Source organism: Variovorax sp. FW305-3-2-15-B-LB1 (assembly GCF_058787635.1).
Window position 1 is genome coordinate 1 of record NZ_JBYSZY010000006.1, and the last position, 55,023, is coordinate 55,023.

54 protein-coding genes, 2 tRNA genes and 1 pseudogene are annotated in these 55,023 nt (G+C 67.5%); 24 read left to right on the forward strand and 33 right to left on the reverse strand.

The window, feature by feature from the left end; genetic code table 11:
• The 4 genes from AC3WQR_RS05400 to hemP form a co-directional block, all read left to right on the forward strand.
• A partial coding sequence (locus AC3WQR_RS05400) for an energy transducer TonB (protein ID WP_492741360.1) occupies window positions 1–356 on the forward strand: 356 nt, incomplete at its 5' end.
• 22 nt (window positions 357–378) lie between these two features.
• Window positions 379–1,095, forward strand: a complete 717-nt coding sequence (locus tag AC3WQR_RS05405) for a MotA/TolQ/ExbB proton channel family protein (protein ID WP_062479023.1) — start codon at window positions 379–381, stop codon at window positions 1,093–1,095.
• 8 nt (window positions 1,096–1,103) lie between these two features.
• Window positions 1,104–1,517, forward strand: coding sequence for an ExbD/TolR family protein (locus AC3WQR_RS05410; RefSeq protein WP_062479026.1), 414 nt, complete (start codon window positions 1,104–1,106; stop codon window positions 1,515–1,517).
• Window positions 1,518–1,622: 105 nt separating this feature from the next.
• Complete coding sequence (gene hemP / locus AC3WQR_RS05415; protein ID WP_062479029.1) at window positions 1,623–1,835, forward strand: hemin uptake protein HemP; 213 nt, start codon at window positions 1,623–1,625, stop codon at window positions 1,833–1,835.
• A 183-nt stretch (window positions 1,836–2,018) separates the two neighbouring features.
• Here hemP and AC3WQR_RS05420 read toward each other — a convergent pair whose 3' ends face one another.
• A complete protein-coding gene (locus AC3WQR_RS05420; protein WP_056583078.1) occupies window positions 2,019–2,426 on the reverse strand; it encodes a GlcG/HbpS family heme-binding protein in 408 nt (135 codons plus the stop codon).
• Window positions 2,427–2,597: 171 nt separating this feature from the next.
• Here AC3WQR_RS05420 and AC3WQR_RS05425 point away from each other — a divergent pair, with 171 nt between their 5' ends.
• Window positions 2,598–3,299 (forward strand): Bax inhibitor-1/YccA family protein, encoded by a 702-nt coding sequence (locus AC3WQR_RS05425; protein ID WP_062479032.1) that lies wholly within the window; start codon window positions 2,598–2,600, stop codon window positions 3,297–3,299.
• A gap of 46 nt (window positions 3,300–3,345) precedes the next feature.
• On the opposite strand, the gene rlmD is transcribed toward AC3WQR_RS05425, so the two are convergent.
• The 5 genes from rlmD to surE form a co-directional block, all read right to left on the reverse strand.
• Window positions 3,346–4,782, reverse strand: a complete 1,437-nt coding sequence (gene rlmD, locus AC3WQR_RS05430; protein WP_159277556.1) for a 23S rRNA (uracil(1939)-C(5))-methyltransferase RlmD — start codon at window positions 4,780–4,782, stop codon at window positions 3,346–3,348.
• A 67-nt stretch (window positions 4,783–4,849) separates the two neighbouring features.
• Window positions 4,850–5,923, reverse strand: a complete 1,074-nt coding sequence (locus AC3WQR_RS05435) for a sigma-70 family RNA polymerase sigma factor (RefSeq protein WP_492741361.1) — start codon at window positions 5,921–5,923, stop codon at window positions 4,850–4,852.
• 4 nt (window positions 5,924–5,927) lie between these two features.
• A complete protein-coding gene (locus tag AC3WQR_RS05440) occupies window positions 5,928–6,839 on the reverse strand; it encodes a peptidoglycan DD-metalloendopeptidase family protein (RefSeq protein ID WP_062479036.1) in 912 nt (303 codons plus the stop codon).
• A gap of 11 nt (window positions 6,840–6,850) precedes the next feature.
• Complete coding sequence (locus AC3WQR_RS05445) at window positions 6,851–7,627, reverse strand: protein-L-isoaspartate(D-aspartate) O-methyltransferase (RefSeq protein ID WP_095950964.1); 777 nt, start codon at window positions 7,625–7,627, stop codon at window positions 6,851–6,853.
• 4 nt (window positions 7,628–7,631) lie between these two features.
• Window positions 7,632–8,390: a 5'/3'-nucleotidase SurE gene (gene surE / locus AC3WQR_RS05450; protein WP_062479041.1), complete on the reverse strand. Its 759-nt coding sequence runs from the start codon at window positions 8,388–8,390 to the stop codon at window positions 7,632–7,634.
• Window positions 8,391–8,518: 128 nt separating this feature from the next.
• On the opposite strand from surE, the gene AC3WQR_RS05455 reads away from it, so the two are divergent.
• Window positions 8,519–9,505 carry an NADPH:quinone oxidoreductase family protein gene (locus AC3WQR_RS05455; RefSeq protein ID WP_095744683.1) on the forward strand — a complete coding sequence of 329 codons (987 nt, stop codon included), beginning with the start codon at window positions 8,519–8,521 and terminating at the stop codon, window positions 9,503–9,505.
• Between the two features lie 97 nt (window positions 9,506–9,602).
• Here the strand turns inward: AC3WQR_RS05455 and AC3WQR_RS05460 are convergent, their stop codons facing one another.
• Window positions 9,603–9,950 (reverse strand): H-NS histone family protein, encoded by a 348-nt coding sequence (locus AC3WQR_RS05460; protein ID WP_056583066.1) that lies wholly within the window; start codon window positions 9,948–9,950, stop codon window positions 9,603–9,605.
• A gap of 285 nt (window positions 9,951–10,235) precedes the next feature.
• Window positions 10,236–10,311, reverse strand: a tRNA-His gene (locus tag AC3WQR_RS05465).
• 277 nt (window positions 10,312–10,588) lie between these two features.
• Here AC3WQR_RS05465 and AC3WQR_RS05470 point away from each other — a divergent pair.
• Together AC3WQR_RS05470 and AC3WQR_RS05475 are read left to right on the forward strand one after the other, a co-directional pair.
• Window positions 10,589–10,837, forward strand: coding sequence for a GlsB/YeaQ/YmgE family stress response membrane protein (locus AC3WQR_RS05470; protein WP_062479046.1), 249 nt, complete (start codon window positions 10,589–10,591; stop codon window positions 10,835–10,837).
• A gap of 95 nt (window positions 10,838–10,932) precedes the next feature.
• Window positions 10,933–11,265: a hypothetical protein gene (locus tag AC3WQR_RS05475; RefSeq protein WP_095744681.1), complete on the forward strand. Its 333-nt coding sequence runs from the start codon at window positions 10,933–10,935 to the stop codon at window positions 11,263–11,265.
• Between the two features lie 6 nt (window positions 11,266–11,271).
• Here the strand turns inward: AC3WQR_RS05475 and AC3WQR_RS05480 are convergent, their stop codons facing one another.
• The 6 genes from AC3WQR_RS05480 to AC3WQR_RS05505 all read right to left on the reverse strand — a co-directional run bounded on the left by AC3WQR_RS05480 (window position 11,272) and on the right by AC3WQR_RS05505 (window position 16,632).
• The gene (locus AC3WQR_RS05480; RefSeq protein WP_095744680.1) at window positions 11,272–11,946 is read right to left on the reverse strand and encodes a histidine phosphatase family protein; all 675 of its coding nucleotides are present in this window, start codon (window positions 11,944–11,946) and stop codon (window positions 11,272–11,274) included.
• A gap of 109 nt (window positions 11,947–12,055) precedes the next feature.
• Window positions 12,056–13,975 (reverse strand): SurA N-terminal domain-containing protein, encoded by a 1,920-nt coding sequence (locus AC3WQR_RS05485; protein ID WP_492741362.1) that lies wholly within the window; start codon window positions 13,973–13,975, stop codon window positions 12,056–12,058.
• Between the two features lie 76 nt (window positions 13,976–14,051).
• Window positions 14,052–14,127 (reverse strand) — tRNA-Val (locus AC3WQR_RS05490).
• Window positions 14,128–14,156: 29 nt separating this feature from the next.
• Window positions 14,157–14,429 (reverse strand): HU family DNA-binding protein, encoded by a 273-nt coding sequence (locus AC3WQR_RS05495; RefSeq protein ID WP_007830705.1) that lies wholly within the window; start codon window positions 14,427–14,429, stop codon window positions 14,157–14,159.
• A gap of 209 nt (window positions 14,430–14,638) precedes the next feature.
• On the reverse strand, window positions 14,639–15,724 hold the full coding sequence (locus AC3WQR_RS05500; RefSeq protein WP_062479058.1) for a tartrate dehydrogenase: 1,086 nt from the start codon (window positions 15,722–15,724) through the stop codon (window positions 14,639–14,641).
• Window positions 15,721–16,632, reverse strand: a complete 912-nt coding sequence (locus tag AC3WQR_RS05505) for an alpha/beta fold hydrolase (protein ID WP_492741363.1) — start codon at window positions 16,630–16,632, stop codon at window positions 15,721–15,723. The genes AC3WQR_RS05500 and AC3WQR_RS05505 overlap by 4 nt, the downstream gene beginning before the upstream one ends.
• Window positions 16,633–16,717: 85 nt before the next feature.
• On the opposite strand from AC3WQR_RS05505, the gene AC3WQR_RS05510 reads away from it, so the two are divergent.
• Entirely contained in the window at window positions 16,718–17,665 is a 948-nt protein-coding gene (locus AC3WQR_RS05510) for a LysR family transcriptional regulator (RefSeq protein WP_492741364.1), read from the forward strand.
• 16 nt (window positions 17,666–17,681) lie between these two features.
• Here AC3WQR_RS05510 and AC3WQR_RS05515 read toward each other — a convergent pair whose 3' ends face one another.
• Genes AC3WQR_RS05515 through uvrC form a run of 3 tightly spaced genes read right to left on the reverse strand, consistent with a single transcriptional unit; the run spans window position 17,682 to window position 21,163 of the window.
• Window positions 17,682–18,569, reverse strand: a complete 888-nt coding sequence (locus AC3WQR_RS05515) for a DMT family transporter (protein ID WP_062479066.1) — start codon at window positions 18,567–18,569, stop codon at window positions 17,682–17,684.
• Window positions 18,566–19,132, reverse strand: coding sequence for a CDP-diacylglycerol--glycerol-3-phosphate 3-phosphatidyltransferase (gene pgsA, locus AC3WQR_RS05520; protein ID WP_062479069.1), 567 nt, complete (start codon window positions 19,130–19,132; stop codon window positions 18,566–18,568). The genes AC3WQR_RS05515 and pgsA overlap by 4 nt, the downstream gene beginning before the upstream one ends.
• A 57-nt stretch (window positions 19,133–19,189) precedes the next feature.
• Window positions 19,190–21,163, reverse strand: coding sequence for an excinuclease ABC subunit UvrC (uvrC, locus tag AC3WQR_RS05525; RefSeq protein WP_492741365.1), 1,974 nt, complete (start codon window positions 21,161–21,163; stop codon window positions 19,190–19,192).
• Window positions 21,164–21,309: 146 nt separating this feature from the next.
• On the opposite strand from uvrC, the gene ggt reads away from it, so the two are divergent.
• Window positions 21,310–23,397 carry a gamma-glutamyltransferase gene (ggt, locus tag AC3WQR_RS05530; RefSeq protein ID WP_492741366.1) on the forward strand — a complete coding sequence of 696 codons (2,088 nt, stop codon included), beginning with the start codon at window positions 21,310–21,312 and terminating at the stop codon, window positions 23,395–23,397.
• A gap of 64 nt (window positions 23,398–23,461) precedes the next feature.
• Here the strand turns inward: ggt and AC3WQR_RS05535 are convergent, their stop codons facing one another.
• Window positions 23,462–24,910 (reverse strand): M20/M25/M40 family metallo-hydrolase, encoded by a 1,449-nt coding sequence (locus AC3WQR_RS05535; RefSeq protein ID WP_354347211.1) that lies wholly within the window; start codon window positions 24,908–24,910, stop codon window positions 23,462–23,464.
• A gap of 103 nt (window positions 24,911–25,013) precedes the next feature.
• Here AC3WQR_RS05535 and earP point away from each other — a divergent pair, with 103 nt between their 5' ends.
• The 3 genes from earP (at window position 25,014) to AC3WQR_RS05550 (ending at window position 27,793) form a co-directional block, all read left to right on the forward strand.
• Window positions 25,014–26,099, forward strand: coding sequence for an elongation factor P maturation arginine rhamnosyltransferase EarP (gene earP / locus AC3WQR_RS05540; RefSeq protein ID WP_492741367.1), 1,086 nt, complete (start codon window positions 25,014–25,016; stop codon window positions 26,097–26,099).
• Window positions 26,100–26,252: 153 nt separating this feature from the next.
• On the forward strand, window positions 26,253–26,807 hold the full coding sequence (gene efp / locus AC3WQR_RS05545; protein WP_062479082.1) for an elongation factor P: 555 nt from the start codon (window positions 26,253–26,255) through the stop codon (window positions 26,805–26,807).
• Window positions 26,808–26,929: 122 nt separating this feature from the next.
• Complete coding sequence (locus AC3WQR_RS05550) at window positions 26,930–27,793, forward strand: LOG family protein (protein WP_070059745.1); 864 nt, start codon at window positions 26,930–26,932, stop codon at window positions 27,791–27,793.
• A gap of 9 nt (window positions 27,794–27,802) precedes the next feature.
• Here AC3WQR_RS05550 and AC3WQR_RS05555 read toward each other — a convergent pair whose 3' ends face one another.
• From AC3WQR_RS05555 to pncB, 8 genes are all read right to left on the reverse strand, one after another.
• Window positions 27,803–28,453: a TetR/AcrR family transcriptional regulator gene (locus AC3WQR_RS05555; RefSeq protein ID WP_492741368.1), complete on the reverse strand. Its 651-nt coding sequence runs from the start codon at window positions 28,451–28,453 to the stop codon at window positions 27,803–27,805.
• 2 nt (window positions 28,454–28,455) lie between these two features.
• Entirely contained in the window at window positions 28,456–28,914 is a 459-nt protein-coding gene (locus AC3WQR_RS05560) for a hypothetical protein (RefSeq protein WP_070059632.1), read from the reverse strand.
• A gap of 82 nt (window positions 28,915–28,996) precedes the next feature.
• Window positions 28,997–30,535, reverse strand: a complete 1,539-nt coding sequence (locus AC3WQR_RS05565) for an MFS transporter (RefSeq protein WP_492741369.1) — start codon at window positions 30,533–30,535, stop codon at window positions 28,997–28,999.
• Between the two features lie 109 nt (window positions 30,536–30,644).
• Entirely contained in the window at window positions 30,645–31,808 is a 1,164-nt protein-coding gene (locus AC3WQR_RS05570; protein WP_070059634.1) for an MFS transporter, read from the reverse strand.
• A complete protein-coding gene (locus AC3WQR_RS05575; RefSeq protein ID WP_492741464.1) occupies window positions 31,805–33,175 on the reverse strand; it encodes a DNA recombination protein RmuC in 1,371 nt (456 codons plus the stop codon). Before AC3WQR_RS05575 ends, AC3WQR_RS05570 begins: the two co-directional genes overlap by 4 nt.
• A gap of 36 nt (window positions 33,176–33,211) precedes the next feature.
• Window positions 33,212–34,204, reverse strand: coding sequence for a 2-hydroxyacid dehydrogenase (locus tag AC3WQR_RS05580; protein WP_492741370.1), 993 nt, complete (start codon window positions 34,202–34,204; stop codon window positions 33,212–33,214).
• A 34-nt stretch (window positions 34,205–34,238) separates the two neighbouring features.
• Window positions 34,239–35,651, reverse strand: a complete 1,413-nt coding sequence (locus tag AC3WQR_RS05585; protein ID WP_492741371.1) for a sodium:proton antiporter — start codon at window positions 35,649–35,651, stop codon at window positions 34,239–34,241.
• Window positions 35,652–35,687: 36 nt separating this feature from the next.
• On the reverse strand, window positions 35,688–36,908 hold the full coding sequence (gene pncB, locus AC3WQR_RS05590) for a nicotinate phosphoribosyltransferase (RefSeq protein ID WP_062470551.1): 1,221 nt from the start codon (window positions 36,906–36,908) through the stop codon (window positions 35,688–35,690).
• Between the two features lie 185 nt (window positions 36,909–37,093).
• Between pncB and AC3WQR_RS05595 the strand changes: the two genes are divergently transcribed.
• Together AC3WQR_RS05595 and AC3WQR_RS05600 are read left to right on the forward strand one after the other, a co-directional pair.
• Window positions 37,094–37,327 carry a CsbD family protein gene (locus AC3WQR_RS05595; RefSeq protein ID WP_095950977.1) on the forward strand — a complete coding sequence of 78 codons (234 nt, stop codon included), beginning with the start codon at window positions 37,094–37,096 and terminating at the stop codon, window positions 37,325–37,327.
• Window positions 37,328–37,394: 67 nt separating this feature from the next.
• Window positions 37,395–37,805 (forward strand): hypothetical protein, encoded by a 411-nt coding sequence (locus AC3WQR_RS05600; protein ID WP_492741372.1) that lies wholly within the window; start codon window positions 37,395–37,397, stop codon window positions 37,803–37,805.
• A gap of 61 nt (window positions 37,806–37,866) precedes the next feature.
• Here AC3WQR_RS05600 and AC3WQR_RS05605 read toward each other — a convergent pair whose 3' ends face one another.
• Both AC3WQR_RS05605 and AC3WQR_RS05610 read right to left on the reverse strand, forming a co-directional pair.
• The gene (locus tag AC3WQR_RS05605) at window positions 37,867–38,328 is read right to left on the reverse strand and encodes an acyl-CoA thioesterase (protein WP_492741373.1); all 462 of its coding nucleotides are present in this window, start codon (window positions 38,326–38,328) and stop codon (window positions 37,867–37,869) included.
• A complete protein-coding gene (locus AC3WQR_RS05610; protein WP_492741374.1) occupies window positions 38,325–39,251 on the reverse strand; it encodes a histone deacetylase family protein in 927 nt (308 codons plus the stop codon). The genes AC3WQR_RS05605 and AC3WQR_RS05610 overlap by 4 nt, the downstream gene beginning before the upstream one ends.
• 184 nt (window positions 39,252–39,435) lie before the next feature.
• Here AC3WQR_RS05610 and AC3WQR_RS05615 point away from each other — a divergent pair, with 184 nt between their 5' ends.
• Window positions 39,436–39,987 (forward strand): phasin family protein, encoded by a 552-nt coding sequence (locus AC3WQR_RS05615; RefSeq protein ID WP_062470565.1) that lies wholly within the window; start codon window positions 39,436–39,438, stop codon window positions 39,985–39,987.
• Window positions 39,988–40,117: 130 nt separating this feature from the next.
• Window positions 40,118–40,876, forward strand: coding sequence for a 3-hydroxyacyl-CoA dehydrogenase (locus AC3WQR_RS05620; protein WP_056590186.1), 759 nt, complete (start codon window positions 40,118–40,120; stop codon window positions 40,874–40,876).
• Here the strand turns inward: AC3WQR_RS05620 and AC3WQR_RS05625 are convergent.
• Window positions 40,824–41,771: a YihY/virulence factor BrkB family protein gene (locus AC3WQR_RS05625; RefSeq protein ID WP_369632161.1), complete on the reverse strand. Its 948-nt coding sequence runs from the start codon at window positions 41,769–41,771 to the stop codon at window positions 40,824–40,826. The genes AC3WQR_RS05620 and AC3WQR_RS05625 overlap by 53 nt on opposite strands.
• A gap of 74 nt (window positions 41,772–41,845) precedes the next feature.
• Here AC3WQR_RS05625 and dnaG point away from each other — a divergent pair, with 74 nt between their 5' ends.
• On the forward strand, window positions 41,846–43,873 hold the full coding sequence (dnaG, locus tag AC3WQR_RS05630) for a DNA primase (RefSeq protein ID WP_492741375.1): 2,028 nt from the start codon (window positions 41,846–41,848) through the stop codon (window positions 43,871–43,873).
• 181 nt (window positions 43,874–44,054) lie between these two features.
• Here the strand turns inward: dnaG and AC3WQR_RS05635 are convergent, their stop codons facing one another.
• Entirely contained in the window at window positions 44,055–44,336 is a 282-nt protein-coding gene (locus tag AC3WQR_RS05635; RefSeq protein ID WP_369632159.1) for a hypothetical protein, read from the reverse strand.
• Between AC3WQR_RS05635 and rpoD the strand changes: the two genes are divergently transcribed.
• The 3 genes from rpoD (at window position 44,329) to AC3WQR_RS05650 (ending at window position 49,016) form a co-directional block, all read left to right on the forward strand.
• Entirely contained in the window at window positions 44,329–46,533 is a 2,205-nt protein-coding gene (rpoD, locus tag AC3WQR_RS05640) for an RNA polymerase sigma factor RpoD (RefSeq protein WP_254668039.1), read from the forward strand. The two genes, AC3WQR_RS05635 and rpoD, sit on opposite strands and share 8 nt — an antisense overlap.
• A gap of 104 nt (window positions 46,534–46,637) precedes the next feature.
• On the forward strand, window positions 46,638–47,876 hold the full coding sequence (locus AC3WQR_RS05645; protein WP_447742935.1) for a multidrug effflux MFS transporter: 1,239 nt from the start codon (window positions 46,638–46,640) through the stop codon (window positions 47,874–47,876).
• Window positions 47,877–47,888: 12 nt separating this feature from the next.
• Window positions 47,889–49,016 (forward strand): HPP family protein, encoded by a 1,128-nt coding sequence (locus AC3WQR_RS05650; RefSeq protein ID WP_492741376.1) that lies wholly within the window; start codon window positions 47,889–47,891, stop codon window positions 49,014–49,016.
• A 48-nt stretch (window positions 49,017–49,064) separates the two neighbouring features.
• Here AC3WQR_RS05650 and AC3WQR_RS05655 read toward each other — a convergent pair whose 3' ends face one another.
• From AC3WQR_RS05655 to AC3WQR_RS05665, 3 genes are read right to left on the reverse strand one after another with little or no spacing between them, the layout of a single operon-like run.
• On the reverse strand, window positions 49,065–50,063 hold the full coding sequence (locus tag AC3WQR_RS05655; RefSeq protein WP_095950667.1) for a Bug family tripartite tricarboxylate transporter substrate binding protein: 999 nt from the start codon (window positions 50,061–50,063) through the stop codon (window positions 49,065–49,067).
• Between the two features lie 39 nt (window positions 50,064–50,102).
• The gene (locus AC3WQR_RS05660; protein WP_492741377.1) at window positions 50,103–51,302 is read right to left on the reverse strand and encodes a CaiB/BaiF CoA transferase family protein; all 1,200 of its coding nucleotides are present in this window, start codon (window positions 51,300–51,302) and stop codon (window positions 50,103–50,105) included.
• Window positions 51,299–52,246 (reverse strand): hydroxymethylglutaryl-CoA lyase, encoded by a 948-nt coding sequence (locus AC3WQR_RS05665; RefSeq protein WP_492741378.1) that lies wholly within the window; start codon window positions 52,244–52,246, stop codon window positions 51,299–51,301. The genes AC3WQR_RS05660 and AC3WQR_RS05665 overlap by 4 nt, the downstream gene beginning before the upstream one ends.
• 100 nt (window positions 52,247–52,346) lie before the next feature.
• Here AC3WQR_RS05665 and AC3WQR_RS05670 point away from each other — a divergent pair, with 100 nt between their 5' ends.
• From AC3WQR_RS05670 to AC3WQR_RS05680, 3 genes and pseudogenes are all read left to right on the forward strand, one after another.
• Window positions 52,347–53,264, forward strand: a complete 918-nt coding sequence (locus tag AC3WQR_RS05670) for a LysR family transcriptional regulator (RefSeq protein WP_492741379.1) — start codon at window positions 52,347–52,349, stop codon at window positions 53,262–53,264.
• A 120-nt stretch (window positions 53,265–53,384) separates the two neighbouring features.
• A pseudogene (locus AC3WQR_RS05675) lies at window positions 53,385–54,278 on the forward strand (MBL fold metallo-hydrolase); the annotation flags it as partial.
• The gene (locus tag AC3WQR_RS05680; RefSeq protein ID WP_492741380.1) at window positions 54,272–55,000 is read left to right on the forward strand and encodes a DsbA family protein; all 729 of its coding nucleotides are present in this window, start codon (window positions 54,272–54,274) and stop codon (window positions 54,998–55,000) included. The pseudogene AC3WQR_RS05675 and the gene AC3WQR_RS05680, both read left to right, overlap by 7 nt.
• Window positions 55,001–55,023 lie beyond the last annotated feature (23 nt).

A 55,023-nucleotide genomic window follows, 5' to 3' on the forward strand; every position in this document is an offset into this window, starting at 1 on the left:
CGCCTGCGCCACCGGCACCGCCCGCGCCGCCGGCCCCTCCCGCACCGCCGCCGTCGCCCCCGGCGCCGCCCGCCGTGCAGCTGCCGTCGAGCAATGCCGACTACCTGCAGAACCCGAAGGCGGTCTACCCCGCCATGAGCAAGCGCCTCGGCGAGCAGGGCAAAGTGATCGTGCGCGTGCTCGTCGGCGCCGACGGCCTGCCCAAGAGCGCCGAGGTCAAGAAATCCAGCGGCTTCGACCGCCTCGACGAGGCCGCCGTCGAATACATCATGAAATGCCGGTTCGTGCCCGGCAAGGTCAACGGCGTGGTGCAGGCCATGTCTTACGACGCCCCCGTCAACTACGTCCTGAACTAATTTTTCTCTGGAGCAACTTCGTATGGATTCCCAATTTGGCTTGATGAACGTCTGGAATCAGGGCGACTTCGTCACCAAGGCTGTCGCGGTTCTGTTGATCGGCATGTCCCTCGCATCGTGGATCGTGATCATCGTGAAGGCGCTCGACGTCATCAAATACAAGCGCCTGGCCAAGCACTCGCAGGACTTCTGGCACAGCGAAGATTTCGCCACCGCCCTGAACAAGCTGGGCACCGACGACAGCAACCCCTTCCGCGCCCTGGCGCTCGAAGGCCGCGAAGCCGCCGCCCACCACCGCAACACCAAGGCGCACCTGCATGACGCGCTCGACGTGAGCGACTGGATCACGCGCGCCCTGCGCAACGGTATCGACGCCTTCACGGCGCGCCTGCAGACCGGCCTGGCCATCCTCGCTTCGGTGGGTTCGACGGCGCCGTTCATCGGCCTGTTCGGCACCGTCTGGGGCATCTACCACGCGCTGATGAGCATCGGCTCGGCCGGCCAGGCGACCATCGACAAGGTGGCCGGCCCGATCGGCGAAGCGCTGATCATGACGGCCCTGGGCCTGGCGGTCGCCATCCCCGCCGTGCTGGGCTACAACGCCCTGGTGCGCGGCAACAAGTTCGTGCTGACCAAGCTCAACAGCTTCGCCCACGACCTGCACGCCTACTTCGTGACCGGCGCCCGCGTGCAAAGCGGCAGCGGCGAAGCCGTCGTGGTTCCGCTCAAGAAGGGCTGAGCAGCATCATGGCTTTCGGAACGCAAGACGAACCCGATGAGGTGATGAACGAGATCAACATGACGCCGCTGGTCGACGTCATGCTGGTGCTCCTGATCATCTTCATCATCACCGTGCCGGTCATGAAGCACGCGGTCAACATCGACCTGCCCCGCGCCAGTAGCGAGCCCGAGCAGCCCAAGCCGCAGAACATCCTGTTCAGCGTCACGGCCGACGGCGCCTACTACTGGAACGAACAGAAGATCGACGACAGCGAGCTGCCGAACCGCCTGGCCGCCGAAGCCGCCAAGGAACCGCAGCCCGAACTGCACATCCGCGGCGACAAGGCCGTGCGCTACGAGCGCGTGGCCAAGGCCATGGCCGAGGCGCGCGAAGCCGGCGTGCGCAAGATCGGCTTCATCACCGAACCCGACACGAAGTGATCTGAACGGGTGAATGACGGATCGAAAAAAAGTTGATCGCGACGATTGACTTTATATTGAGAATCATTATCATTCACTCATCGCTTCCATAAAAGGGAACTCCAGATGCCAGCCACCCCGAATGCCTTTTCTGTCCTGAACCACCCTTCGCTCGACCAATCGGGTGGCGGTCATGCATCGATCCAGGCAGCGCGTCCGGCGCCGATGGTCGAAAGCACGGAGCTTCTGAAGGGAAGCAAGACCGTGGGCATCATGCACAACGGCTCGCTCTACCGGCTTCAGGCCACCAAACTCGGCAAGCTGATCCTGACCAAGTAGGTCGTTCAGCCCGCCCCTCGCGCAAGTTTCATCGTGGGGCGACTCGAGGAGATTCATCTCCGAAGGGTCGTTTTTTGCTAGCCAACGGTTCGCCGACTAGCCAAGCTTTTTTTCACGCTGAAGCCCCGAAAAAGAAAACGCCGACCAAATGGTCGGCGTTTTGCTTTGGGCGAATGAAAAGGCTTACAGGCCGAGCGCGGCGATGCCGGCCTTGGCGATCTGCGCATCTTCGTTCGACTTCACGCCGCTCACGCCCACAGCGCCGATGACGTGGCCGTCCTTCACGATCGGCACGCCGCCTTCGAGCAGGCCTTCCACCAGGGGCGCCGTCAGGAACGCGGTGCGGCCGCCGTTGATGATGTCTTCATAGACCTTGCTCTCGCGACGGCCCATGGCGGCGGTGTGCGCCTTGGCGGGAGCGATGTGCGAGGACAGCGCGGCGGCACCGTCCAGGCGCTGCAGCCAGAGCAGGTTGCCGGCGTCGTCGGAGATGGCGATGGTCACGGCCCAGTTGTTCTTCAGGGCCTCGGCTTCCGCTGCAGCGGCGATGGCCTTGACGTCGGCGAGTTCGAGGAATGATTTGGTCTTCATGGATAGGCTCAGGTTGCGTCGAAACCCGACAGCATAACGGCGGGGCGCCGCAGCGTCCCACCGGGGCTTAAGAACAACGGGCATACGGTCTTTGCAAGGCCCCCTCTTGCAGCCCCCTAGAATGCGCCCAACTGCGTGTCATTGCATGCAGCAACCTCAGGAGCTTCGGCCATGAACGACCGTGTGACCACCCTCGACACTTCCACCGGCTACGGCCAGACACTGCCGCAGGCCGAACGCCAGCGCGTGCTGCGCAATACCTACTGGCTGCTGGCGCTGAGCCTGCTGCCCACCGTGCTGGGCGCCTGGATCGGCGTGAGCACCGGCATCACCCGCTCGCTCACCGGCGGACTCGGCCTGATCGTCTTCCTGGGCGGCGCCTTCGGCTTCATGTTCGCGATCGAGAAGACCAAGAACTCGGCCGCCGGCGTGCCGGTGCTGCTGGGCTTCACCTTCTTCATGGGTCTGATGCTGTCGCGCCTGTTGGCGATGGTGCTGGGCTTCAAGAACGGCCCCGAACTGATCATGACGGCCTTCGGCGGCACCGCCGGCGTGTTCTTTGTGATGGCCTCGCTGGCCACGGTCATCAAGCGCGACCTGTCGGGCATGGGCAAGTTCCTGTTCGTCGGTGCGCTGGTGCTAATGCTCGGCGCCGTCATCAACGTCTTCGTGGGCTCGAGCACCGGCATGCTGGTGATCTCGGTGGCAGCCATCGGCATCTTCTCGGCCTACATGCTCTATGACCTGAAGCAGATCATGGACGGAGGCGAAACCAACTACATCAGCGCCACGCTGGCCCTGTACCTGGACATGTTCAACGTGTTCCAGAGCCTGCTGGCCCTGCTGGGCATCTTCGGCGGCGAGCGCGACTGAGCGGCTTGCTCCGACCCCAAGAAAAAAGGCCCCGCGGGGCCTTTTTTCATTCCAGCTCGAAGACCGCGATCGACTCGACGTGCGCCGTGTGCGGGAACATGTTCACCACGCCCGCGAAGGTGCAGCGGTAGCCCGCCTGGTGCACCAGCAGGCCGGCGTCGCGCGCCAGCGTCGACGGGTTGCAGCTCACGTACACGATGCGCTTGGGCGGCGTCCAGCCACCGGTGCGCAGTTCAGGCTGCTGGTGCAGGTCGGCCATGGCCTTGGCCAGTGCGAAGGCACCTTCGCGCGGCGGATCGACCAGCCACTTGTCGGCACTGCCGTCGGCCACCAGCATCTCGGGCGTCATGTCGAACAGGTTGCGCGCCACGAACCGGGTGGCCGACAGCGCACGCCGCTCGGGCGTTGCAGGCTGGTTTCTCTGGAAGTTGTCGGTGGCGCGTGCCACCAGCGTGTCGCTGCCCTCGATGCCGAGCACCTCGCGCGCCTGGCTCGCCAGCGGCAGCGTGAAATTGCCCAGGCCGCAGAACCAGTCGATCACGCGCTCCTCGGGCTGCACGTCGAGCAGGCGCAGCGCCTTGCCGACCAGCGCGCGGTTGATGTGCGGATTGACCTGGGTGAAATCGGTGGGCTTGAACGGCATCGTCACACCGAACGCGGGCAGGCGATAGGCCAGCGGCGTGCCGCCCTCCTCCAGCAGCTTCACGGTGTCCGGGCCCTTGGCCTGCAGCCACCATTGAACGCCCTCGTTCTCGGCGGCGAACGCCTTGAGCCGCCCGATGTCGGCGCCCGACAGCGGCTCCAGGTGACGCAGCACCAGGGCGATGGTGCCCAGCGCGGTCGAATCCGGCGCGTCGCCGCAGGCCAGCTCGATCTGCGGACAGGTGTCGCGTGCGTCCATGGAACCGATCAGCGCGCGCAACGGCATCAGCATGGCGCTGACCTGCTTGGGCAGCACGGGGCAGACCTGCATGTCGGCCAGGTAGCGGCTCTTGCGCTCGTGGAAGCCGATCAGCACCGTGCCCTTCTTGACCACGTGGCGCACCGACAGGCGCGCGCGGTAGCGGTAATGCCAGGCCGGGCCTTCGAGCGGGCGCAGCACGTTCTCGGGCTTGACCTTGCCCAGGTGCCAGAGGTTGTCTTCCAGCGCACGCTGCTTCACCGCCACCTGGGCGGCGGCGTCGAGGTGCTGCATCTTGCAGCCGCCGCACGCGCCCGTGTGCAGGCCGAAGTGCGGGCAACCCGGTCGCACGCGCTGCGAGGACTCGCGGCGGATCTGCGTGACCGTGCCCTGCTCCCAGTTGTTCTTGCGGCGGTGAACGTTGAACTGCACCTCCTCGAAGGGCAATGCGCCTTCGATGAAGACGACCATGCCGTCGGACTTGTGGGAGACGCCTTGCGCGTCCAGGTCGAGCGACTCGACCTGGAGCCATTCATCGGCGGGGCTCGCGGGGACTTTCTTTTCTTCGATGGATTCCGTCATCCCCCGATTGTCTCAGCGTGGCCGGGGTGGTCCCGGCGCGACGGGTTACCTTCTTTTCTTCACACCGCTAGAACAGCGCGTCGCGGCCGACGCCGGAGCGCGCCAGCTGCTTGCGCATCTTGGCCAGGGCCTCGTTCTGGATCTGCCGCACGCGCTCGCGTGTCAGGCCCAGCCGCACGCTCAGCACCTCGAGCGTCTCGGGCTCCCGGTCGTGCAGGCCGTAGCGACCTTCGAGCACCTCGCGCTCCCGCGCGTTGAGGGCCTGCACCCACTGGTCGAGCAGGCGCTCCACCTCGTGCGTGTGTGTCACGCCGGCGGGGTTGCCCTGCTCGTCGTCAGAGGCCACGGTGTCGGCCAGCGTGAAGCCTTCTTCGCCGCGCGCGTCGCCCGCATCGAGCGAACGCGGCGCCTCGGCCAGCGCCAGCAGGTCGGCCACCGCCTGCACCTCGCGGCCGAGCAGCGCGGCCACGTCCTCGACGCGCACGCCGTCCGGCCGGCTCGCGAGGAACTCCGCGTCGCCCTCGAGCGTGCGGCGCGCCCTCAGAACCTGCTGCAGTTCGCGCACGACATGCACCGGCAGGCGGATCGCCCGCGATTGCGTGATGACGGCGCGCTCGACCGACTGGCGGATCCACCAGGTCGCATAAGTAGAGAAGCGAAACCCGCGTTCGGGCTCGAATTTCGTGATGGCATGCATCAGCCCGAGGTTGCCTTCCTCGATGAGGTCGGACAGCGGCATGCCGCGCCCCAGGTAGTTCTTGGCGATGTTGACCACGAGCCGCAGGTTGTGCTCGATCATCGATTGCCGCGCCGCGAAGTCGCCGGAGCGTGCGGCGCAGGCGGTGGTGTATTCCTCGGCGGGAGTGAAGAGCCCGGTGCGCCGGACCTGGCGCAGGTAGATGGTCAGGGCATCGGCGCCCTCGCCGCCCATGACCTCGGCGGCGGTGCCGTGGGGCGGCGCCGATGCTGCCGAGGGAATCGACGGATCCGCTGCGGGGTCGTCGGGAAGAGAGTCCGTGCTCAGCGGCTCGTCGCTGCTTTCCTGATGGCCATTGTGGCCACCGTTGCTTCGAGGTGAAGGGCTGCCCTGCCCCGCCAGTCCACGCACGGGCAGTGTGCGAAGAGGGCGGGAGGCAGCCATGGCATCACCGGTTGGGCAGGTAGCGCGACGGGTCGACGGGCTTGCCCTGGCGGCGGATCTCGAAATGCAGCTTCACGCGATCGGCGTCGCTGTTGCCCATTTCGGCGATCTTCTGGCCCTTCTGAACCGACTGGTCTTCCTTCACGAGCAGCGTCTGGTTGTGCGCATACGCCGTGAGGTAGGTGTTGTTGTGCTTCAGGATGATCAGGTTGCCGTAGCCGCGCAGGCCGGCACCGGCGTAGACCACACGGCCATCGGCTGCGGCCAGCACGGGGTCGCCGGCCTTGCCGCTGATGTCGTAGCCCTTGTTCTTGGCTTCGTCGAACCCGGCGATCAGCGAACCGCTCGCAGGCCAGATCCAGCCCAGGTCGTCGTCACCCGAACTGCTCGGGCCCGAAGGCGAGGCCGTGACAGGCGGCTTGGTGGTGCCGCTCGCGCCGCTGGCCGGCACGGCCGGCGTGACGGACGCCTGCGGGGCCACCGGCTTGGTGGTCGCCTCGGTGGCCGCAGCAGGCGCAGAGGTGGACGGTGCCGTGGCGACCGCCGTGCTCCCACCGGTCGGTGGAATCACGCGCAAGACCTGGCCGACTTCGATCAGGTCGGGGTTGTCGAGGTTGTTCCAGCGCACGATGTCCTGCCAGCGCTGGCCCGTTTCGCTGCCGATGCGGCGGATGGAGTCACCGGGGCGCACGGCGTAGTAGCCGGGCTTGCCGTAGTTCTCGATACCGGGGAGCGGTTTGCCGGACGCGTCGGTCGTGATGGGAGGACCGCCGGGCGTCGTTGCCCCGGGTGCGCGCGTCATGGTGCCCCGGTCTTCGACCGGTGCGGGACCGCGCGGTGCGGAGCAGCCCGCGATCACGAGCACAACAGCCAACGTGATGCCTGCGAACAAACTCCGATTGCCAAAACCCTGCATTTGTTATTCCTTCAAGCGATGCCCGATTTTAGGGGGACAAAGTGAACCGCCTCAAGAATGCGCCGCTCGAGCCCACGGGGGGTCTTGTCGATCACGACGAGGGCCTGTCCACCAGTGGCGGAATGGGTCGGCGCGACGATGCGCCCGCCCACCGCGAGCTGCGCGATCCAGGCCTCGGGCACGGCCTCGCCGCCTGCCGCGGCGATGATGCCCGCGTACGGCGCGCCCTTCGCATAGCCGATCATGCCGTCGCCCAACATCAGGTGGACGGTGGCCAGGCGGAAGTGCCGCAGATTGGTGCGCGCGCGCTCGTGCAGTCCGCGCAGGCGTTCGATGCTGTAGACCTCGGTGGCCACCTCGTTCAACACCGCGGCCTGGTAGCCGCAGCCGGTGCCGATCTCGAGCACGCGGCCCAGTCGCTCCTGCGGCTTGCCGGCCAGCGCCGGCGCGCCCAGCAGCAACTCGATCATGCGGGCCACCACATTGGGCTTGGAAATGGTCTGTCCCAGCCCGATCGGCAGACTGGTGTCTTCATACGCCTGGTTGACCAGCGCGCTGTCGACGAAACGGTGCCGCTCGACGGTCCCCATGGCGCGCAGCACGCGCGCATCGGTGATGCCCTGCGCCGCGAGCTTTTGCACCATGCGCGCCCGCACGGCATCGGACGCCATCGAGGGCGTGGACGGGACCATCGGCTTGACCGGCACAGCGGGCATGCGCCCGCGCGTGGCGGCCGAGGCGGTGGGGGTCAGTCGAACCGGGAAACTGGGCCGCGGAGGGGTCGCCATGTCGTCAATTGCCGAGACGGGCGACCGTCTCGCGCCATTGGCCCAGGTTGGCATGGTCGGTCAGGTCGATCTGCAAGGGCGTCAGCGCGATGTGGCCGGCCGCGGTCGCGTGGAAGTCGGTGCCCTCCCCGCTGTCCTTGGCGCTGCCTGCACCGGCGATCCAGTACATGGTTTCGCCGCGCGGGCTGTCCTGCGTGATCACCTTTTCGGCCGCGTGGCGGCGCCCGAGCCGGCACACCTTGACCGGTTTCAGTTCGTCGAACGGGCGGTTCGGCACGTTCACGTTGAGCAGGAAGGCGGGGCCACCGAGCATCTTCTCGCGCTCGATCTGCTGCACCAGCCGTCGCGCCACCTGGGCCGCCGCATCCACGTGTGCCCAGCCTTTTTCAATCTGCGAGAAGGCGATGGCCGGGATGCCGAACAGGTAGGCCTCCATCGCCGCGCCCACGGTGCCTGAATAGATGGTGTCGTCGCCCATGTTGGCGCCGTTATTGATGCCCGAGACCACGAGGTCGGGGCGGTAGTCGAGCAGGCCCTTGAGCGCGATGTGCACGCAATCGGCCGGCGTGCCCGTCACATAGCGGAAACCGTTGTGCGCCTTGTGCACGTACAGCGGCGCGGCCAGCGTGAGTGCATTCGACTTGGCGCTGTTGTTGTGCTCGGGTGCCACCACCTCGACGTCGGCGATGTCCTTGAGTGCGTCGTGCAACGCGACGATGCCCGGCGCCTGAAAGCCATCGTCATTGGAAATAAGTATCTTCATGGTGCTTCTGGGTGCAGCGGATTGTAGGTGCGGGGTGCGTCGCAGCAGGGACAACGCCGCACCACAGCGCCGCCTATCATCGCCCCGAATTCATTGCCCACACGACTCATTCGAAGGAGACCCCGAGCATGCACGCATGGCTTTGCGAAAACCCCACCGGCGTCGACGCGCTGACCTGGAAAGAACTGCCCACCCCCACGCCGGGCCCGGGCCAGGTGCTGATCGAGATCAAGGCGGCCAGCCTGAATTTCCCCGACCTGCTGATCGTGCAGAACAAATACCAGATGAAGCCGCCGCTGCCCTTCGTTCCCGGATCGGAATATGCGGGCGTGATCCAGGCGGTGGGCGAAGGCGTGACGCACCTCAAGGTCGGGCAGAACGTGGCGTGCCTCTCGGGCACGGGCGGCTTCGGCACCCACACGTTGGCACCCGCCGCGCTGTGCATGCCGCTGCCCGAAGGTTTCGGCCATGTCGACGCGGCCGCTTTCATCATGATCTACGCCACCTCGTGGCACGCACTGATGGACCGCGCGCAGCTCAAGGCCGGCGAAACCGTGCTGGTGCTCGGCGCGGCCGGCGGCGTGGGCACCGCGGCCATCCAGATCGCCAAGGCGGCGGGCGCCAAGGTGATCGCCGCGGCATCGACCGACGAAAAGTGCGAACTGTGCCGCTCGATCGGCGCCGACGCGACGATCAATTACACGACGCACGCACTGCCCAATGGTTTCCGCGACGCCATCAAAGCCGCGACCGACGGCAAAGGCCCGGATGTGATTTACGACCCCGTGGGTGGCGATTTCGCAGAACCGGCATTCCGCTCGATTGGCTGGCGCGGTCGCTATTTGGTGGTCGGTTTTGCATCGGGCCCGATCCCGTCGCTGCCATTGAATCTGACGCTGCTCAAAGGCGCGTCGCTCGTGGGTGTGTTCTGGGGCGATTTCGCGAAGCGCGAACCCAAGGCCAATGCACAGATGATGGCCGAATTGGCCCAGTGGTACGGCCAGGGAAAAATCAAGCCGGTGATCGACAGCACGATGCCGATGGCCGAATTGAAGGCCGCCTATGCGCACATGGGATCGCGCGGCGTCAAGGGAAAACTGGTGATGGTGAACTGACCGGACGAGCGCGCATCACCCTGTGCGCTTCCCAATAAAAAAGCCCGCCGAAGCGGGCTTTTTTATTGGGCGAATGTCCAACTGATTCTGCAGGCAATCACTTGATCTCGTAATCGGAGAGCGACTTGCCGGCTGCCAGGGCTTCCGTGACCCAGCGCGGCTTGCGGCCACGGCCACCGGACCAGGTTTCGCCCGTCGGGCCGCGGTATTTGGCGGCGGCCTTGGCGGCTGCAGGACCTGCGCTGCGCTTGGTTGCGGCGGCACGACCACCACCCAGCTTCAGATCGGAAGCGGTCAAACCGTATTCCGCAATCTTCCTGCGCACTTCTTCGATCACGCCGGCCCGTTCCTGGTTACGCAGGTCTTCGGCCTGCTTGCGCAATTGCGCAATCTGCTCGTCGTGCTTCTGGATCTGGGAATTGATATCGGCGAGTGACGAAGCCATTGTTGGACTCCTGTTGTGAATTGAAAACGGCTGAATTCTAATTCAAACCACTTTTGCCACAAGCGCCTTTTCAGCAGAAAAATGCAGGCGCATTGGTGGAATGCAACAACCCGCAACACACACGCACCATTTTGGGTACTTTCAAAATCGGGGGTAGCTGGGAAAGAATGCGGCGTACAACCTGGCGCTTGAAGCGACGGCGAAGCCAGAAATGACAACGCCGGGCAAGCCCGGCGTTGGAATCCCTTGGGTGCTATTGAGAAATAGCGCTGGGACTGAATTTTTTGGGGTGGCTGATGGGACTCGAACCCACGACGACCAGAATCACAATCTGGGACTCTACCAACTGAGCTACAGCCACCGTAGAGCCTCTGATTGTAGCGTTAAAAATCGCGGCTTTCGCTTCCGCGATCATCAAAGACGCCGAAATGCCACACCGACATGCAACCCAGCGCCTTCGGAGGCCGTCCGCGATGGCCTGCCGCCACACATGCGCCCTGCCCCATGGGCATAACTTCGCAGTCGCCCATTCGATGTGCCTGGACGACGCTGAGCCGCGAATGGCTCCGCTATCATGAATGCGAGCGGCCCGACCGGGCCCGGCTTTCGCCACTTCACTTCATCAAAGGAACTTCTTCATGAGCATCGTCTGGACTATCCTGATCGGGTTCGTCGTGGGTCTCGTGGCGCGGGCCGTCAAGCCGGGCAACGATTCCGCCGGCTTCATCGTGACCACGCTGATCGGCATTGCAGGTTCGCTGGGCGTGACCTACCTCGGCCAGGCAATGGGCTGGTACACCGCCGGCCAGGGCGCCGGCTTCATCGCCTCCGTGCTGGGCGCGATCGTGCTCCTGATTCTCTACGGCCTCATCAAGCGCAAGAGCTGATGCCCCTGACGCCGTGCCGCGCAACGCGGCCGGCGGTTCTTCCGGCTGCCTGGGCCCCACACTTCTTCAGCCAGCCTCGCGAGGCCTTCCCGCCGATGCCCCGCAAACCACGCGCCCGTCACCACGTCTATGTGGTCGAACTCGACGACCGCGTCTGGAACAACGGCCGCTTCCGGCGCGCCAACCCCGACTACCAGCTCGGCAAGCCCTTCGTCTATGTCGGCATGACCGGCCTGGACCCCGACATCCGCTTCGACAAGCACAAGGCCGGCATCCAGGCCAACCGCTTCGTGCAGGAGTTCGGCCTGCGACTGTTGCCCGCGCTCTATGAACGCTACAACCCGATGCCGTACGACGATGCGCGGCTGATGGAGGTTGACCTGGGCATCGCCCTGCGCCGCGCCGGCTACGGCGTCTGGCAGGCCTGACGCGGTTCAGGAGTAGGTGACCCAGTCCTCGTACGCCGGGCCGTCGAGGTGCGGCAAGGTGTTGTAGGTCACGAGCATGTGCCGCTTCGGCGTGAAAGCGAACTCGGTCACCGAGCTGTTGCGGATGCGCAGGTTGAGTTCGATGGTCGTCTCGGCGCTCGTACCCAGCACGTGGCCGACCGCGGTGCTGATCGGCCCGCCACTCGACACCACCAGCACCTTCGCGCCGTGGTGCCGCTCGCGCACATGGTCGAGCGCCGTGGTCACGCCGGCCAGGAAGTCGACGTAGCTCGGCATGCCGACCGGCGCCGTGCGTCCCTGCATCCACGCGCCGAGCCCATCGCGCAGCAGACGGAAATGATGGCGGTACATCTCGGGCGAATCGGGCTTCTCGAGCTTGCCCTGGTGCACCGTGGCAATGACGGCTTCGCTGTCGTACTCGTTGAGCCCCGGCCATGGCAGCACGTCGTCGCGCGACAGCCCGAGCCCCTGCGCGATGCCCTCCCAGGTCTGCTTGTGGCGCTTCAGCGTGCCGGTGATGACGGCATCGAAACGCATGCCGCGCTCGCGCCAGTATTCACCCAGGCGCACGGACTGCCGGTGTCCGAGTTCGCTCAGGTTGTCATAGTCGGCAGCACCGAAACTGGCCTGCCCGTGGCGCACGAGGTAAAGGGTTCCCATGCGCCGGATTCTGGCAAGAAGCGCGACACGCGCTTGTCCCTCGTGCGACCAAAAAAAAGCCCGGGTCGTCGAACCCGGGCTTGTGGCGAGCAGCAGTTGCCCGTCTGTCTCAGCGCGCCGCGGCAGCGGTCGGCAGCGTGTCGGCCGGCTTCGGCACGAGGATCTCCACCTTGAAGCGTTGCTTCAGCAGCTCGTAGTAGGCAGCGGCTTCGGCGGCGGTCACCGACTGGGCGATCTGCATGCTTTCCTGCTGCGCCTGTTCGGCCGTCGGCGGCGTGCGCGGCACGACCTTGGTCACGCGGACCACGGCATAGCCTTGCGTGCCGAGATCCACGCCGAGCAGCGCGGGCAGCTTGGCGCCGTCGGCACGCAGTGCGGCGTCGATCACCGGTGCGGGCTGCGACTGCGCATCGATGCGCGACACCGTGACCGGCGCGCCGAAGGTGGCGCCGTCGGCCTTCACCTTCCAGGCAGCGAGCTTGGCTTCGCCCTCGGTCTTGGCCAGTGCTGCGGCGCGCTCGGTGATGAGCTGTGCGCGGATCTTGTCCTTCACCTCGGCCAGCGGAATCGGATGCGCGGCCGTGTACTGCGTCACGCGGCCCGATGCGAGCTGGTTCGGACCGACCTCGATGGCTTCGGTGTTCTGCTTGCGGTCGAGCGAGTCGGAGGCATACAGCGCCTGCAGGAAGTTGCGGCTGGCGAGCGGGCCGGTGGCGCCCGGTGCGGGCGTGCGCGGCACGTTGGTGGCGGTCTGGATCGTGAGCTTCAGCTTCTCGGCGGCCGGCTTCAGGCTCTCGGGTTGCTGATAGACGGTGTCCGTGAAAATTTCCGCAGCCTTCGCGAATTCCTGCGTGGCTTGTTGGGCGCGCACTTCGTTCTCGATGGTCGCGCGCACCTTCTCGAAAGGCGGCACCACGGCCGGCTTGATGTCGGTCAGCTGGATGATGTGATAGCCGAACTCGGTCTCGACGAGGTCGCTGATGTCGCCCTTCTTGAGCGCGAACATCGCGTCTTCGAAAGGCTTGACCATCGCGCCGCGCGTGACGAAATCGAGGTCGCCGCCCTTCTCGGCCGAGCCGGGATCCTGCGAGTTCTTGCGCGCCACGTCGGCGAAGGTGTTCGGCGCCTTCTTCACGTCGGCCAGCAACTGCTCGGCCTTGGCCTTCGCCTTGGCGCGGTCGCCGCTGGACATGCTGGTCGGCGCCGTGATCAGGATGTGGCTTGCACGGCGTTCTTCCTTGGTGCCGAAGCGCGCGGTGTTCTGCTCGTAGTAGGTCTTGAGGTCGGCTTCGTTCGCGACGATGTTCCTCTTCGCGGCTTCGAGGTCGAGCACGAGGTACTCGATGCTGGCCTGCTCCGGCGCCTGGAACTGCGACGTGTGGTCCTTGTAGTAGGTCTCGATGTCGGCATCGCTCACCGTGACCTTCGACGCGAAGCTCTCGGGTGCGAAGCGCGCGACCTGGATTTCACGGCGGTCGTAGAAGGCATTCACCGTGGCCGCGGTCAACGCCGCCGGTGCGAAGCTCGTGCCCGTCACGCCCAGCAGCACCTGCTGCGAGGCCATGTCGGCGCGCACCGAGGCTTCGTACTGCTCGGGCGTGCGGCCGGTGGCGCGCAGGAAGGCTTCGCGGTCGAACTTGCCGTCGGCCGTGCGGAACGCGGCAAGGCCGGCGTCCTGCGCGAACATGCGCGCGAGGCGGTCTTCGGACACCGACATGTTGGTCTTGACCGCCGCGGCCGCCAGCACGCGATCGCGCACCATGCGCTCCAGCGTAGCGTAGCGCAGCGCGTCGGAGTCGAGCAGCGTCGGATCGACGTTGGGCGACTGCTGGCGGATGCGGTCGGTCTCGACGCGGTGCTGCTGGTCCCACTCGGGCTTGGTGATGTCATGGCCCTGGATGCGGGCCACCTTCTCGTCGCCGCCCATGCCCTGGTAGCGCTCGACACCAAAGAAGACGAACGAGGGAATGATCAGCAAGAACAAGAAAATCATCACGACTTTGTTGTACTTGCGGAAGGTATCAAACATGCTTGAACACTCTTTTTCGACGGGCGCCGGACGGCAATAAAAAAGGCGAACCGGTGTTCGCCTTTGCATCGGGTGGTGGTGGGTGCTGAGGGGCTCGAACCCCCGACCTACGCCTTGTAAGGGCGCCGCTCTACCAACTGAGCTAAGCACCCCACCTGGAATACTCTCCGAGTCTACAGCCTCAGTTCAGCGCGTCTTTGAGCGCCTTGCCGGGACGGAACTTCGGGATCTTGGCTGCCTTGATTTTAATCGCGTCGCCGGTGCGGGGATTCCGGCCGGTGCGGGCTGCGCGTTTGCCGACTGCGAAAGTGCCGAAACCGACGAGCGACACGGAACCGCCCTTCTTGAGCGTGGTACGAATGGCGCCAATGGTGGATTCGAGCGCACGGGTCGCTGCGGCTTTGGAAATATCGGCGTTCTTTGCGATGTGCTCAATCAGTTCGGTCTTGTTCACAAGGGCCCCTTGTCGAAAAAAAGTTGGTCGGCTTTCGTCAGCTGCGACCTGGCCGCGACGGGAGCGACTCAAGAACATGGCAGGCCTGACGCCTCGGCAGCGCACTGCCAGCGAGGATTACAACCACTGGTCTGCGGGGTGTCAATAAGACACAACGCACTGCAGCCCAGCGGAGCGCGCGATTTTAGGGGCGTTTCGCGACGTACTTTTCAAAGGGCCTCGGCAATTGCCTTTCCGAGGTCGGCCGTGCCCGCCCGACCGCCGATGTCCGGCGTGCGCGGTGCGCCGCTTTGGGGCGCGAGCACCTTCTCGATGGTCGCCAGGATCGCGTCGTGCGCGTCCTTGTGGCCGAGAAACTCCAGCATCATCGCGCCGCACCAGATCTGGCCGATCGGGTTGGCGATGCCCTGCCCGGCGATGTCCGGCGCCGAACCGTGCACCGGCTCGAACAGCGAAGGCGTGGTGCGCTCGGGGTTGAGGTTGGCGCTGGGCGCGATGCCGATGGTGCCGGTGCAGGCCGGGCCGAGGTCGGACAGGATGTCGCCGAACAGGTTGCTCGCCACCACAACGTCGAAGAAGTCGGGCCGCTGCACGAAGTGCGCCGTGAGGATGTCGATGTGGAACTTGTCCAGCGTGATGCCCGGGTAGCCCTTGGCCATTTCCACCACGCGCTCGTCCCAGTACGGCATGGTGATCGAGATGCCGTTCGACTTGGTGGCGCTGGTCAGGTGCTTCTTCGGCCGCGATTGCGCGAGCTCGAAGGCGAACTTCAGCACGCGGTCGACGCCCACGCGCGACATCACGGTTTCCTGCACCACGATCTCGCGCGGCGTGCCCTGGTACATGCGCCCGCCGATGCTCGAGTACTCGCCCTCGGTGTTCTCGCGCACGATGTACATGTCGATCTCGCCGGGCGCGCGCGGCGTGCCGTCGCGGCGCACCACGGGCGCGACGATGCCGGGCATCAGGCGCGCGGGACGCAGGTTGATGTACTGGTCGAACTCGCGGCGGAACATGAGCAGCGAGCCCCACAGCGACACGTGGTCGGGAATCTTCTCGGGCCAGCCGACCGCGCCGAAGAAGATGGCGTCGTGGCCGCCGATCTGGTCCTTCCAGTTGTCGGGCAGCATCTGGCCGTGCTTCTCGTAATAGTCCCAGCTCGAGAAGTCGAAGTGGTCGAACTTCAGGTCGATGCCGAATTTGCGCGCCGCCGCATCGAGCACGCGCAGCCCCTCGGGCATGACTTCCTTGCCGATGCCGTCGCCGGCGATGACTGCGATTCTGTGGGTGCTCATGAAGTGGCTCCTGGGTGTTCGGGGGAAACGAAAAAATTCAGCGCCTCGGCCAGCAAGGCGTCGGGCGCTTCTTCGGGGATGTAGTGGCCGCAGGGCAGCGCGCGGCCCGACACGTCGTCGGCACGCTCGCGCCACAGCGAGAGCACATCGAACGCGCGCCCCACCGCCCCGTGCTCGCCCCACAGCACGCGCAGCGGCTGGGCGAGGCGGCGGCCGGCGGCGATGTCGGCGCGATCGTGCACGAGGTCGATGGTGGCGGAGGCGCGGTAGTCCTCGCAGATGGATTCGGCGGTGCCCGGGATGGCGATGCAGCGTTCGTACTCGGCCAGCACCTCGGGCGCGAACGGCGCGAGCCCCGCGTGCCGCCCGCCCATCACGCTGCGCACGTAGCGCACCGGGTCGGAGGCGATCAGCGCCTCGGGCAACGGCGGCGGCTGGATCAGGAAGAACCAGTGCCAATAAGCTTTGGCAAAAGCTTCGGAGGTGCCTTCGTACATGGCCAGCGTCGGCGCGATATCGAGCAGCAGCATGCGCTCGACCGCGCCGGGATGGTCGGCCGCGAGCCGGTGCGCCACACGCGCGCCGCGGTCGTGCGCGAGCACGGCGAAGCGCTCGAAGCCATGGTGGCGCATGGCGGCCAGCGCGTCGTGCGCCATCTCCCGCTTGCTGTAGACCGCGTGTTCGGCGTCGGCCGCCGGACGGCCCGAGTCGCCGTAGCCGCGCAGGTCCACGGCGATCACCGTGAAGCGCTCGGCCAGCGCGGGCGCCACGCGGTGCCAGATCGCATGCGTCTGCGGATGGCCGTGCAACAGCAGCAAGGGTGCGCCCTGCCCGCCGATGCGACCGTGGATGCGCACGCCATCGCGAGCGATGTCGAAGCGGGGGAAGTCGAGGAAGGAAGCCGTCACGCCGCGATTGTGCGTTGCACCCCGGCGGCCATCAAGCAACAATCAGCCAATTCATACTTTCTACTTTGGCATGAATCCCCACGCGATGGAACGCGGCGATCTCGAACTGGTTCTGGCCATCCGCGACCAGGGCAGCCTGGCCGGCGCGGCCGCCACGCTCGACGTGGTGCCCTCGGTCATCACCAAGCGGCTCGGCGCGCTGGAGGCCCGGCTCGGACAGCGGCTGTTCGACCGCACGACGCGGCGGCTCAGCGCCACGGCCGAGGGCGAGGCCGTGTGCCTGCATGCGCGCACGCTGCTCGAAGGCTTCGCGGCGCTCGAAAGCGAACTCGGCGAGCGGCAGAACGCGCTGATCGGCACGGTCCGCCTCGCCGCCACCTTCGGCTTCGGCCGGCGCTGGCTCGGCCCGGCACTCGCCGACTTCCAGGCGCAGCACCCCGGCCTGCAGGTCGAGCTGCTGCTGACCGAGCAACTGCCCGACCTCGGCGCCGAAGGCTACGACGGTGCGGTCTGGCTGTGGGCGGTGCAGCAGCACCGCGCCGCCGACTGGACCACGCGCCGCATCGCGCGCAACCAGCGCGTGCTGGCCGCCTCGCCCGACTACCTGGCCCGCCGCGGCACGCCGGCCACGGTGGAAGCGCTGGCCACGCACGACTGCCTGATCGCGCGCGAGAACGGCGACGCCGCGCAGTCGCGCCAGTTCGCACTCTGGACGCTGCGCCACGCGCGCGACGGCAGCACGGCGCGCGTGCGGGTACAGGGTCCGCTCACGAGCAATTCAGGAGAAATGGTGCGCGACTGGTGCCTAGCCGGCCACGGCGTCATGCTGCGCAGCCTCTGGGACATCGCGCCGCAGCTGGCGAGCGGCGAACTCGTGCGCGTGCTGCCGTCGTACGGCATGCCCGACGCCGACATCCACTGGGTCGCGCCGTGGCGGCCGAAGACGCCGCGCCGCGTGCGCCTGCTGGTCGATCACCTCGTCGAGCAGTTCCGTTCGGAGCCCTGGAAGCCGGCCAAGCCGGGCGGGCGCTGAAAAAAAGAAAGCGCCGTCAGCGCTCCGCGCGCACCACGAGGCTCACGCCGACGGCCGTCAGCCCGATACCCAGTACCGTGGTCCAGGTGATCGGTTCGGCGAACAGCAGCCAGGCCATCAGCGCCGTGCACGGCGGCACGAGGTACAGCAGGCTGGTGACGGCGGTGGCCGTGCCGCGCTGGATCAACATATAGAGCAGCGAGCTGCCGCCCAGCGACAGCGCCAGCACCGACCACGCCATGGCGCCGATCGAATGCGTGTTCCATTCGATGGCCTGCGCCTCGAGCGCGGCGAAAGGCAGGGTCACGAGCAGCGCGGCGGCCATCTGCACCGCGCTGGCGCTGCGCACGTCGCAAGGCGCCACGAAGCGCTTCTGGTACAGCGTGCCCGCCGTGATCGACAGCAGCGCCATCACGGCCAGCCCCATCGTCAGGGCGTTGACCTCGGTGCCCTGCCCCAGCTTGCGCGACACCACCAAGACCAGCCCCGCGAAGCCCAGGGCCAGCCCAGTCCACTGCCGTCCCGAAATGCGCCCACCGTTGAAAGAAAGCCAGACCGCCGTGAGCACCGGCTGGATGCCGACCAGCAGCGCCACCAGCCCCGCACCCATGCCCGCATGCACCGCCGCCCAGACGCCACCGAGGTAGCCGGCCTGCATCAGTACGCCCGTGACCGCCAGGTGCCCCCATTGCGCGCGCTTCGCCGGCCACGCCACCCGCGCGAGCATGACCCACACGCCGAAGCAGGCGAGCGACAGCGCATAGCGCACGGCGAGGAACTTGAGGGGTGGCGCATAGGGCATGCCATAGCGCGCAACGATGAAACCCGTGCTCCAGATCAGCACGAAGACCGCCGGCATCGCCCGCAGCCAGCCTGCGTTGCGGACCGAGACGGCCGCGGTCATTTGGAGTGGGCCCGGATCTCGGGAATGGCCTTTTGCAGGTAATAGACCATCGACCAGACAGTGAGCACCGCCGAGATCCAGATCAGCCACTGGCCCCAGAGGCCGGTGTCGATCACCTTGAAAAGATGCCCGTCATAGAGCAGGAAGGGAATCGCGACCATCTGCACGGTCGTCTTGACCTTGCCGATCATGTGGACCGCCACGCTCTTGCCGGCACCGATGCGCGCCATCCATTCGCGCAGCGCCGAGATGGCGATCTCGCGGCCGATGATGATGAGCGCCACGAACACGTCGGCACGCTGCAGGTGCACCAGCACCAGCAGCGCGGCGCAGACGAGAAACTTGTCGGCCACCGGATCGAGGAAGGCGCCGAAGGAAGAGGTCTGGTTGAGCTTGCGCGCCAGGTAGCCGTCGAGCCAGTCGGTGGCGGCGAACACGATGAACATGACCGTGGCGATCAGGTTGCGCGTCGGTTCGCTGATCGGCAGGTAGAAAACGCCGACGATCAACGGAATCGCGACGATGCGCGTCCAGGTCATGATGGTCGGTAGGGTCCAGAACATGCGGGCGATTGTGTCATGCACGCGTGAAGCGCCGGAAGGACGGGGGCAATCCCGGCTTCAACGCAGCGCGCGATAGATTTCCTCGGCCAGTTCGGTGGCGATGCCCTCGACCGAGGCGAGGTCTTCCACGCTCGCCGCCGCCACGCCGCGGATGCCACCGAAACGCTGCAGCAGACGCGCCCGGCGCTTCGGGCCGATGCCCGGGATGTCTTCGAGCTGGCTGCCGCCCACACGCACCTTGGCGCGCTTGGCCCGCATGCCGGTGATGGCGAAGCGGTGCGCCTCGTCGCGGATCTGGGCCACCAGCATCAGGGCCGCCGAATCCTTGCCGAGGTAGACCTTCTCGCGGCCGTCGGCGAACACCAGTTCTTCGAGCCCGACCTTGCGGCCCTCGCCCTTCTCGACGCCGACGATCAGCGACAGCGGCAGGCCCAGTTCGCTGAACACCTCGCGCGCCATCGACACCTGGCCCTTGCCGCCATCGACCAGCACCAGGTCGGGCATGCGCGCGGCCGGCGTCCTGGGCGGCGGCGCCTCGACGCCCTCGGTCCCTTCGCTTTCCGCGTCGCCCGGGGCCAGGGCCTCGGTCTCTGCCGCCATCGCCTCGGCCAGCTTGCCGTAGCGGCGGTGCAGCACCTGGCGCATGGCGGCGTAGTCGTCGCCGGGCGTGATGCCGTCGATGTTGTAGCGGCGGTACTCGCGGTTCTGCATCGTGTGGTGCGCGAACACCACGCACGAGGCCTGCGTGGCCTCGCCCGCCGTGTGCGAGATGTCGAAGCATTCGACGCGGAAGTTGTCCAGGTCGTCCGACGCCAGCTCGAGCGCGTCGGCCAGCGCACGGGTGCGCGCCTGCTGCGAGCCCTCTTCGGCCAGCAGCCGGGCCAGCTGCAGGCCCGCATTCGTCTCGGCCATCTCGAGCCAGTGACGGCGCTGTTCGTGCGGCTGGAACACGGCCGTCACGCGCGCGCCGGCCTGCTGAGAAATGGCCTCGATGAGCGCCCGGCTCACCTGCCGGCCCAGCACCAGCGTGGCGGGCACCGGCACGTCGATGTAGTGCTGGGCGATGAAGGCTTCGAGCACCTGCACCTCGATCGGGTCGGCGACCACCGGGTCGGCGCCCTCTTCGGCGTCGAGCTCGCCGTGGTGGATCTGTGCCGCGTCGTCCACGTGCACCGGAAAGTACGCGCGGTCGCCCAGGTGGCGCCCGCCGCGCACCATCGCGAGGTTGACGCAGGCCTTGCCGCCCTGCACCTTGACCGCGAGGATGTCGACGTCCTTGTCGGACACCACCTCGATCGACTGCTGGTGCAGCACGCGCGAGATCGCCGACATCTGGTTGCGCAGCTCGGCCGCCTGCTCGAACTCGAGCTTCTCGGCGTGCGCCGTCATGCGCTGTTCGAGTGTGGAGAGCACGCCCTGCGTGTCGCCGAGCAGGAAGGCCTCGGCGCTGGCCACGTCCTGCGCGTAGGCCTCGGGCGAAATGAGGCCCACGCAGGGGCCGCTGCAGCGCTTGATCTGGTACAGCAGGCAGGGCCGCGTGCGGTTGGCGTAGACCGTGTCCTCGCAGGTGCGCAGGCGGAACACCTTCTGCAGCAGCTGGATCGATTCCTTCACCGCCCAGGCGCTCGGGTACGGCCCGAAGTAGCGGTGCTTCTTGTCGACCGCGCCGCGGTAGTAGGCCAGCCGCGGAAACCCGTGCGAGGCGATCTTCAGGTAGGGGTAGCTCTTGTCGTCGCGAAACAGGATGTTGTAGCGCGGCTTGAGCGTCTTGATCAGGTTGTTCTCGAGCAGCAGCGCCTCGGCCTCGGAGCGCACCACGGTGGTCTCCATGCGCACGATCTTCGAGATCATGTGGCCGATGCGGGTGCCCCCGTGGCTCTTCTGGAAGTAGTTGGCGACCCGCTTCTTCAGGTTGCGCGCCTTGCCCACATACAGCACGGCGCCGGCCGCGTCGAAATAGCGGTAGACACCCGGCAACTGCGGCAGGGCCGCGACTTCGCTGAGCAATTGATCGGAATGCACGTCGGACATGGCGGCTATTGTGGCGCGCGGCGCGGGCCCTTGCGGCGTCGCCGGCACGAACGCGACACGCACGGGAATGAAATGTGCTCATCATGGACGCGGGCGCGAGGAGCGCCCGTTGTCCTTCGAATAACACCACTCGGGAAGCACTCTCCATGAACAAGAATTCCACGCGCGCGTGGCGGGCCCTGACGCCCCTCGCGCTCTCCCTGGCCGTGGCCGGCTGCGGTGGCAACAGCAACAACAACGCGCAGAACAACGCCGCACTGGTCGCGGCCATCGCCGCGATCAACGCGGCCAACCAGCCCACGCCCACGGCCCCGCCCGCCGCCGACAACGGCTGCCAGATCCCGAGCAGCGGCACCTCCGTGGTCGTCGGCTCGGGCGACCCGGGCGATCCGGCCGCGCCGGAGCCGGCGTCGGGCTACGTGCCCGGCCACAAGCTGGTGTACGCCAAGAACTACATGGTGGTCGCGAACCACCCGCTGGCCACGCGCGCCGGCTGCGACGTGCTGAAAGCCGGCGGCAGCGCGGTCGATGCGGCGGTGGCGGTGCAGGCCGTGCTCGGCCTGGTCGAGCCGCAATCAAGTGGGCTGGGCGGCGGCGCCTTCATGCTCCATTACGACGCGGCGACGAAGAAGGTGCAGGCCTACGACGGCCGCGAGACGGCGCCCGCAGCGGCCACCGAGAACTACCTGCGCTGGATCGACGACACGAACGACCAGACCGCACCCAAGCCCGGCGGCGCCCGAGCCAGCGGCCGCTCCATCGGCACGCCCGGCGCCGTGCGCATGCTCGACATCGCTTATCAAGACCACGGCAAGCTGCCCTGGAAAGACCTGTTCGGCTATGGCATCACGCTGGCGTCCGACGGCTTCCTGATCGGCGGCCGCATGGCGACCGCCATCGCAGGTTCCACATCGAGCCTGAAGCGCGACGCCGACGCCACGGCCTATTTCTTCAACGCCGACGGCACGCCCAAGGCGCTGGGCACGAGGCTCACGAACCCGGCCTACGCCAAGACGTTGAACGCCATCGCCACACAGGGCGCCAACGCCTTCTACACGGGCGACATCGCCAAGGGCATCGTCGACAAGATCGGCGTCACCACGGCGGCCAGCGACGGCTCGGCCATCACGCCCGGCAAGACCACGCTGGCCGACCTGGCCAACTACAAGGCCAAGCGCCGCGACCCGGTCTGCAGCACCTACCGCGAGTACTACATCTGCAGCATGTCGCCGCCGTCCTCGGGCGGCATCGCGGTGGTGGCGACGCTCGGCATCCTCGAGAACTTCACGCTGAGTGACCACAAGCCGACCGCCATCGACCTCGAAGGCGGCAAGCCGAGCGTGATGGGCGTGCACCTGGTGAGCGAAGCCGAGCGGCTGGCGTATGCCGACCGCGACAAGTACGTCGCCGACACCGACTTCGTGCCGCTGCCCGGCGGCAGCCCCGCCATGCTGATCGACAAGTCCTACCTGCAGGGCCGCGCCAGCCTCATCAGCCTGACGAAGAGCATGAATCTCGCCAAGGCTGGCGACCGGGGCGATGTGCCGCTGGGCATCGACAAGACCGAAGAGCATGGCACCACGCACTTCACCGTCGTCGACAAGCAAGGCAACGTGGTCGTGATGACCACGACGGTGGAAGGCAGCATGGGCTCGTTCCACATGACGCAGGGCTTCCTGCTGAACAACCAGCTGACCGACTTCGCACTCAACCCGATCGACACCTCGGTGACCCCGAACGTGAAGTTCGCCAACCGCGTCGCCCCCGGCAAGCGCCCGCGCAGCACGATGGCGCCGACGCTGGTGTTCAAGAAGAACGCCGACGGCAGCATGGGCGAATTCGTGATGGGCACCGGCTCGCCAGGCGGCGGCACGATCATCCAGTACGTGGTGAAGACGCTGGTTGGCGCGCTCGACTGGGGACTCGATGCGCAACAAGCCACGTCACTGGTCGACTTCGGTGCCACCAACACCCCACCACCGACGCCCCCCGGCGCCACCTACAGCCTCACCAACGTGGGCGGCGAGCACCCGGCCATCGACGCCTCCAACTCGGGCAACAACGATCCGCTGATTGCCGGCCTGCGCGCGCTCGGCCACACGGTGAACCTCGGGGCGCAGTCCAGCGGCGTGAGCACCATCATCCGCACGAACGTCGGCGGCAAGCCCGCGCTGACCGGCGGCGCCGACCCACGCCGCGAAGGCATCGTGCTGGGCGACACCTTCACGCCCTGAACGGCCAAGGGCCGGCGCAGCCTTCACCGCGCCGGCCCTTTGGCCTGATCACTTATCTATCTATTTACTTCGCGACTTCCGACACCAGCCGGTACAGGAACTCGCGCCCGTCGTACAGGCGCTGGATCTCGATGCGCTCGTCCAGCCCGTGTGCGCGCGCATCGGCCGGCTCGAGGAACATGCCGGTCACGCCGTACATCGGGATGCCGGCGTTGCGCAGGAAGCGGCTGTCGGTGGCGCCGGTGCTCATGGCGGGCACCACGGGCACGCCGGGCCACATCTGCTGCGTGAGCGTCTCGACCGTCTTCACGAGGTCGCCGTTGAGCGGCGAGGCCGGGCTGCGCAGCGGCTTGCCCATGTTGCGCACCACGATCTTGTCGTTGCCGACGGCCTGGGTCAGCAGGCGCTCGACCTCCTCGGGATCGTCGTGCGGCAGGATGCGGCAGTTGACCGTGGCCTTGGCCGATTGCGGCAGCGCGTTCTCGGCATGGCCGGCCTGCACCATCGTCGCCACGCAGGTGGTGCGCAGCTGCGCGTTGTAGGCCGGGTTGGCCGTCATGCGCTCGAGCACGCCGGCGTCGGGGTTGCCGCTGCCGATGGCGCGCATGTCGTCGGCCAGCTGGCCGGTGGCAAACGGGGCGCTGCGCGCGAAGTAGGTCTTGGTGACGTCCGCGAGCTTGATCGGGAAGGCGTAGTTGCCCAGGCGCTCCAGGCCGGCCGAGAGCGCGTAGATCGGGTTGGTCTTGGTCGGCACCGAGCTGTGGCCGCCCACGTCGCGCGCCTCGAGCATGTAGGTGGTGTACATCTTCTCGGCCACCTGCATGCGGTGCAGGTTCGGCTTGCCGCCGCGCAGCTCGCCGCCGCCGCCTTCGTTGATGCCGAACTCGGCCTGCAGCAGCTCGGGCTTGTTGTTGATGAGCCAGAAGGCGCCGTTGCTCAGCGCGTCGCCGCGTTCCTCGTCGGCGGTGAGCGCCAGGATGATGTCGCGCTTGGGCTTGAAGCCTTCCTGCTTGAGCTGCCCGAGCACAGAGACCAGCGCCGCGGCCATGGCCTTGTCGTCGATGGCGCCGCGCGCCGTGAAGTAGCCGCCGGTTTCCTGCAGCTTGAAGGGGTCGGTCTTCCAGTCTTCGCGGCGGGCCTCGACCACGTCGATGTGGGCCAGCAGCAGCAACGGCTTCTTGCTGCCGTCGCCCTTGAAACGCAGCACCAGGTTCCCCTTCTTCGGGAAGGGCTCGAAGATCTGGATGTCGCCGGGCGCGAAGCCCGCGTCGACCAGCCGTTTTTCCATGGCCCGCGCCGCGACCGTGTTGTCGCCCACCGAGTGGGTGGTGTTGATCTCGATCAGTTCCTTGTAGATCTCGCGAAAGCGCTGCTGCTGCGCGGTGAGCGGCGCGGTCTGGGCCTGGGCGCCGGCGATGCCGGCCAGAGCCAGCGAGAGCGCGAGCACGCCGCGTTTGGCGCTGCGCAAGGGCGAAGAAGAAAACGACGAACGGCGACGGGTCTGCATCCTCATGGTCTGGCTCTCTCCGATGGTTGTTGTGGCGAGGGCAGCATAGCAAGCGGGCCGCGTTTTCGCCCGCGCCTGAGCGACCGCGAAGACAGGCACACTCGCGGCCATGGGCACGCGCATGCAATGGGACATCTTCTGCAAGGTCATCGACAACCACGGCGACCTGGGCGTCTGCTGGCGCCTGGCCTGCCAGCTGGCGGCGGCGGGCGAGCGCGCGCGGCTGTGGGTCGATGACCCGACGGCGCTGAACTGGATGGCGCCGGCCGCCTGCGACGGCGTGCAGGTGATCGACTGGTCCGACGCCGAAGCCGTGCGCCGCGCCGTCGCCGACCCGGCGCCCGAGGTGCTGGTCGAGGCTTTCGGTTGCGACCCGGAGCCGGAACTCATCGCGCGTTTCGCGCAGGCCCCGAGCCATGCGCAGGCCTGGATCAACCTCGAGTACCTGTCGGCCGAACCCTATGTCGAGAAACTGCACCGGCTGCCCTCGCCCGTGTTCAAGGGCCCGGGCGCCGGGCTGACGAAACGTTTCTTCTACCCCGGCTTCACGCCCGCGACCGGCGGCCTGCTGCGCGAGCCCGACCTGATGGCGCGGCAGGCGCGCTTCGACCGCGCCCGCTGGCTGCAGGCGCAGCAGATTCCCTGGCAGGAAGGCGAGCGCCTGGTGTCGCTCTTCTGTTATGAGCCGCCCGCGCTGGCCGCCCTGCTCGCCCGGCTGGCCGCCGACCCGGTGCCCACGCGGCTGCTGGTCACCGCAGGCCGGGCCGCGCATGCGGTGCGAGCGTGCATGTCAGATCGCCCGTTGGACGTTCAAAGTTCGCTATCAATTTCATACCTCCCCTACCTCAGCCAGGCGGATTTCGACCACCTGCTGTGGGCCTGCGACCTCAACTTCGTGCGCGGCGAAGACTCGCTGGTGCGCGCCCTCTGGGCCGGCGCGCCGCTGGTCTGGCAGATCTACCCGCAGGACGACGACGCGCACCACGTCAAGCTCAACGCCTGGCTCGACTGGCTCGGCGCCCCCCCGGAGCTGCGGCTTTTTCACCACGCCTGGAACGGCTTCGGCGACGCCCCCCTGCCCGCGCCCGGCCCGCTGGACGCCTGGCGCGACACCGCCCGTGCGGCGCGCGACAGGCTGCTCGCGCAGGACGATCTGCTGGCCCAGTTGCGGCAGCTGGTCGCCGGAAAAAGCTAAAATAGCGGGCTTTGCGGAATTCAGCCCTGGCCGCCACGGTCGGGGACGCCTTTCGCCAAACCTGCCGCGGGACATGTACGGCGGGGCCAGATACGACGGCATGCAGCGCCGAGGGCCCCGCGCACCGAGCGGCCAACATCCAGAGAACCTGATATGAAAATCGCTCAAGAAATCCGCGCCGGCAACGTCATCATGCACGGCAAGGACCCGATGGTCGTCCTCAAGACCGAATACAGCCGCGGCGGCCGCAACAGCGCCACCGTGCGCATGAAGATGAAGAGCCTGATCGCCAACTTCAACACCGAAGTGGTCTTCAAGGCCGACGACAAGATCGACCAGATCGTGCTGGACAAGAAGGAGTGCACCTACTCCTACTTCGCCGACCCGATGTACGTCTGCATGGACGCCGAGTACAACCAGTACGAAGTCGAAGCCGAGAACATGGGCGACGCCCTGAACTACCTCGAAGACGGCATGGCCGTCGAAGTGGTGTTCTACGACGGCAAGGCCATCTCGGTCGAACTGCCGACCAGCGTCGAGCGCGAAATCACCTGGACCGAGCCGGCCGTCAAGGGCGACACCTCGGGCAAGGTCATGAAGCCCGCCAAGATCGCCACCGGCTTCGAAGTCGGCGTGCCGCTGTTCGTGTCGCAAGGCGACAAGATCGAAATCGACACCCGCACCGGCGAATACCGCAAGCGCGTCTGAGCGCGTCTGCACCCGGCTGACCACCACCACGACGAAGGCTCCGCAAGGAGCCTTTTTCGTTGGCGGGCACGCGGGTTGCATCGGCGCACAATGCCAAGCCAATTCCGTTCGACGACCGTTTCATGAACAACACGCACAACATTCACGACAAGCGCCTGGCCGATGCCTGGGCCACGCTGCAGTCCCATTCCGACCGAGGCCTGCCCCTCGATCCCGATCCCTCGCGCCTGGCCTTCGCCGACCCCGAGTTCCTGTTGCGCCGCGAAACGCGCGGCATCCGCATGCAGCTCGAGCTGATGAAGCCCGACCTCGAGCAGCGCGCCCACGGCATCGAGAACACGGTGGTGGTCTTCGGCAGCGCGCGTTTCCGCAGCGAAGACGAGGCCGCCGCGCTGGTCGCGCAGGCCGAGGCGGCCGGCGACACGGCCCTGGCCGAGCGCTGGCGCCGGCTCTCGCGCAATTCGCACTACTACGAGAAGGCGCGCACCTTCGGCAAGCTGGTCGCGCAGTACAGCGAGAAGAAGGAACCGCAGGACAAGCTCTTCGTATGCACCGGCGGCGGCCCCGGCATCATGCAGGCGGCCAACCGCGGCGCGCATGAAGCCGGCGGCCTCTCGGTCGGCCTGGCGATCGCGCTGCCGATGGAAGAAGAAGCCAACCCCTACGTCACGCCGGCACTGAGCTTCAAGTTCCACTACTTCGCGATCCGCAAGATGCATTTCATGATGCGTGCGAAGGCGCTGGTGGCGTTCCCGGGCGGCTTCGGCACGCTCGACGAGCTGTTCGAGGTGATCACGCTGGTCCAGACCAAGAAGTCGAAGCCGGTGCCGATCGTGCTCTTCGGCTCGGACTACTGGAAGAAGCTGATCGACTTCGACTTCCTGGTCGACGAAGGCGTGATCTCGCCCGGCGACGTGAAGCTCTTCGAATACGTCGACGCGCCGGAAGACGCGTGGGACGCCATCAAGCGCTTCTACAAACTCTGACCGCCCCGCTCAGGCGTCGTCGCTGTCGTCGGGCCGCAGGGCCTGCTCGAAGAAGCGCGTGAGCGCGCGGGCGCGGCGACGGCGGTCGGCCACGGGGTTCGCGTGCGGCCCCATGGCCACGGCATCATCGGCCACGCCGTGCAGCGCGTTGAAGAGGATCACGGCCGTCAGCGTCGCGTCCTCGACCTCCCACACACCCGCGGCGTCGCCCTGCTTCAGCAGGGTGACCAGCTGCGTGATGACGACGTTGTCGTTGCGCATGCGCCGGTCCTCGGGCCGGTACTCGTGGAACACCACGTCGTGCAGCGCGACGTTGTCCAGGTAGGTCTCCAGCCCCGCTTCCACCCAGGCCTTGAGCCGCGCGCGGTACTTGCCCGACGCGTGGCGGTCCATCGCCTCCTGCAGGCGCGCGCAGAAGGTGTCGACGAAGCGCTGCTGCAGCGCGCCGAGCAGCGCCTCCTTCGACGGAAAGTACAGATAGAAGGTGCCCTTGGCCACCTGCGCGCCGGCGGCGATGTCGTCGATGCTGGTGGCGAGGATGCCCTTGGCGATGAACAGCTGCTCGGCGGCGTCCATCAGTGCGACGGCGCGGGTCTGCGGCGCCTTGGTGCGGCGGCGCGCGGCGGTGGCGGGGGCGTCGTCGGGGCTGCTGCTTGTCATGGTCAAGAACCAGCCATGGCACCGGCGCGTGCCGTGTCGATGGCGGCGTGCACGGCCGCGGCATCGAGACACAGGCCGCGCGGGGCCAGCACGCGCTCGCGCAGCCAGGCCAGGGCCTCGTCGGTGCGGGCGAAGGTGCTCGCGGGAATGCCGAAGAGTTTTTCGACGTTCATCTTGCTGATCTTCTCGAACTGGTCGGCGGGCACCACGCTCGCCATGCCCATCATATGGCGGCGGATGTCGGCGCCGCGCGCCTGCAGCCACTGCCTGGCACTCTGGGCGCTGCCCTCGGGATGCACCAGCGCATCGGCGTCCGCGAACACGCGCAGCGAGACAAAGGGCTCGCCGCGGTCGAGCCAGCGGTTCCAGTCCTCGGTGAAGGCCTGCAGGCTTTCCAGCGTCTGCAGGCCTGCGGACACGCTGATGACCAGCGGCCATTGACTGAGTTCGTGACGGATCATGAAAGACTCCTTGTAGACAACCGGAAGGCGCCGGGCACTGCGGCGCAGGAAGGGAATGCGGACGGCGGGCATGGCGAACGGCTCAGGCACGCGTGGGGGCGGCGAGCGCGGCGGCACGCGGCCTGACACGCAGCAGCAGCCCCGCCGCCACCAGGCCGGCCACGCCGGCACAGGCCATCGCGGCATGGAAGCCGCCCGCGAGCGCATCGCTCAGGAGCCGCTGCGCCATGCCGGGGTCGAGCGCGGCCAGCGCGCCGAGGTCGTGGCGGGACACCGCCGCCACGGCCGCCTGCGGTGCATCGGGCACGCCGGCACGCGCGAGCGAATCGGCCATCAGCGCGGTGGCGCGCGTGCGCATCAGCGTGCCGAGCAGCGCGATGCCGATCAGCATGCCGCCCTGGCGCAGCGCGTTCATGGTGGCCGAGGCCATGCCCGAGCGCTGCGCGGGCACCGAGGCCATCACCGCCGTGCTCGTGGCCGGCACGGCCAGGCCCGCGCCCGCACCCAGCGCCACGAAGAGCAGCGCCAGCGGCAGGTACGGCGTGTCGGCCGAGAACAGCGTCAGCAGCAGCATCGCCACGCCGATCAGTCCGTAGCCCGCGACCATCAGCGTGTGCACCTCGAAGCGGCGCGCCAGCCGGCCGAACTGCGAGGCCACGAGGCCCGTCGCCACGAACTGCGGCACCAGCCGCCAACCCGTCTCGCTGGCCGACCAGCCCTGCACCTGCTGCAGGAACAGCGAGAAGAAGAACAGGCTGGCGTAGGTCGAGAAGCCCAGCACGAACGAGGCGAAGTTGGTGACCGAAAAGCGCGCGTCGCGGAACAGCGCGAGCGGCAGGAGCGGCCGTTCCACGCGCGCCTCCACGGCCAGGAACAGCGCCAGTCCGACACCCGCCGCGACGAGCGCGACCACCGCGTGGCGCGAGCCCCAGCCGTGCTCGCCCGCGGCAATGAGCCCGTAGGTCAACGCGCCCAGCCAGAGCACGCTGAGCACCTGCCCCGCCGGGTCGAGCGCCGCATGCTCGGGGTGCGAGGACTCGCGCAGGCCCCACATGCCCAGCGCCACGGTCAGCACGCCGATCGGCAGGTTGATGAGGAAGATGCTCTGCCAGCCCGCGTGGTCCACCAGCAGGCCGCCGAGCATCGGCCCGAGGATCAGCGACAGCGCCGTGAACGACGACCAGCCGCCGATCACCCGCGCGCGGCTGGCCGGCTCGGGGAAGGCGTGCGCCAGCAGCGACAGCGCGCCCGGAATCATCAGCGCCCCCGCCACGCCCTGCACCGCGCGGCCCGCCAGCAGCATCGGCAGCCCCGACGCCATCGCGCACATCGCCGAGCCCACGGTGAAGACCACCACGCCGGCCAGCCAGGCGCGCTTGCGGCCGTAGCGGTCGCCGATCGGGCCGGCCGACAGCATGAAGGCCGACAGGCACAGCGCATAGATGTCGATCACCCACTGCAGCCCGGCCAGGTCGGTCGCGAGCGCGCGCTGCAGCGTGGGCAGCGCGACGTTGACGATGCTCACGTCGAGCGTGGCGATGAAGCTGCCGAGGTAGACCGCCGCCACCAGGGCCAGGCGGCGGCGCGGGTCGGCAGCCGCCGACGGGGAATGGGAGCCCATGGACGCCTTCGGGTCAGGAAGAAAGAAGGCGTCGATACTGACTTCGAGTCAGTATTCTGTCAATCAAATGAGAATTACTGTTATTTGCAACGTGGGATTCAAACCGCCGTCACAGCTTCAATCCCCAGGTCGCCTTGGCGCCCAGCGCCAGCACGCCGCCCACCACCCAGAACACGCCGGCAATGCCGATCAGCGCGCCGAGCGAGCCGAACAGCATCGGCATCGCGACGCTCGATGCGTTGATGGTCATCAGCCGCAGCCCCAACGCCTCGCCGTGCCGGGCATGCGGCGTGATCTGGTGCAGCATGCTCATCACCATCGGCTGCACTGCGCCGAGCGCGAAGCCCAGCACCACGGAGCAGATGCCCATGGTCCACGGTGAATTCAGCAGCGGGTAGATGGCGAACACGGCCGCAGTGACGACGGTCGAGCTCAGGATCACGCTGCGCTCCGACGCACGCGACGCGATCAGCGGCAACACGATGCGGATGACTGCCGCGGCGATCGCGAAGGCGCCGAGGATGGAGCCGATCACCGAGGCGCTGATACCCCGGTCGTGGCCCAGCACCGGCAGCACGAAGGCGTGCACGTCCCAGCTCGACGACTGCAGCCAGTTCACGAACAGCAGGCGGCGGAACATCGGCTCGCGCAGCAGGTCCCAGGCCCGCGTGGGCGCGGCGCCCGGCACCGGCGCCACCCGCGGCGGCTCGTGCGCGCCGCGCGCCAGCAGCCAGCACAGCAGCGGCAGGAAGGCCATCACGGCGAAGCAGATGCGAAAGGCCAGCAGGTCTGCCGGCGCGCGGCCGGCGTGGTCGATCAGCATCCCGGCAAGGAAGGGCCCGACGAAGTTCGCCGCCGCCGGCGCGATGGCCAGCCAGCTGAACACGCGCTTGAGCTGCGTCGGGTCGGTGGCCGAGCGGCCCACGTGCCGCTGCAGCGCGATGACGGTCGCGCCGGTGGCGCCGCCGGTCAGCAGCGCGGCGATGCACATGACCGGAAACACCGGAAAAATCAGCGCCAGCCCTGCCCCGCCCGAGGCCGCGATCACCGACAGCCACAGCGGCCGCTTGAGCCCGTGCCGGTCGGCGAAGCGCCCGGCCGGCAACGCCAGAAACACCTGGGTCAGCGCGAACAGCGCGATCAGCAGGCCGACGGCCGCTGCGCTGTAGCCTTGCTGCAGCGCCAGCAGCGGTGTGGCGAGTCGCATGCCCGCCATCGTGGCGTGCAAACAGACCTGCGCCACGATGACGCGCAGCAGTTCAGAACCTTTCACGGGGTGTCGTCGCCCTCGCTGTCAGTGTCGGCCGTGGGCGGCAGCAGCGCCTGCGACTGCGCTTCGGGCAAGGCCTCGACCTTGCGCAGCGCCAGGCGCATCTGCTTGGCGCGCGTGTCGGCCTTGTCGATGGTGTCGGAGGCCTTGGCTACCTGCTCCTTGATGCGCGCCACCCATTCGCCATAGCGCTCGAACTCGGTCTTGACCGCGCCCAGCACCTTCCAGACCTCGGAGGCCTGGCGCTCCAGCGCCAGCGTGCGAAAGCCCATGTGCAGGCTGTTGAGCATGGCGAGCAAGGTGGTCGGGCCGGCCAGCGTCACACGGTGCTGGCGCTGGATCGCGTCCATCAGACCGGGGCGGCGCAGCACCTCGGCGTAGAGGCTTTCGACCGGCAGGAACAGGATCGCGAAGTCGGTGGTGTGCGGCGCCGCGAGGTAGTTCTCGGCGATCGATTTGGCCTCGACGCGGATGCGCGTCTCGAGCGCCTTGGCCGCGGCCTCGGCGCCGGCCGCATCGGCGCGCTCGTGGGCGTCGATGAGGCGCTCGTAGTCATCGCGCGGGAACTTGGCGTCGATCGGAAGCCACACCGGTGCGCCGTCGTCGCCGCGCCCCGGGAAGCGGATCGCAAAGTCGACGCGCTGGCCGCTGCGCGGCTTGGTCTCGACCTGGCGCGCGTACTGCTCGGGCGTGAGCACCTGCTCGAGCAGCGCCTCGAGCTGCACCTCGCCGAACACGCCGCGCGTCTTCACGTTGGTCAGCACGCGCTGCAGGCTGCCCACGCCGACGGCCAGCGTCTGCATCTCGCCCAGGCCCTTGTGCACCTGCTCGAGCCGGTCGGCCACCTGCTTGAAGCTTTCGCCCAGGCGCGCCTCGAGCGTGCTCTGCAGCTTCTCGTCGACGGTCTTGCGCATCTCGTCGAGCTTGGCGGCATTGCTCTGTTGCAGCTGGGCCAGCTGGGTTTCCATGGTCGTGCGCACCTCGGAAAGGCGCCGCGCGTTCGATTCGCTCAGCCCCTGCAGCTGGGTGTTCAGCGTGTCGGCCAGGGTCTTCTGCAGCGAGGCGAGCTGCAGCGCGAAGGCGTCGAGCTGCGCGTTCTGCGTGCGCGTGGCCTCGGCGCCCTGCTGCACCAGCGACTGCTGGAAGGTGGCGAAGGCCTGCGCGGTTTCCTGGCGTGCGCCGCGCGAGCTTTCGCCGATCTCGTGGCGCAGCTCGCGCTCGGTGCGTTCGTTGGCGCGGCCCATGGCGGCGAGCACGCCCAGCATTTCGCTGTGATCAGGTGGGGGTGGCCGGCGGGCCAGCAGCCAGATGACCAGCACCAGCTGCACCACGGCGAGTGCGGCCAGTGCGAGAAGAATCAGATCCGTCAGTTCCAAGGTGGGGGGCGTGTCGCTCTCGCTGTCAGGTTACTTCGTGGCCGCCGGCACCGGCGTGACGGGGGTCAAGGGCCCCTTGCCGGAGCCCCAGGCGATGAGGTTGTCGGCCGCCAGGTCGGCCATGGCGCGGCGCGTGGGCACGGTGGCGCTGGCGATGTGCGGCGTGAGCACCACGTTGGGCACGGTGAGCAGGTCGGGGTGGACCTTGGGCTCGCCCTCGAACACGTCGAGGCCGGCGGCGGCGATGCGCTTCTCGCGCAGCGCCACGGCCAGTGCCGCGTCGTCGACGATGCCGCCGCGCGCAATGTTGACCAGCGTGGCGGTCGGCTTCATGAGCGCGATCTCGGCCGCGCCGATGGTGTGGTGCGAGGCCGGCGAGTACGGCACGACCAGCACGACGTGGTCGGCGGTCTTGAGCAGCTCTTCCTTGCCGACGTAGCGGGCCTTGCACTCGGCCTCGAGCGCGGCATCGAGGCGCGAGCGGTTGTGATAGATCACGTTCATGCCGAAGCCGTGCGCGCCGCGCCTGGCAATGCCCTGCCCGATGCGGCCCATGCCGATGATGCCCAGCGTCGAGCCGTGGATGTCGGAGCCGGCGAACATGTCGTAGCTCCACTTTTCCCACTTGCCGGCACGCAGGAAGTGTTCGCTCTCGGTGATGCGGCGCGCGGTGGCCATGAGCAGCGCGAAGCCGAAGTCGGCCGTGGTTTCGGTGAGCACGTCGGGCGCGTTGGTGCCCAGCACGCCGCGTGCGGCCATGGCGTCGACGTCGAAGTTGTTGTAGCCCACGGCCATGTTGGCGCAGATCTTCAGCTCGGGGCAGGCGTCGAGCACCGCGGCGTCGATGCGCTCGCTGCCGGTGGTGAAGGCGCCCTGCTTGCCTTGCAGCTTCGCGATGAGCTGGTCCTTGCTCCAGGTCTCGTCGGCCTGGTTCGACTCGACCTCGAAATGCTGCGCCAGGCGCGCGAGGGTTTCGGGGAACACCGCGCGCGCGACCAGGATCTTGGGCTTGCTGCTGCTCATGGAACGTGTCTCTTTCTTTGAAGGGCTGGAGGGATCAACGGAAGAAGATGAAGGTGCACAGGACGAACAGCGGGACCAGGATCGCGCCCGACCACGCCATGTAGCCGAAGAAGCTGGGCATGCGCACGCCGCGGCTTTCGGCGATGGCCTTGACCATCAGGTTCGGCGCGTTGCCGATGTAGGTGTTGGCGCCCATGAACACGGCGCCGGCCGAGATGGCGGCCAGCGTGCTGGCATAGGTGGTCATGAGCGCCGCCGGGTCGCCGCCTGCCGTGTTGAAGAACACGAGGTAGGTCGGCGCGTTGTCCAGGAACGAGCTCAGGATGCCGGTGGCCCAGAAGTACATGGCCGGGTCGGGCTGGCCGTCGGCGCGCGTCACGGCAGCCACGATGGCGCCGAACGGGCCCTGTGTGCCGGCCTTGAGCATGGCGATCACCGGGATGATCGTCAGGAAGATCCCGGCGAAGAGCTTGGCCACCTCGGCCATCGGGCCCCACTCGAACTGGTTGTCGGCGTGCACCTTGGGCGCCGTGAGCTTGTACGAGACGATGGCGATCAGCGCCAGCCCCACGTCGCGCACCAGGCCCGGCAGGCCAACCTCGGTGCCGAACACGTCGAACACCACGGGCGATTTCCAGAAGCCGCTCAGCAGCACCAGCGCGACGATGCCGCCCAAGAGCCAGAAGTTGGCCGCGCCGTCGAAGCCCAGGCGCGGGGTGTCGGGCGTCGGGTCGACGGGCAGCACGCCGTCCTTGCGGTAGAAGTGGCGGTCGATGGCATAGAACAGCGCCAGCAACACGGCCAGGATGAAGATCGTCTCGGGCAGGATGTGCTGCGCGGTCCAGAAGAAGCCCACGCCCTTGAGGAAGCCGAGGAACAGCGGCGGATCGCCCAGCGGCGTGAGCGAGCCGCCCGCGTTCGACACGATGAAGATGAAGAACACGATCACGTGCACCTTGCGCTGCCGGTTGTCGTTGGCCCGGATCAGCGGCCGGATCAGCAGCATCGAGGCGCCCGTGGTGCCCATGAAGCTCGCGAGCACCGCGCCGATGGCCAGGATCGCCGTGTTGAGCCCGGGTGTGCCGCGCAGGTTGCCGCGGATGTGGATGCCCCCCGCCACGGTGAAGAGCGCCGTGAGCAGGATGATGAACGGGATGTACTCGGCCACCAGCGCATGCACCAGCTGCACGCCCGCCAGCCCTGCGCCGTAGGTTGCGGCAAAGGGCAGCAGGAAGGCCAGCGCCCAGGCGGCGGAAATCTTGCCGTAGTGGTGGTGCCAGAACGCGGGCGTGGCCAGCGGCAGCAGCGCGATGGAAAGCAGGATGCCGGCGAACGGCACGCCCCACAGCGGCGAGAGCGCGGCACCGTCGAAATCGGCGGCGAAGGCCAGGGCGGGAAAGAGCATCGGCAGCGCCGCGGCTGCCGTCAGTCGGATCGTTTTCTTCATGGGGGCTGTACCGTACCAGACAGGTCAGTACAGCCTTCAAACGGGGGGTTGTTCGATCTCGAACACCTGGCGCAGGTAGGCCAGGTATTTCTCGTCCTCGCACATGTTCTTGGACGGCGTGTCCGACAGCTTGGCCACCGGCTGGTCGTTGCACTGGATCATCTTGATGACGATCTGCAGCGGCTCGTAGCCGAGGTCGTTGGTGAGGTTGGTGCCGATGCCGAAGGCCAGCAGGCAGCGCCCGCGGAACTGCTGGTACAGCTCGATGGTGCGCGGCACCGTGAGGCCGTCGCTGAAGATCAGCGTCTTGGTGAGCGGGTCGACCCGGTTCGCGTGGTAGTGCGCCAGCATGCGCTCGCCCCACTGGAACGGGTCGCCGCTGTCGTGGCGCGCGCCGTCGAAGAGCTTGCAGAAGTACAGGTCGAAGTCGCGCAGGAAGGCGCTCATGCCGTACACGTCGGAGAGCGCAATGCCCAGGTCGCCGCGGTACTCGCGGGCCCAGCTCTCGAAGCCGAAGATCTGGCTGTCGCGCAGCCGCGGGCCCAGGGCCTGGCAGGCCTGCAGGTACTCGTGCGCCATGGTGCCCAGCGGAATGAGCCCGAGCTTCATGGCGTACAGCACGTTGCTGGTGCCCGCCAGCTGCGGCAGGTGTTCGCCAGCGGGCGACTTGGCCGGCGGCGAGGCCACGGCGCCGAGCCGCTGGGTCAGGGTGCGCAGCACTTCCTCGTGCCAGTCTTTCGAGAAGCGGCGGCGCGTGCCGTAGTCGGCGATCTTGAGGTCGCCCAGGCCGGCTTCCTGCAGCTGGCTGATCTTGAGGTCGAGGCGGCGGCGGCCTTCCTCGAAGTCGGGGTTCTTCTGCGTGTTGCGAAAGTAGACCTCGTTCACGATGGCCAGCACCGGGATCTCGAACAGGATGGTGTGCAGCCACGGCCCCTTGATGCGGATCTCGAGTTCGCCCGAGGGCTGGGGGATGACGTTGATGTACTTCTCGTTGAGCCGAAACAGGCCCAGGAAGTCGACGAAGTCGCTCTTGATGAAGCGCATCGAGCGCAGGTAGGCGAGTTCGGCGTCGCGAAACTGCAGCGAGCACAGGCTGCGGATCTCGTCGCGGATCTGTCCCGCGAACTGCGCGAGGTTGACGCCCGGGTTGCGGCACTTGAAGCGGTACTCGACCCGCGCCCCCGGAAAGTGGTGCAGGACCACCTGCATCATCGTGAACTTGTAGAGGTCGGTGTCGAGCAGGCTGTGAATGATCATGGTGCGGTGCGCGGTGTCTCGGGTCTCTGTCGTCGGCGTCCGTTCCATTATCACGGCCTGCGTCGGCCTGTGCCTACGAGGGCCGGCCTGCACGTCCTACCGGCAGGGGGAATCACCCACGCGACATTGATTTCACGGCGGCGGCATGTTCCGCCGGGTCATCACTCTTTCTCAAGGAGATTCGCATGAACAAGGACACCATCGAAGGCAACTGGAAGCAGCTCAAGGGCAAGATCAAGGAGCAGTGGGGCAAGCTGACCGACGACGACTTCGACGTCATCGCCGGCAAGCGCGACCAGCTGCTGGGCCGCATCCAGGAACGCCACGGCATCAGCCGCGACGAGGCCGAGAAGCAGGTCAAGGACTGGGAATCTCGCGACGGCCGCTCGCCGGACGCACTCTGGTTCGAGAAGAACTGAGAAAGAAGCAGGCGCCCTGCGCCCTTCCCTTCTCTTTCCCTGTCATTCACCGCAAAGGACACACACCATGAAAAAACAACACTTCGTCATGCTCGCCCTCGCCTCCTCCTTCTTCGTCGCCGGCCAGGCCGGTGCGATGACCAAGGACGAGTACAAAGTCGCCAAGGAAAAGGTCGAGGCCGACTACAAGGTCGCCAAGGCCCAGTGCGACACGATGAAGGACAACGCCAAGGACGTCTGCCAGAAGGAAGCCAAGGGCAAGGAAGAAGTGGCCAAGGCCGAGCTGGAACAGCAGTACCAGCCGAGCGACAGCCATGCACGCAAGGTGGCCGAAGAGAAGGTGAAGGCTGCCTATGAAGTCGCGAAGGAAAAGTGCGACGACCAGAATGGCGCGGCCAAGGACGCTTGCGTGAAGCAGGCCAAGGCTGATGAAGCCCAGGGCAAGGCCGACATCAAGGCCATGAAGAAGACGATGTAAGCGGGGCTGCGGCCCCTCTCACGGACGGCGCCTGCGGGCGCCGTTTTTCATGGGCGAGCGCTCAGGTGCGCAGCGAATCGACCACCTGCTGCAGCGCCTCGGGCAATGGCACCGGCCTCTGCGTCGCGCGGTCGACGTACACATGCACGAAGTGCCCCTGCGCCGCGGCGGTGTCGGAACCCTCGGCGAACAGCGCGATCTCGTAGCGCACGCTCGATCGGCCCGCCTGCGCCACGCGGATGCCCGCCTCCACCGTCTGCGGGAAGGCCACCGGCGCGAAGTAGTTGCACTGCGTCTCGACCACGAAGCCGATGGTCTGGCCGCCATGGATGTCGAGCGCGCCGCGCTCGATGAGCAGCACGTTCACCGCGGTGTCGAACCAGCTGTAGTAGACGACGTTGTTGACGTGGCCGTACATGTCGTTGTCGGCCCACCGCGTCGGGATGCTGCGAAACGCCCGGTAGGCGCTGCGGGCGTGGGGCATGGGCTTGGGGGTTGAGGTGGGTGGTGTGGGGGCGCTCATCGCGCGGCATTTTGCCAGCGGCGCCAGTAATCGAGCGCCACCCGGAAGGTGCCCAGCTGCACCTGCACCGTCTCGGCGATGTCGCTGGCGTAGCCGCCGGCCATCGCGAAGGCCGTGGGAATGCGGCGCTGCCAGGTCCAGTCGAACACGCGGCGGTCGCGCGCCTCCAGCCCGTCGAAGCTCAGCTTGAGGCGGCCGAGCCGGTCGCGCTCGAAGGGGTCGGCGCCGGCCAGGTAGATCACGAGGCCGGGCGAGAAGCGGCGGTCGAGCTCGTCGAGCGCGTGCTCCAGCGCCGCCAGGTAGTCGGTGTCGCCGCAGCCGTCGGGCAGCTCCACGTCGAGGTCGCTCGCCTCCTTGCGGAACGGGAAGTTCTTCTGCCCGTGCACCGACAGCGTGAACACGCTCGGGTCGCCCTGGAAGATGCGGGCGGTGCCGTTGCCCTGATGCACGTCGAGGTCGATCATCGCCACCCTGAGCAGCCGGCCAACACGGGCCTGCTCGACCTGCATCAGCCGCGCCGCCACCGCCGCGTCGTTGAAAACGCAGAAGCCGCTGCCCTTGTCGGCGTAGGCGTGGTGCGTGCCGCCCGCCATGTTGGCCGCCACGCCGCCCGCGAAGGCGGCGCGGCAGGCGGCGATGGTGGCGCCGGTGGAACGGCGCGAGCGCTCGACCATCGCCTCGCTCCACGGAAAGCCGATCTCGCGCATGGCCTGCGGGCTCACGCGGCCTTCGCTGACGGCGGCGATCCATTCGGGGGTGTGGGCCAGCGCCAACTCGTCGTCGGTGGCGCGCGGGGCCGGGTCCATCTCGACGGCCGGCAGCTGCTCCTGCAGGCGATCGCGCAGCATCGCGTAGCGCGACATGGGAAAGCGGTGGCCCGGCGGCAGGGGCAGGACGAACTGCCCGGAATAGAAAGCACGCATGGCCGCATTCTGGCCGCGCAGGCCGGATTTAGAAGGCCGCTTCTAAATTGCTGCAGAGCAGCAAAAACCACTTGATCGCCTCGTTCAGCTGCCTATACTTGAGGCCATGCTGCACCGCAACATAGACGACGAGGCGCAGCGCAACGTGAATCGACCACCCCATCATCCTTTCTGGAGATCTCAAATGGCCCTGACCGCTGACCAAATCCTCGCCGCTCAAAAAGCAAACCTCGAAACCCTGTTCGGCCTGACCACCAAGGCTTTCGAAGGCGTTGAAAAGCTGGTCGAACTGAACGTGACCGCTTCCAAGGCCGCCCTGACCGAAGCCCAGAGCACCGCCCAGGCTGCCCTGAGCGTCAAGGACGCCCAAGAGCTGCTGACGCTGCAAGCCAGCCTGTTCCAGCCCCTGGCCGAAAAGACCGCTGCCTACAGCCGTCACCTGTACGACATCGCCCAAGGCACCAGCGCCGAATTCTCGAAGGCTTTCGAAGCCAAGGCCGCTGAAGCCCAGCAAGCCTTCGTCGGCCTCGTCGACAGCGCTTCCAAGAACGCCCCCGCCGGTTCGGAAACCGCCGTCGCCGTGCTCAAGAGCGCCGTGGCCGCCGCCAACAACGCTTTCGAATCGGTCCAGAAGGCCGTCAAGCAAGCGTCGGACGTCGCCGAAGCCAACTTCAACGCCGTGTCGACCCAAGCCGTCGCCGCTGCCAAGACGGCCACCGCTTCGCGCAAGCGCTAAGCACCGACCACCACCAGTTGTCTCCTTGGGTCCTCACGGATCCAATTCAGGGCCTCATCTTCGGATGAGGCCTTTTTTTTTGGCCGGCGGCCGTCTTCGATAATGCGGGTCTCATTTCAGGAGACTCTCAATGCAGATCGACGGCAAAGTTTTTATCGTGACCGGTGGCGCTTCGGGCCTCGGCGAAGGCACGGCGCGCATGCTGGCCGCCAACGGCGCCAAGGTGGTGATCGCCGACATGCAGGCTGACAAGGGCGAAGCCGTCGCCCGCGAGATCGGTGGCGTGTTCGTGAAGTGCGACGTGAGCCAGGAAGCCGACGGCCAGGCCGCCGTGGCCGCCGCGCTCAAGCTGGGCAAGCTGGTCGGCCTCGTGAACTGCGCCGGCATCGCGCCGGCCGAGAAGACCGTGGGCAAGAACGGCCCGCACGCGCTGGCCGTGTTCAGCAAGACCGTCACGGTCAACCTGATCGGCAGCTTCAACATGATCCGCCTGGCGGCCGACGCCATGGGCAAGAACGAGCCCGAAGCCACCGGCGAACGCGGCGTGCTGATCTCGACCGCCTCGGTCGCGGCCTACGACGGCCAGATCGGCCAGGCCGCCTACAGCGCCTCGAAGGGCGGCGTGGTCGGCATGACCCTGCCCATCGCCCGCGACCTCGCGCGCAGCGGCATCCGCAACATGACCATCGCCCCCGGCATCTTCGGCACGCCCATGCTGTTCGGCATGCCGCAGGAAGTGCAGGACGCGCTGGCCGCCAGCGTGCCCTTCCCCTCGCGCCTGGGCACGCCCGAGGACTACGCCAAGCTGGCCAAGCACATCATCGAGAACGACATGCTCAACGGCGAGGTGATTCGTCTGGACGGAGCGATTCGATTGGCCCCTCGCTGATCTCGGACGCCGGCGGCTTCGTGCTGCCGGTGCGGTCCAGGCGCTCGTAGTTCGCGATCACCTGGGCCCCGAGCAGCACCAGCATGGCGGCGATTTCCAGGCTCAGCAGCACCACGATCGCCGTGGTGAGCGAGCCGTAGACGATGTTCACCTGCGACAGCGTCGAGAAATACCAGATCAGCACGCGCCGCGTGGCCTCCCACAAGAGCGCAGCGGTCACGCCGCCCAGCAGCGCATGCCGCAGCGACATGCGCCCCGCCGGCATCACGAGGTAGAGCGAGGTCAGCATGAAGATCTCGCCGCCCAGCCCCAGCAGGTACAGCAGCAGGCCCGAAATGCCCGACAGCGACCAGCTGCGCCCCAGCAGGTCGACGCTTTCCTGCCCCACCAGCTGCAGCGCCCCCGACACCAGCGTGACCAGCAGCAGCCCCGCGCACAGGCTCAGGATGTAGAGGTACGGCATCGCCACCGACACCAGGAAGTGGCGCTTGTGATCGTCCTTGCGGTGGTGAAAGATCACCGCCATCGCGCTTTCGAGCACGCTGAACGCCAGCGAGCTGAAGAAGATCATCGTCACCAGCAGCACCGGCCCGAGCACCGAGCGGTGGTCCAGGAAACTCGACAGCTCGGCCACGATCGCTTTCGACTGCCCCGGCAGCAGCCATTCGAGGTAGCGCCCGATGGTGCGCAGCAGCTCGCCCTGGTCGATCACGTGCGACAGCGCCATCACGCTCACGATCAAGAGCGGCACGATGGACAGCAGCGCGTAGTACGCCACCGCCCCCGCCAGCAGCAGGCCCTGGTTGGCGCGAAAGTCCTTGAGCGCGCCCCAGACGAAGCGCAGCGGATGGCGCAGCAGCGGCGCGGCGTGTTGCAAAGGCAGTGGCGTCTTCATGCGTGATGTGGATTTGCGGCGGGGTTCAGTATGCCGCCCGTGCGCTTGCGTATGATTTGCCGCTCCCCGCAGCCATGACCATCCCCGCTTCATTCATCCAGGAACTCATCGCGCGCGCCGATGTGGTCGAAATCGTCGGCCGCTACGTCCAGCTCAAGAAGGCCGGCGCCAATTTCATGGGGCTGTGCCCCTTCCACGGCGAGAAGTCGCCCTCGTTCTCGGTCAGCCCGACCAAGCAGTTCTATCACTGCTTCGGTTGCGGCGTGCACGGCAACGCCATCGGCTTCCTCATGGAACATGCGGGCATGGGCTTCGTCGAGGCGGTGCACGACCTGGCCGGCCAGTACGGCCTGCAGGTGCCCGAGGACGACGTCTCGCCGGCCGAACGCGCCCGCGCCGCCAGCCAGCGCCAGAAGCAGGCCACGCTGACCGACGTGCTCGAGAAAGCCGGCGACGCCTACCGCAAGGCGCTGCGCCAGGCGCCCGGCGCCATCGACTACCTCAAGGGCCGCGGCGTGTCGGGCGAGATCGCCAAGCAGTTCGGCATCGGCTACGCGCCGGCCGGCTGGCGCGCGCTGGCCAGCGTGTTTCCCGACTACGACGATCCGCTGCTCGCCGAGAGCGGACTGGTGATCGTCAACAACGAGGAAGGCAAGCTCAGCGACGAGGAGGCCAAGCGCTACGACCGTTTCCGCGACCGCGTGATGTTCCCGATCCGCAACGTCAAGGGCGAGTGCATCGGCTTCGGCGGGCGCGTGCTCGGCGACGAAAAGCCCAAGTACCTGAACTCGCCCGAGACGCCCGTCTTCAGCAAGGGCCGCGAGCTCTACGGCCTGTACGAGGCACGCGCCGCCTTCCGCGACCGCGGCTACGCACTCGTCACCGAGGGCTACATGGACGTGGTGGCGCTGGCCCAGCTCGGTTTTCCGAACGCGGTGGCCACGCTGGGCACCGCCTGCACCACCGAGCATGTGCAAAAGCTCTTCCGCTTCACCGAATCGGTGGTGTTCAGCTTCGACGGCGACGCCGCCGGCCGCCGCGCCGCGCGCAAGGCGCTCGACGGCGCCCTGCCCTACGCCACCGACACGCGAAGCATCAAGTTCCTGTTCCTGCCGGCCGAACACGACCCCGACAGCTACATCCGCGCGCACGGCGCCGAGGCCTTCGCGGGCTTCGTGGCCGAGGCCACGCCGCTGTCGCGCTTCATGCTCGAAGCCGCCCGCGAAGGCTGCGACCTGAGCTCCGCCGAGGGCCGCGCCCACATGACGAGCAACGTGCGCCCGCTCTGGAGCGCGATGCCCGACGGCGCGCTCAAGCGGCAGCTGCTCAGCGAGATCGCCACGCTGGTCCAGCTCGACGCCGCGGCGCTGTCCGACCTGTGGGCCACGGCCGCGCCCGGCCCGCGCAAGGGCGCCGGTGCGCCGCCCCAGGCGCCGCAGCGCCACAGCGAGCCCGACAGCTACGGCAACGACCCGGGCGACTACTACCCGGACCTGCCGCCGACGCAGGACTATGAGCCGCCGCGCTATGAAAACGAGAGCAAACCCAAGTTCCAGCCGCGCAAGTTCACCAAGGGCAAGCGCTGGGGCGGCAAGTTCGAGGAACCCATCGAGCCGCTGCGCGGACGCGGCAAGCCGCCGAGCCGGCCCGACGTGGCGGTGCGGCTGGTGCTGTCGAACATGGCGCAGTGGGAGGCGCTGTCGCACGAGCTGCACGTGATGCTGTGCGACCTGCCGGGCGAGCACGGCGCCCTCTTCACCTGGCTGGACAGCCAGCTGCACGAGCATGGCGTGCAACCCTGGGCGGCGCTGCGCGAAGGCCTGCGCGGGCTCGATTTCGCGCCGCTGGCCGAGCGCCTCATGAGCGTCTCCGAGGCCGGGCCGGTGCCCGAGGGCGAGGAAGAACAGCACCTGGCCGAGGCCGCCAAGGAGCTGGGGAGCGTGCTCGACTTCATGCTCGACGACCGGCTCAAGGCCCAGCAGAGCGAGGCCATCGCTTCGGTTGGAAAAGACCCGAAAGCCCTGGAGCGCTACAAGGCGCTGGAAGCCCGCCGGCTCGAATTGCGCGACCGCATTCGCGCGTCGGGGACAGATACTGCTTGAAATTTGCGCAACAGGCTATAATGTAGGGCTTCGCAACTGGCGAAATTAGGCAAGAGCGACAGCAGCACCTCCGGGCCGACCCCTAGCGCAACGCACTCCAACGGTAAATTCCGGCGGAAAGGGTCAATAACCGCAAGGACTGCACACCAAATGTTCGCCCGACATCTTGCCTGGTGAGGAATTAATTCCTCGTTTCCCAATTGTTTTGTCCGTGCCTGTGCACGGGCATGGTGGTGCTGTCCGCGTGACAGCGCGCCTGTGATCCCGCTTGTCTTTTCTTGTCGTAACGAGGTCGTATGCCCAGTTCAAAGAAGCCTGCTCCTTCACTTGCCAAAAGCGCCAAAAGCGTCGCCACCAAGCCCGCAGCAGAGAAACCGCTGAAAGCCGGTGCCAAACCGGCAACCAAGACGGCTGCCGCCGCGTCCAAAACGGCAGCCGCAACGAAAGTGAAAACCGTGCCCACGAAATCGACCTCTCTCGACGATCCAAAAAAAGCCGCGGCCACTGCCACGGCTGCCCCCGCCGCCAAGAAAGTTGGCCGTCCGCCCAAGGCCGCCGGCGCTGCCGCCGCGCCCGCCACCGGCGCCAAGCGCGGGCGCAAGCCCAAGGCCGCCAAGGAAGCCGGCGAGAGCGACATCGACCTGTCGGACATCGAGGAAGACCTGGCCGGTGACGAGCCCGCGGCCGTCGCGACCACCGAAGAGAAGGTCAAGCCGCTGCGCATGAAGATCAGCAAGGCGAAGGAACGCGCCTTGATGAAGGAGTTCGGCCTCGACGAGACCGTGCTCTCCGAAGAAGACCTGGCCAAGCGCCGCTCGCGCCTGAAGACCCTGATCACGCTGGGCAAGACCCGCGGCTACCTCACGCACGGCGAAATCTCCGACCACTTGCCCGACAAGCTGGTCGACGCCGAGACCATGGAAGTCGTGGTCACCATGCTCAACGACATGGGCGTGGCTGTGTACGAGCAGACGCCCGACGCCGAGACCCTGCTGCTGAACAACACCGCGCCCACCGCCACCACGGTGGAAGAAGCCGAGGAAGAAGCCGAAGCGGCCCTGTCCACGGTGGACAGCGAATTCGGCCGCACCACCGACCCGGTCCGCATGTACATGCGCGAAATGGGCACGGTCGAGCTGCTGACGCGCGAAGGCGAAATCGAAATCGCCAAGCGCATCGAAGGCGGCCTGATGGCCATGATGGAAGCCATTTCGGCCTCCCCCGCCACCATCGCCGCGATCCTCGAAATGGCCGCGACCATCCGTGAAGGCAAGGTCGTCATCTCGACCATCGTGGACGGCTTCTCGAACCCCAACGAGGCCGACGACTACGTGGCCGAAGAAGACTTCGACGAATTCGACGAAGAAGACGACGACGACGGCAAGGGCGGCTCCAAGGCCCTGACCAAGAAGCTCGAAGAACTCAAGAACGAAGCCCTCTCGCGCTTCGACCGCATTGCCGAGATGTTCGAGAAGATCCACAAGATCTACGAGAAGGAAGGCTACGGCACGCCCGCTTACACCAAGGCCCAGCAGGCCGTGTCCGACGAGCTGATGACCATCCGCTTCACGGCCAAGACCATCGAGAAGCTGTGCGACCTGGTGCGCACGCAGGTGGACGACGTGCGCAAGAAGGAACGCGAACTGCGCCGCATCATCGTGGACAAGTGCGGCTTCCCGCAGGACGAGTTCATCCGCGACTTCAGCGGCTTCGACAAGAACGGCAACCGCATCGCCTCCAACCTGCTGAACCTCAAGTGGGTCGAGAAGCAGGCCGCGGCCGGCAAGCCCTGGAGCGCCGTGCTCGCGCGCAACATCCCGCCGGTGCAGGAACTGCAGCAGAAACTCACCGACATCCAGTCGCGCGTGGTGGTGCCGCTGACCGAGCTCAAGGACATCAACAAGCGCATGAACGAGGGCGAATCGTCCTCGCGCGATGCCAAGAAGGAAATGATCGAGGCCAACCTGCGCCTCGTGATCTCCATCGCCAAGAAGTACACCAACCGCGGCCTGCAGTTCCTGGACCTGATCCAGGAAGGCAACATCGGCCTGATGAAGGCGGTCGACAAGTTCGAATACCGCCGCGGCTACAAGTTCTCGACCTACGCGACGTGGTGGATCCGCCAGGCCATCACGCGCTCGATCGCCGACCAGGCGCGCACCATCCGCATCCCGGTGCACATGATCGAGACGATCAACAAGATGAACCGCATCTCGCGCCAGCACTTGCAGGAGTTCGGCTTCGAGCCCGACGCCGGCATCCTGGCCGCCAAGATGGAGATCCCGGAAGACAAGATCCGCAAGATCATGAAGATCGCGAAGGAGCCGATCTCGATGGAAACCCCCATCGGCGACGACGACGATTCGCACCTGGGCGACTTCATCGAGGACAGCAGCAACACGGCCCCCATCGAGGCCGCGATGCAAGCCGGCCTGCGCGACGTGGTCAAGGACATCCTCGACTCCCTCACGCCGCGCGAAGCCAAGGTGCTGCGCATGCGCTTCGGCATCGAGATGAGCACGGACCACACGCTGGAAGAAGTCGGCAAGCAGTTCGACGTGACCCGCGAACGCATCCGCCAGATCGAAGCCAAGGCGCTGCGCAAGCTGAAGCACCCGTCGCGTTCCGACAAGCTGCGCAGCTTCATCGACACCCTGTAATCCAGGTTCGCTGAAGCCCAAGCGCCCGCCTTGCCCCTCACCCGGGCGGCGGGCGTTCTCGTTTTTCCACCGACACACTACAAGTACAACGGAGCCGCCTTTCCATGAATCCCGACGCAGACAAACTCTGGCAGGCCCCACGCTGGGCGCTTGCCGTGCTGCTCGCCGTACTGGGCATGCTCGGGCCCTTCTCCATCGACACCTACATCCCGGCCTTCTCGGGCATCGCGAAATCGATCGGCGCAACGCCGGCCGAGATGCAGCAGACGCTGTCGGCCTACCTGTTCGGCTTCGCCTTCATGAACCTGTTCCACGGCGCGCTGTCGGACAGCTTCGGCCGCCGGCCGGTGGTGCTGTGGGGGCTGGCGGTGTTCACGCTGGCCTCGCTGGGTTGCGCGCTGTCGCAGAACATCACGCAGCTGGTGCTGTTCCGCGGCCTGCAGGGCCTGTCGACCGGTGCCGGCATCGTGGTGTCGCGCGCCGTCATCCGCGACATGTTCCCGCCGGCCGAGGCGCAGCGGGTGATGAGCCAGGTCACGATCTACTTCGGCGTGGCCCCGGCCATCGCACCCATCGTGGGCGGCTTCCTGTTCGTGCACGCGGGCTGGCACTCGATCTTCTGGTTCCTCGTGGCGGTGGGCGTGGTGCTGTTCGTCGCCAACTACAAGCTGCTGCCCGAGACGCTGCACAAGGACCACCGCCAGCCCTTCCAGGTGCGCCACCTGATGCGCGGCTACCGCGACCTGTGCTCCGACCCGCGCTTTCTGCTGCTGGCCTTCGCCAGCGGCGTGCCCTTCAACGGCATGTTCCTCTACGTGCTGGCCGCGCCCGCGTTCCTGGGCGACCACCTGTCGCTGCAGCCGCAGCAGTTCTTCTGGTTCTTCCTGCTGACCATCGGCGGCATCATGCTCGGCGCGCGCGCCAGCGGCCGCATGGCCGGCAAGGTCGCGCCCAAGCGGCAGATCCGCGACGGCTTCCTGATCATGATGGTCACCTCGGTGGTCAACGTGGTGGCCAACATCTTCTTCCAGGCACATGTGGCCTGGGCCGTGTGGCCGCTGGCGGTGTTCGCCTTCGGCTGGGCGCTGATGGTGCCGGTGGTCACGCTGCTCGTGCTCGACCTGCACCCCGAGCGCCGCGGCATGGCCTCGTCGCTGCAGGCCGTGATCGGCTCCACCGCCAACGGCGTCGTGGCCGGCGCGGTGGCGCCGCTGGTGATGCACTCCACGCTGGCACTGGCCCTCACCTCCGCGCTGATGCTCACGATCGGGCTGGTCGCCTGGGTCTGGCTGCATCACCGCTGGCCCGACATCGGGCGTCGGGTGGCGCACGAAGAAGCCTGAGGGGGACGGGGGATGCGATTCGCCGCACTGTGGACTTATCTGCGCGCCTGGCTCCCGGGCCCTTCCAACGTCAATGCGCGCGAGCGCCTGCGCGCCGTGGGCGGCGCAGGCATCGGGCTGCTGATCACCGGCCTGCTGTGCCGCTGGCTGGCCGTCCCGCTGGAACATGCGGTGTGGCTGGTCGCGCCGATGGGCGCCACCGCCGTGCTGGTGTTCGCCGTGCCCGCCAGCCCGCTGGCGCAGCCCTGGTCGGTGATCGGCGGCAACACGCTGTCGACACTGGTGGGCATCGCCTGCGCCAGCTGGATTCCCGACACCGCCGTGGCCGCTGCCGTGGCCGTGGCGCTGGCCATCGGCCTGATGTTCTTCACGCGCTGCCTGCACCCGCCCGGCGGCGCGGCAGCGCTGCTGGCGGTGCTCACGCACACCACCGACTTCTCGGCGGCGCTGTTCCCGGTGCTCGTGAACTCGCTGCTGCTGGTGCTGGCCGGCGTGGCCTACAACACGCTCACGGGGCGGCGCTATCCGCACGTGCAGGTGGCGCGCCCGCCCTCGCCCGACGCACGCTTCAGCCAGGCCGACATCGACGCCGTGCTGGCGCGCTACAACCAGGTGCTCGACATCAGCCGCGACGACCTCGAGTCGCTGATCCAGCAGACCGAGCTCGAGTCGTACAAGCGCCGCCTGGGCACGCTGCACTGCGCCGACATCATGTCGCGCACGCCGATCTCGGTGGAGTTCGGCACGCCGCTGCAGGAAGCCTGGACGCTGATGCACCAGCACCGCATCAAGGCGCTCCCGGTGACCGACCGCACGCGCCGCGTGGTCGGCATCGTCACGCAGGCCGACTTCTTCCGCCAGCTCGACCTGCAGCACCACGACGGCATCGCCGGCCGGCTGCGCGACCTGATCCGCGCCACGCGCACGGTGATGTCGAACAAGCCCGAGGTGGTCGGCCAGATCATGACGCGCCAGGTGCGCGCGGCCAGCGCCGACAGGCCGGTGGTCGAGCTGGTGCCGCTGTTCTCCGAAGGCGGGCATCACCACATTCCGATCATCGATGAAGAGAAGCGGCTGACGGGGATGATCACGCAGTCGGATTTCGTGCGGGCGCTGTACCGCGCGGTGAGCCCGGCGTAGCGTCCGCACGTCGCCTCCCCCTTCTCGCGAAGGGGAAGGCGCAAGGCTTCACTCCAGCACCACGTTCGCCTTCTTCACCAGCGCCGCATAGCGCGCGGCCTCGCTGCGGAAGTAGCTCGCCGCCTGCTCGGGCGACGTGGGCTTGACGATGTTGCCCTGCTTGTCCATCGCCTCGCGCACCTCGGGCGCGGCAAAGGCGGCCACGATGGCCTCGTGCACGCGCTTGACGTCGGCCGGCTGCATCTTCGGCGGACCGATCACCGCGAACCAGCCTTCGACCGCGTAGTTCGGCAGCCCCTGCTCCGCGATCGTCGCAATCTCGGGCGCGGCCGGTGAGCGCGCCGGGCCGCACAGGCCGATGGCGCGCAGTGCGCCGCTCTTCAGATGCGGCTGCACCGCCGGCAGCGCGACCACGCCCATCTCGACCTGCCCCGCGATCATGTCGGTCACCATCGGCCCGGTGCCCTTGTACGGAATGTGCCGTGCCTTCACGCCGGCCTCGTCCATGAACATCTCGCCCGCGAGGTGGATGATGGTGCCGTTGCCCGACGAGGCGTAGTTGTAGCCCTCGGGTTTCGCGCGCAGCAGCGCCACCAGCTCCTTCACGTTCTTCGCCGGCAGCTTCGGGTTCACGGCCAGCACCAGCGGCGTGGCGCCCACCACGCTGATGGGCGTGATGTCGGCGATGGCGTCGAAAGGCATCTTCTTGAACACGCTCGGGTTGATCACGTGGTTGTTCGACACCATGCCGAGCGTGAACCCGTCGGGCGGGGCCTTGATCACGGCCGAGGTGCCGGTGATGCCGCCGGCGCCCGGCAGGTTCTCGATCACCACCGGCTGGCCCAGCGCCTTGCCGAGCGCGACCGAGGCGGCGCGCGCGATGGCGTCCACGCCCGAGCCCGCGCTGATCGGCAGGATGAAGCGCACGGGCTTGTCGCCGCCCTGCGCGAACACCGGGCGGGCGGCCGACAGCACGACCGCCGACGCCCCCAGGCCGAGCAACGCACGGCGGTTGAATGAAGAAGAGGAAAACGGAATCGGGCTCATGGGTCTTGTCTCTCTTTGTCTTTGTCGGTGCTTGAAGGATCAGGCCACGGCCGCTTCGGCGTGCAGCGCCTCGACCTGTTCGTGCGCATAGCCCAGCTCGGCCAGCAGCGCACGCGTGTGCTCGCCCAGCGTCGGCGGATGCAGGCGCACGCCCAGCCGCTCGCCGCCGAGCGTGATCGGGAACAGCGTGGTCTGCGCCATCTCGCCGGCCCGCTCGCCATCGGGCAGCCGGATGTCGGCGAGGCCGCCGGTGGCCTGCAGGTGCGGATCGGCATACAGGTCTTCGGGCCGCGTGATCGGCGCGAACGGCAGGCCGCGCGCCTCGAAGATCGCCGACAGCTCGGCGGCCGAACGGTCGGCCAGGCGGGTGCGCAGCGCGGCCAGCAAGGTCGGGCGCAGGCGCACGCGGTCGTTGTTGGTCTGCAAGGTGACGTCGGCCTTCAGGTCGTCGAAACCCAGCGCGTCGCAGAAGGTCTTCCACTGCGCGTCGCTCACGGCCGCCAGGAAGATCTGCTCGCCGTCCTTCACGGTGAACACGTCGTACAGCGCCCAGGCCGAGATGCGCTCGGGCATCGGCGCGGCCGCCTGCCCCGTGATCGCGTACTGCAGCATGTGCTGGCCGACCAGGAACACGTTGTTCTCGAACAGCGCCGACTGCACTTCCTGCCCCCGGCCGGTTTCGGCGCGCTGCATCAGCGCGGCGATGGCGCCGATGGCGCCGAACATGCCGCCCATGATGTCGTTCACGCTGCTGCCCGCACGCAGCGGATCGCCGGGGCGCCCCGTCATGTAGGCGAGCCCGCCCATCATCTGCACCACCTCGTCCAGCGCGGTGCGGTGCTCGTACGGGCCGGGCAGGAAGCCCGTGTGGTTCACGTACACGAGGCGCGGATTGAGCTTGCCCAGCGCGGCGTAGCCCAGGCCGTACTTGTCCATCGTGCCGGGGCGGAAGTTCTGCGCCACCACGTCGGCCGTGGCGCACAGGCGCAGCGCGGCCTCGAGCCCCTGCGGATGGCGCAGGTCGAGCGCGATGCTCTTCTTGTTGCGGTTGAACATCGGGAAGAAGCCCGCGCCCGCGCCCAGCAGGTGCCGCGTGCGGTCGCCGTCGATGGGCTCGACCTTGATGACCTCGGCGCCCAGGTCGGCCAGCACCATGCCGCAGGTCGGCCCCATGACCATGTGCGTGAACTCGACCACGCGGATGCCCGCGAGCGGCAGGCGTTTGGCTTCGGTACTCATGCGGCGACGCCTTCCGCCGGCGCAAAGGTCTTCGGAAAGCCCGCGCGCCACACCGTGCCCTGCAGCGTCTCGCCGTCGAGCCAGCCGGCCACACGCTTCCTCAGATCGAGCAGCTTCGACAGATCGACACCCGTCTGCACGCCCATGCTCTCGAGCATGAAGACGAGGTCTTCGGTGTCGACATTGCCGCTCGCGCCCGGCGCATGCGGACAGCCGCCGATGCCGGCCAGGCAGGCGTCGAAGCGCGTGATGCCGACCTCCAGCGCGGCGTAGACATTGGCCAGGCCCAGCCCGCGCGTGTCGTGGAAATGCCCGCACCACAGGCGGTCGCCCGCGATGCGCAATGCGCGCTCGAACAGGCTGCGCACCATGGCCGGATCGGCGTAGCCCACCGTGTCGGCCAGGCTCACGCGGTCGGCGCCGGCGTCGAGCAGCGCCTGCATCAGGCGCAGCACCTCGTCGGGGTCGACATGGCCCTGGATCGTGCAACCGAAGGCCGTGCCCACGCCACCGTCGATCAGCGTCTTCGAGCCCGCCGCGTCGCGCGCCGCGCGGATGCGGCCGACCTCGGCCACCACCTCGTCGGGCGTCTTGCGCAGGTTGGCCAGGCTGTGCGCGTGGCTGGCCGACAGCGGCACCATCATCAGGTCGGCCTCGCCCGCGATGGCGCGCTCGGCGCCCTTCAGGTTGGGCACCAGCACCGAGGCAAAGAGCCCCGGCAGCGTCTTCGCATACGCCAGCAGCTCGGCCGTGTCGGCCAGCTGCGGCAGCAGGTGCGCCGGCACGAACGAGCCGACCTCGATCTCGCGCTGGCCGGCCGCGTGCGCGTCGCGGAGCCATTCGAGCTTGCGTGCGGTGGGCAGCACGCGGGCGATGCTTTGCAGGCCGTCGCGCAGGCCCACTTCGCGGACGACCGCGCGCGGCGGCAGGAAGGCGTGAATCAAGAGGGTGTCTCCGTCGTGAGGGAATGACGCCGATCGTAGAAGTTCCGATTCAGTCCTGAAGGTATATTTTGGAAGCCGTTTGCTTCCTGATTGGAACTTCATGAGAGACCTCGACCTGACCACCCTGCGCCTGTTCGTCGCCGTCTGCGACAGCCGCAGCATCGCGCGCGCGGGCGAGCAGGCCAACATCGTCGGCTCGGCGATCAGCAAGCGCCTGGCCCAGCTCGAAGACACGGTCGGCACGCCGCTGCTGCTGCGCAAGCGCCGCGGCGTGGTGCCCACGCCGGCCGGCGAAACGCTGCTCGAACACGCGCGCGCCATGCTCGGCAGCGCCACCCGCATCGAGCACGACATGGCCGCCTACGCGGGCGGCGCGCGCGGGCATGTGCGCATCCTGGCGTCCGCGTCGGTCATGGCCGAATCGCTCGCCGAGGACGTGGCCGGCTTCCTGCAGGACCCGGCGCACCGCAACATCCGCGTCGACATGGAAGAGCGCGTGAGCCCCGAGATCGTGCGCGGCATCCGCGAGGGCATCGCGTCCATCGGCCTGTGCTGGGACGCGGCCGACCTCGACGGGCTGGAGCGGCGCGACTACCGCTCGGACCACCTGGCCATCGTGGCCCACCCGTCGCACCCCGTGGCCCGCCACGACGCGGTGCGCTTCGAGCAGGTGCTCGACCACGAATTCGTCGGCATGCCCGCGCTCAGCGCCGTGCAGTTGATGCTCGCGCGCGAGGCGGCCGTGGCCGGCAAGCCGCTCGTGTACCGCGTGCTGGTGTCCAACTTCGATGCGGCGCTGCGCGTGGTGCGCGCCGGGCTGGCCATCAGCGTCGTGCCGGCGGAGGTCGCCCGGCCGTTCACCGAGGCCTTCGGGCTGCGGCTGATGCCGCTCACCGACGACTGGGCGCGCCGGCGCTTCGCGATCTGCTTTCGCAGCGAGGCGGCGCTGTCGCCCTCGGCGCAGCTGCTGGTCGCGCACCTCGAGCGCTGCGCCACGGACCGCGCGGAAGCCGCCTGATTCGTCCGATATCAGAAACGATCCATTGTGCTGGCGGTGGTTTTTGTTTCGTTTCGCGCAACCTAACATCCGGTCTGTTCACGCTGTCACCCTCAACCTCATCGACCGAAAGACACCGCCATGTTCCGCAGAACCCTCGTTGCCGCTGCCGCCCTGTCCGCCGCATTCGCCCTCGCGCCGCTCGCCGCCCAGGCCGCCCAGCCGCTGAAGATCGACGTCTACAACCCCGGCACGAAGTCGATGTTCCCCGTGTCGTCGGTGCTGGTCGCCGGCGCCACCGACGCCGTGCTGGTCGACGCCCAGTTCCAGCGCAACGACGCGCAGGCGCTGGTGCAGAAGATCAAGGACAGCGGCAAGAAGCTGACCACGGTCTACATCAGCCACAGCGACCCCGACTACTACTTCGGCCTGGACGTGATCCGCGCCGCCTTCCCCGACGCGAAGATCGTCGCCACGCCGCAGACCGTGGCCGCCATCCAGGCCTCCAAGGACGGCAAGCTCGCGCACTGGGGCCCGATCCTCAAGGACAACGCGCCCCAGGCGCTGGTCGTGCCCGAGCCGCTGGCCGGCGACAGCCTCACGCTCGAAGGCAAGAAGATCCAGGTCGTCGGCCTGGACGGCCCCTCGCCCGCGCGCACGTTCGCGTGGATTCCCTCGTTGAAGGCGGTGGTCGGCGGCATTCCGGTGTCGGCCAACATCCACGTCTGGGTGGCCGACACGCAGACGGTGCAGTCGCGCCGCGACTGGCTCAAGACCCTCGACCGCATCGCCGCGCTGCACCCCAAGACCGTGGTGCCCGGCCACTACCTGCCGAACGCCGACGGCTCGGCGCCCTACACCGTGGCCTCGGTGAAGTTCACGCGCGACTACCTCAAGGCCTTCGAGACCGAAGCCACCAAGGCCAAGGACTCGGGCGCGCTGATCGCCGCCATGAAGCAGCGCTACCCGAAGCTCGAGGACGCCTCGTCGCTCGAACTGGGCGCCAAGGTCATCAAGGGAGAAATGAAGTGGCCGCAGTAACCAACAACAACGGCGACTCCGCCACCCTGCACTGCATCTTCGATCCGCTGTGCGGTTGGTGCTACGCCGCCGCGCCGCTGGTCGAGGCCGCGCGCACCGTGCCGGGCCTGCGCGTCGAGCTCCACGCCGGCGGCATGATGACCGGCGCCAACCGCCGCCCCATCACGCCGCAGTGGCGCGACTACGTGATCCCGCACGACCGTCGCATCGCCGAACTCACGGGCCAGCCGTTCGGCGAGGCCTACTTCGAAGGCCTGCTGCGTGACAGCGGTGCGGTGATGGACTCCGAACCGCCGATCACCGCCATCCTCGCGGCCGAATCGCTGCGTGCGGGCGGCGGGCTGGACATGGCGCACCGCGTGCAGCAGGCCCACTATGTCGAAGGCCGACGCATCGCGGAGGCCGGTGTGCTCGCCGCGCTGGCGGCCGAGCTCGGCTTCGACGCCGACGCCTTCGCTGCGGCCTTCGCGCAGCACACGGGCGACGCCACCGCGCGCCACATCGCCGCAAGCCGCGACCTGCTGCAGCGCGCGGGCGGCCAGGGCTTCCCGACCTTCGTGCTGGCGCAGGCCGACGGCAGCGCGGGGCGCATCGACATCGGGCCGTGGCTGGGGCGTGCGGACGACTGGAAGGCACAGCTCGGCACCTTCGTCGCGCCGGCGCCTTCTGCAGCCGCAGCGCCTGCAGCGTGCGGCCCCGACGGCTGCGCGATCTAGCCGCATCGCCGGTCTGGGCCGGC

Coding starts and splice junctions, on each gene's coding strand:
- AC3WQR_RS05405 (WP_062479023.1), top strand. CDS start 379: ATGGATTCCCAATTTGGCTTGATGAACGTCTGGAATCAGGGCGACTTC.
- AC3WQR_RS05410 (WP_062479026.1), top strand. CDS start 1,104: ATGGCTTTCGGAACGCAAGACGAACCCGATGAGGTGATGAACGAGATC.
- hemP (WP_062479029.1), top strand. CDS start 1,623: ATGCCAGCCACCCCGAATGCCTTTTCTGTCCTGAACCACCCTTCGCTC.
- AC3WQR_RS05420 (WP_056583078.1), bottom strand. CDS start 2,426: ATGAAGACCAAATCATTCCTCGAACTCGCCGACGTCAAGGCCATCGCC.
- AC3WQR_RS05425 (WP_062479032.1), top strand. CDS start 2,598: ATGAACGACCGTGTGACCACCCTCGACACTTCCACCGGCTACGGCCAG.
- rlmD (WP_159277556.1), bottom strand. CDS start 4,782: ATGACGGAATCCATCGAAGAAAAGAAAGTCCCCGCGAGCCCCGCCGAT.
- AC3WQR_RS05435 (WP_492741361.1), bottom strand. CDS start 5,923: ATGGCTGCCTCCCGCCCTCTTCGCACACTGCCCGTGCGTGGACTGGCG.
- AC3WQR_RS05440 (WP_062479036.1), bottom strand. CDS start 6,839: ATGCAGGGTTTTGGCAATCGGAGTTTGTTCGCAGGCATCACGTTGGCT.
- AC3WQR_RS05445 (WP_095950964.1), bottom strand. CDS start 7,627: ATGGCGACCCCTCCGCGGCCCAGTTTCCCGGTTCGACTGACCCCCACC.
- surE (WP_062479041.1), bottom strand. CDS start 8,390: ATGAAGATACTTATTTCCAATGACGATGGCTTTCAGGCGCCGGGCATC.
- AC3WQR_RS05455 (WP_095744683.1), top strand. CDS start 8,519: ATGCACGCATGGCTTTGCGAAAACCCCACCGGCGTCGACGCGCTGACC.
- AC3WQR_RS05460 (WP_056583066.1), bottom strand. CDS start 9,950: ATGGCTTCGTCACTCGCCGATATCAATTCCCAGATCCAGAAGCACGAC.
- AC3WQR_RS05470 (WP_062479046.1), top strand. CDS start 10,589: ATGAGCATCGTCTGGACTATCCTGATCGGGTTCGTCGTGGGTCTCGTG.
- AC3WQR_RS05475 (WP_095744681.1), top strand. CDS start 10,933: ATGCCCCGCAAACCACGCGCCCGTCACCACGTCTATGTGGTCGAACTC.
- AC3WQR_RS05480 (WP_095744680.1), bottom strand. CDS start 11,946: ATGGGAACCCTTTACCTCGTGCGCCACGGGCAGGCCAGTTTCGGTGCT.
- AC3WQR_RS05485 (WP_492741362.1), bottom strand. CDS start 13,975: ATGTTTGATACCTTCCGCAAGTACAACAAAGTCGTGATGATTTTCTTG.
- AC3WQR_RS05500 (WP_062479058.1), bottom strand. CDS start 15,724: ATGAGCACCCACAGAATCGCAGTCATCGCCGGCGACGGCATCGGCAAG.
- AC3WQR_RS05510 (WP_492741364.1), top strand. CDS start 16,718: ATGGAACGCGGCGATCTCGAACTGGTTCTGGCCATCCGCGACCAGGGC.
- AC3WQR_RS05515 (WP_062479066.1), bottom strand. CDS start 18,569: ATGACCGCGGCCGTCTCGGTCCGCAACGCAGGCTGGCTGCGGGCGATG.
- pgsA (WP_062479069.1), bottom strand. CDS start 19,132: ATGTTCTGGACCCTACCGACCATCATGACCTGGACGCGCATCGTCGCG.
- uvrC (WP_492741365.1), bottom strand. CDS start 21,163: ATGTCCGACGTGCATTCCGATCAATTGCTCAGCGAAGTCGCGGCCCTG.
- ggt (WP_492741366.1), top strand. CDS start 21,310: ATGAACAAGAATTCCACGCGCGCGTGGCGGGCCCTGACGCCCCTCGCG.
- AC3WQR_RS05535 (WP_354347211.1), bottom strand. CDS start 24,910: ATGAGGATGCAGACCCGTCGCCGTTCGTCGTTTTCTTCTTCGCCCTTG.
- earP (WP_492741367.1), top strand. CDS start 25,014: ATGGGCACGCGCATGCAATGGGACATCTTCTGCAAGGTCATCGACAAC.
- efp (WP_062479082.1), top strand. CDS start 26,253: ATGAAAATCGCTCAAGAAATCCGCGCCGGCAACGTCATCATGCACGGC.
- AC3WQR_RS05550 (WP_070059745.1), top strand. CDS start 26,930: ATGAACAACACGCACAACATTCACGACAAGCGCCTGGCCGATGCCTGG.
- AC3WQR_RS05555 (WP_492741368.1), bottom strand. CDS start 28,453: ATGACAAGCAGCAGCCCCGACGACGCCCCCGCCACCGCCGCGCGCCGC.
- AC3WQR_RS05560 (WP_070059632.1), bottom strand. CDS start 28,914: ATGATCCGTCACGAACTCAGTCAATGGCCGCTGGTCATCAGCGTGTCC.
- AC3WQR_RS05565 (WP_492741369.1), bottom strand. CDS start 30,535: ATGGGCTCCCATTCCCCGTCGGCGGCTGCCGACCCGCGCCGCCGCCTG.
- AC3WQR_RS05580 (WP_492741370.1), bottom strand. CDS start 34,204: ATGAGCAGCAGCAAGCCCAAGATCCTGGTCGCGCGCGCGGTGTTCCCC.
- AC3WQR_RS05585 (WP_492741371.1), bottom strand. CDS start 35,651: ATGAAGAAAACGATCCGACTGACGGCAGCCGCGGCGCTGCCGATGCTC.
- pncB (WP_062470551.1), bottom strand. CDS start 36,908: ATGATCATTCACAGCCTGCTCGACACCGACCTCTACAAGTTCACGATG.
- AC3WQR_RS05595 (WP_095950977.1), top strand. CDS start 37,094: ATGAACAAGGACACCATCGAAGGCAACTGGAAGCAGCTCAAGGGCAAG.
- AC3WQR_RS05600 (WP_492741372.1), top strand. CDS start 37,395: ATGAAAAAACAACACTTCGTCATGCTCGCCCTCGCCTCCTCCTTCTTC.
- AC3WQR_RS05605 (WP_492741373.1), bottom strand. CDS start 38,328: ATGAGCGCCCCCACACCACCCACCTCAACCCCCAAGCCCATGCCCCAC.
- AC3WQR_RS05610 (WP_492741374.1), bottom strand. CDS start 39,251: ATGCGTGCTTTCTATTCCGGGCAGTTCGTCCTGCCCCTGCCGCCGGGC.
- AC3WQR_RS05615 (WP_062470565.1), top strand. CDS start 39,436: ATGGCCCTGACCGCTGACCAAATCCTCGCCGCTCAAAAAGCAAACCTC.
- AC3WQR_RS05620 (WP_056590186.1), top strand. CDS start 40,118: ATGCAGATCGACGGCAAAGTTTTTATCGTGACCGGTGGCGCTTCGGGC.
- AC3WQR_RS05625 (WP_369632161.1), bottom strand. CDS start 41,771: ATGAAGACGCCACTGCCTTTGCAACACGCCGCGCCGCTGCTGCGCCAT.
- dnaG (WP_492741375.1), top strand. CDS start 41,846: ATGACCATCCCCGCTTCATTCATCCAGGAACTCATCGCGCGCGCCGAT.
- AC3WQR_RS05645 (WP_447742935.1), top strand. CDS start 46,638: ATGAATCCCGACGCAGACAAACTCTGGCAGGCCCCACGCTGGGCGCTT.
- AC3WQR_RS05650 (WP_492741376.1), top strand. CDS start 47,889: ATGCGATTCGCCGCACTGTGGACTTATCTGCGCGCCTGGCTCCCGGGC.
- AC3WQR_RS05655 (WP_095950667.1), bottom strand. CDS start 50,063: ATGAGCCCGATTCCGTTTTCCTCTTCTTCATTCAACCGCCGTGCGTTG.
- AC3WQR_RS05660 (WP_492741377.1), bottom strand. CDS start 51,302: ATGAGTACCGAAGCCAAACGCCTGCCGCTCGCGGGCATCCGCGTGGTC.
- AC3WQR_RS05670 (WP_492741379.1), top strand. CDS start 52,347: ATGAGAGACCTCGACCTGACCACCCTGCGCCTGTTCGTCGCCGTCTGC.